The organism is Pseudaminobacter sp. Soil_N_29, from assembly GCF_057656055.1.
The window spans coordinates 91,207-148,877 of sequence record NZ_JBDGLC010000004.1; the positions used below are offsets into that span (position 1 = coordinate 91,207).

Here is a 57,671-nt window from a genome sequence, read left to right on the forward strand (position 1 = left end):
CGATCGGGAGGAGGATGAACGCTGACCTTATTCGTCGGAACCCGGGAGGAGGTAGGCGCCGACGAAATTCCTTTCGCCATTTTAAGGGTGCGAAGGCCCTGGAAAGAACAGCACCCGCCGAGGGAGGAGGTTCGGCGGGTGCCGTTAGAGGCGGTCAGCGATCGGGAGGAGGATGAACGCTGACCTTATTCGTCGGAACCCGGGAGGAGGTAGGCGCCGACGAAATTCCTTTCGCCGTTTTAAGGGGGCGAAACCCTGGAGACAGCACCCGCCGAGGGAGGAGGTTCGGCGGGTGCCGTTAGGGTGGTCAGCGATCGGGAGGAGGATGAACGCTGACCTTATTCGTCGGAACCCGGGAGGAGGTAGGTGCCGACGAAATTCCGTTAGACCGAGCGGCGCGCCACCGAGTGGATTTCGCTGCGGCTGATGCCGAGATCGTTGAGTTCGCGGTTCGAAAGGCGGCTCAGCTCGGAAACGGTTTCACGGTAGCGGCGCCAGTTGCGGAAATTGCGTAGAATATTCATTTTTTCTTGCTTTCTTTTTCGTACGGACGTGGCCTGACGGCCTGGAAATTAGATCGACTTGCGCGCCACCTGAGGAATGTCGCCACGGCTGATGCCGAGGTCGTTGAGCTCGCGGTTCGAAAGGCGGCTCAGCTCGGAAACGGTGTCACGGTAGCGGCGCCAGTTGCGGTAATTGCGGATCAGGTTCATCTTCGTGCTCGTCTTCGGTTCGTTTTCTTCAATCGCTGTTTACGAGGCGTAGATAGGCTGGGCCGTATCTATTTGGAAGGGCTGTTGGTGCATGGCAGCAATGCGTTTTGTGCATTGCAACATTAATCGGTTTTAGTGCCTGCGGCGCAAATGTGACCGAATGTTAAAAATCCTGTGACAACAAGGGCTTGAATGGCGGTCGTTTTGCCGCAGAGAGGCTTGGGTGAGTGAATTGGCAGGTTATTCGTCGCGCGTGAAACGGGACATTGCGCGCTGGGCTGAGAAGGGGCTGATAGACGCCTCCACGGCCGAGGCAATCAGGCGCGATGTCGAGGCGAACGAAAGCCGCCTGTTCAGCTTCGGTTTTATCCTGGCGGTCATGGCGGCCCTGCTTCTGGGCGCCGCCATACTTCTTCTCGTCGCGGCGAATTGGGAAGAGATCCCCAGGCTCGTTCGGGTGGCCGGGCTGTTTGCGATCATCCTTGCCGGCTATATCGGCGGGGCGGTGGTGAAATCTCGCGGACAGGAAGCCATTGGCGAAGCGTTGTGGCTGGTGGCGGCCGCTGCCTTCGGGGGCTCGATCGCGTTGATCGGGCAGATGTATCACCTGCCGGGCGATGAAAGTTCGGCCATGCTGACCTGGTGTTTCGGCACCGTGCTGGCGGCGGTGGTGCTGAGGTCTGAACCACTTACCATAGCCTCAGCCGCGATCGGCGCCGCCTGGCTCGCGATCGTCGGATTTGACGATGGCAACCTCCTTCGTCTCAACTTCTACCCGGTGATAGCGCTTGTGGTGTGGCTTGCGTCTTATTGGACGCGGAGCCGGGTGGCGCGTCACGTGATCCTGCTGTCGCTGATATTGTATGCGTGCTTGTTGGCGTTGCACCACGACGTGACGGGAACGGGCATCGGCCTTGCACTGGTTGCGGCGGCGCTGTTCGCACTGGCTTGCCTTTGGCCGGCGCCAGTGGAAGCTGTGGCACGCCTTGGAGGCCGGCTGCAGGTTCATTGCCTGATCGGCTTTCTCGCCGGACTCGCACTGGTCCAGTTAAATCAGATCGATCATGCCGGGCGGCTGGCCATGTCGGCCGTCGTGGTCTTCGCCGGCATCGCGGCCGCGCTTTATTCTGCCGGTCGTGAAAGCCGCGCGCTTCGCACGGTCGCCTATACGGGCTTCGGCCTCGAACTCTGCTTCATCTATGCCGTGACGATCAGCACCATGCTCGGTACGGCAGGTTTCTTCCTGGCCTCGGGTGCTGTGCTGGGCATCATCGCCATCGTCATCATCCGGGTGGAAAGACGCATCCGGGCCAGCGCGGGAGCAGCGTGATGTCCAGAAACAGGCTTGTAGTCACCGCAATCGTGCTTGCGCTCCTTCAGATCGGGTTCTTGTCCTGGATCATCGCTTCGCGCGCCGCAATCCTGCGCAATGGACAAGAAGTCCTGCTCAGGGTCGAGCCGGTCGACCCGCGCGACCTCCTGCGCGGGGACTATGTCAGCCTCGGCTACGACATCTCGACCGTGCCGGTGAAGATGATCGAAAACCTGCCTGAGGGCTCACGGCTGGCGGATGGCGGGCCTGTGCGCGTGCGCCTCGAAAAGGGCGAGAACGGCTTCTGGCATCCCATTGCGGCCGTGCTGGGCGAGGCATTCGCGGCCCCGCCCGCGGCAGGGCAGGTGGAGGTGCGGGGCACCGTCCTTTCCCGCTGGTCGCTCGACAGGGATGCTGCCGTCCATGTCGACTATGGCATCGGTCGCTTTTATCTGCCGGAAGGCGAGGGGCGGGCGATAGAGCAAGACATGCGCGTACGCAGTTTCGGCATCCTCGCCGCCGTCGCCAAGGATGGCACGCTGCAGATCAAGGGACTGATGGACGGGGACAAGCTGCTGTTTTCCGAGCCGCTTTACTAGCCCAAGGCGCGGCCTTCTGCGGCGGGTTCACCCCGCCCAGTTTGCGGTGCGTTGATCTCAACTATCTGACAGAGTACGCTAAATTTTATGGGAGGATTTATCCCCACGGGCAAGGGGCCGACGCTCATGGCCATGGCAAGGGATCGGCAGATCCGCGCCATGCTCGCGGTCTGTACCGCGATCCTTGGCACCACAGCGCTCTATTTCGCCGGCTCTATCTTCGCGCCAATCACTTTCGCCATCTTCATCCTGGCCATCGTCTGGCCCCTGCAAGATGCGCTGCAGAGATGGCTCCCCAAGGGCGTCGCGCTCTTTATCACGCTCGCACTCACGGCCATCGTCGTGCTGGTCTTCGCTTCCATCGTGGCCTGGGCGTTGAGCTCGATCGCGGTCTGGCTGCAAAACAATGTGCAGCGGTTTCAGACGCTCTATGCTCAGCTGACGGACTGGCTCGAAGAGCACGGCATATTCGTGGCCGGCGTTATCGCCGAGCGTTTCGATGCCGTGTGGCTGCTGCGCATGTTCCAGCAGGTTGCCTTGCGCCTCAACCAGCTCGCAGGATTCGGCGTTCTGGTCTTCATCTTCCTGATGCTGCAACTGATGGAGGTCGACCAGATCCGCCGGAAGATCGCGTTGCTCGAAAAGGACAATGGCCCTGCGCTTCTCGAAGCCGCGGCCGAAATCGGAGCCAAATTTCGGCGCTACATGCTGGTGCGAACCCAGCTCAGCGTACTCACCGGCTTTCTGGTCTGGGGTTTTGCATGGCTTACCGGGGTCGAGCCGGCGGCAGGTTGGGGGCTTCTCGCCTTCGCGCTGAACTATATTCCCTTCATCGGGCCATTTGTGGCGACGCTGCTTCCGGCGCTGTTTGCCATGGCCCAGTTGGACACGTGGCAGGCAGTGGTGTTCGTGGTTATCGGCCTGACCCTGATCCAGTTCCTGATAGGCAACTATCTAGAGCCGCTGGTGGCAGGTGCGGCGCTGGCCATTTCGCCGCTGGCGGTGGTCTTCGCCGTCTTCTTCTGGGGCTTTCTGTGGGGGATCACCGGGGCGTTCATCGGCGTCCCTATCATGATCAGCGTCATTTCGCTTTGCGCCCGTTATCCGTCTACCCGTTGGCTGGCCATCCTCTTGTCGGGCAAGGCGCCCTAGGTACTGGGCAATAACGATCTGACTGCGGTAGCGTGCAACCTTCGACAGGGGCCGGTTCTGCCATGACAGATGAGCCAGCGACAGCCGGACAAGCCGCGGGACCGGTCATCGATCCCCGCTTCGGCGATATCGAAGACGACGCCTCCAGCCCCAAGCGCCGCTCGCTGCTTTCGCTCGCGGGAAGCCTGCTGCTGGAAATCAGCCTGCCGAAGCTCATTCTGGCCTGGATATTGCTGCTCGTCGTGCCCGGCCTTCTGCTTGGCCTCGCGCCCATTATCGTCTCATCCTGGGTCGTGACCTTCTCCGTGAAGATCGCGTCGCTCGTCATCGGCTTCTGGTCGCTGCTTGTTCTGGCCGCCATCATCGCGGCTGGCTGGTTCGGCTGGCGGGCGCTGTTACGCATGACCGAGAGGAATTTTTGGTCCTTGAACGCCGTCGTCGTGCAACCGGCTTATGCAGCCTTCCGCGAAGCTCTGAACCAACTTACCGAAAGGCTTTTCGCGCGGAATTCCACCGCCGCTACCCGGTCCAGATTGCGCGCGGTGATGTCTGCGGTGGCCGGCGTGCTGGTCTGCGCCCTGGCGCTGCTGGCATGTTGGCTCGCCTGGCCGAGCGCACACCTCTTTGCGGATATCTCCGAGATAAGCTCCTGGAGCAGGGTGGCGATCGTTGCCCTGGCAAACAGTATAGTGCTGGTCTCGGCATATCTGGCGGTGGCCGCTCTGTTCTGGGGCTTCGCCGACGCCACCATGGCCCAGCCTCGCAACCTTGAGCGCTTCGACACTGCGCCTCCTGGCGCGCGCAGGTGGCGCGTTGCGCATCTTTCGGACGTGCATGTCGTGGGCGAACGCTATGGCTTCCGCATCGAGAGCGGCAGAGCGGGCGCGCGCGGAAACGATCGGCTGAAAAGAATCCTGAACCGGCTAGACGAAATCGACGCGGCCGAGCGGCTCGACGCGATCCTAGTCACCGGCGACATGACCGATGCCGGCGTATCGACGGAGTGGGCCGAGTTCCTCGATGCAGTTGCCGCGCATCCTCGTCTGGTCGACCGGGTTCTGATGCTGCCGGGAAATCACGATCTCAACATCGTCGATCGCGCCAATCCGGCGCGCATGGACCTGCCCACGAGCCCGAACCGACGGTTGCGCCAGATCCGCGCCTTGTCTGCAATGATTTCCCTTCAGGGGAAACGAGCCCATGTAGTGGATCTGGAGGAAGGACGCCTCGGCCTCACCCTTGAGGGCGCCCTGCAGCCGCATATGGCCGAAATGAGCATATTTGCCGATGAGGCCAGGCCGCGTCTCTCCAACACGATACCGGAAGTCTGGGCCAGGGCGTTTCCGATGGTCGTGCCGCCGCGTCCGGGCGAGGCGCTGGGGATAATCCTGCTGAACTCGAATGCCGATACGCATTTTTCCTTCACCAATGCACTCGGCATGATCTCGGCTGGACAGATGCGCGGCATAGAGATCGCCTGCGCCGAATATCCGGACGCTTGCTGGATCGTGGCACTGCACCACCATGTGGTCGAGTATCCCTGGGCGGCCAAGAAACTCTCCGAACGCATCGGCACCGCGCTCATCAACGGCAAGTGGTTCGTGCGCCGCATGCAGTCCCTTTCGGGCAAAGCCATCCTCATGCACGGGCATCGTCATATCGATTGGATCGGCGAATGCGGCGGGCTGCCAATCGTCTCGGCCCCGTCTCCGGTCATGCATTCCGACGCAGTCGACACCGCCTTCTACATTCACCACCTCGCGGTTGGCGAAGACGGCCTGTTGCGGCTGCTTACGCCCGAACGCGTCGTCATCCGTGGAGAGCGTAGCACCGCCGATCTGGCCGCCGGGTAGGGAAGGCGATTAGCCGCTTGTCCGGCGGGCTACACATTTTCGTGCAGCGAACGCTCTTTGACCCGACTCAAAAGTGCTTCCGACCCGCCATGATAGTTTCTGCGCGAACCCGAACAGGGAGCGTTGCCATGAAGAGCATTGTTCTTTCCGGGCTGGTCTTGGCCGGCTCGCTCGCTTTGCTGGCTGTGCCCGCCAGCGCGCAAGACAGCGTCACCGAAGAGGAGGCCCACGCCATAGCGGTCGATGCCTACCTCTACTTCTATCCCCTGATCACGATGGACGTGACACGGCAGCAGTCCGTCAACGTCGAACACCCGACGGAACTCGGCAAGGCGCCGATGAACACGTTCGCCAACGTGCCCACATACCCGCCCGCCGATATGAGGACCGTGGTGCGCCCCAATTTCGATACGCTCTACTCAGTTGCCTGGCTGGATCTGGCTAAGGAGCCGATGGTCGTTTCCGTGCCTGACACCGGGGGGAGGTACTATCTCCTGCCGATGCTGGACATGTGGACCGACGTGTTTGCCTCGCCCGGTTGGCGGACGACAGGCACCAAGGAAGGAAACTTCCTGGTCACGCCGCCGGGGTGGCGTCCGAACCTGAGAGAAGTGATCGCAGAGTTCAAACTGCCGAAGGACATCCAGCATATCGCGGCGCCGACGCCGGTGGTCTGGATCATCGGCCGGACAAAGACAGACGGGCCGCAGGACTACGATGCTGTCCACAAGATCCAGGCGGGCTTCAAGATCACCCCGCTGTCGGGATGGAACAAGACCGACAAGCCGGTCGAGGGAAAGATCGATCCCAATGTCGACATGAACACGCCGCCGAAGGTCCAGGTCGACACGATGTCGGTCGAAAAGTACTTCACTCGTGCGGCCGAGCTTCTCAAGGAGGTTCCGCCTCACATCACCGACCAGCCGATTGTCGCGCAGATAAGGAAGATCGGTATCGAACCCGGCAAGAGCTTTGACTTCGGGAAGCTCGATCCGGCGGTTCGTAGCGCCCTTGAGAGCGCGCCCAAGGATGCGCAGCAATTGATGGCTTGGAAAGTGCCGACGCTGGCGCGCGTCGTGAATGGCTGGTCCATGAACACCGACACGATGGGCGTCTACGGCAACTACTATCTCAAGCGTGCCATCGTCGCCCAGTTCGGCCTCGGCGCGAACCTGCCCGAGGATGCTATCTACCCGCTGAACCTGGCCGACAACACCGGCAAGCCACTGGATGGCGCGAACAATTATACTATTCACTTCGACAAGGGCGCCGCGCCACCGGTTGATGCCTTCTGGTCGATCACGCTCTACGACAGCGATGGCTATCAGGTGGCAAATCCGCTCAATCGCTTTGCCGTCAGCAGCTGGATGCCATTCAAGCACAATGAGGATGGCTCGCTGGACCTCTATTTCCAGAACGAAAGCCCCGGTCAGGACAAGGAAGCCAACTGGCTGCCCGCACCGAAGGGCCCGTTCAACCTGACAATGCGGCTATACGCTCCTCGGTCTGATGCGCTCACCGGCAGGTGGTCGCCGCCGTCGGTCACGCAGGTAGGTGCCTCGGGATCCAACAGCGAGTAGGTCAAGCGGTGTCAGAGAATTTGGCGGCGGCGTCACCCACGATGCCGTCGCTCTTTATGGCGTTGCCACAAGCGGATCATTCCCTCCGGCCGTCTGTTGTTCTAGTTTTCCAGCAGGATCGTCGTCAGCGAGTGAGTCTATGGAACGCACAGTCTATGTGAACGGGAGCTATGTGGCCGAAACCGAGGCCAAAGTTTCCGTATTCGATCGAGGTTTCCTCTTCGCTGACGGTGTCTACGAGGTGACCTCGGTGCTGAACGGAAAGCTGATCGATTTTGCCGGGCATCTGCGCCGCTTGCGACGCTCGCTCAACGAGCTGGCGCTGGAAATGCCCTGTTCCGACGAAGAGCTTTTGGCAATTCATCGGGCGCTGGTGGAGAAGAACTCGCTGGTGGAGGGCCTCGTCTATCTGCAGATAACGCGCGGGGCTGCCGACCGGCAGTTCCTCTTCCCCAAGTCCACGCCGCAGACACTTGTCCTGTTCACGCAGGCGCGGTCTCTGCTGGAGAACGCGGAGGCCAGGCGCGGCGCGCGCGTGGTCACGGTCGACGACCTTCGCTGGGGCCGGCGCGACATCAAGACGGTTCAGTTGCTCTATGCGTCGATGGCAAAGATGGAAGCCCATGCACGCGGCGTAGACGACGCCTGGTTCGTGCAGGACGGCATGGTCACCGAAGGCACCTCCAACAACGCCTATATCGTGACGCGGGAAGGCACGATCGTCACGCGCGACCTGTCCAGCGACATATTGGCCGGCATCACCCGTGCTGCCGTTCTTGAATGTGCGCGTGAGCTGCAAATGAAGGTGGAGGAGCGCCCGTTTACGGTCGAGGAAGCGCTGAAGGCCGCCGAGGCGTTCACCACTTCGGCCACCGGCTTCGTGTGTCCGGTGGTGGAGATCGACGGGACCGTGCTGGGCAGCGGAGAGCCGGGCGCAGTCGCGACACGCCTTCGCCAGGCCTATATCGAGGCAAGCCTCAACTCGGCGATCTGAACACGACGCTGGTTGCTTTCACTGGGCCGTGAGCCGTGGGTGGGGCTAACTCAAAGATAGCGCCCGACCTCTTTACCGAGCTTCAGGAAGCGCAGCGGGTTGACCGCTTCGCCGTTGCGCCGCACCTCATAATGGAGATGCGGCCCCGTCGAGCGGCCGCTGCTGCCGACTGCTCCAACCACGTCGCCAATGGCCACTGTCTGGCCTGTCCTGACTTTGATGCGGCTGAGATGCGCATAGCGCGTGGAAAGGCCGTCGCCGTGGTCGATCTCTACCATGCGTCCGTAGCCGCTGTTCCAGCCGGCCTTGACCACGACGCCGGCAGCCGTGGCGCGCGCATCCGAGCCTTCCGGGGCGCGAAAATCCATGCCGGAGTGCAGGGCAGGGGTGCCAAGCAGCGGGTCGTTTCGCACGCCGAACGTGCTGGAAATGGAGCGCCCCGGGGCAGGGTTGGCAATCGGCAGCTTGCGCGCTCTTTCCTTTACGCCGTCGAGCCTCTCCAGGGTCTGGTCCAGTTCCTTGACCTTGGTTTCAAACAGTGCGGGGCTTTCCAGCGCAATCAACGGGCCGCCGACGCCGCTTTGCCCGAACTCGCCGTCGACCGGAAGCCCCGCGGCCTCCAGAGCCTCACTGATCGCGTCTGCCGTCTGGTATGCGCTTTCCGTCAACGAATTGATGCGCTCCAGCTGCTCGCTTTCGATCGTGCGCAGCGACTTGTTGATGGTTGCGAAAAGGCGATCCGCCCGGTCGGCACTTGTTTCCTGCTCAAGCGCAGCGATGCTCGGCGGCGTCGCTCCCGCTCCGCCGAAGGCCAGGGCCAGCACGGGTGCTCCGTTTCCGCTGCTCAGGCCTGCACGGATTTCCGGCTTGATGTTGGGCAAGGGAACTGCCGCTGGCTGCTCATTGCCCGTGGCACCGGCCTTCTCGAGAAGCGGGGCGATGCGACCGTGCCGCTTGCTGAGCTGCGCCTGCCGCTCCAGCAGTTCGGTGACCTTGCTTTCGACCAGTTGCTGATCAAGCAGTTGCCGGCTGGTGATGCGGTCCACCTGGGCCCGCAAAGCCGAAATGCGGTCTTCATAGGCTTGCTGCATGCGCGCCTGGCGCGCTGTAGCGGCGCCGATGAGATCGTCGCGCAGAACCAGATAGGACGTTGCGAGCAGGTAGCCGATGGCTACGGCAGCCACGGCCGAGCCGATGAAGGACGCGGCCCAAGGCGTTATGGTGAAGTGCCTGATCTCGTCGCCGCGAGCGATGATGATAGTGTGCGGCTGTTTGCGTCTGCCGAAAACCGTCGCTTCTTGCTTCACTGAACCGATCCACGCCACTTACGACTGGATCGATTACACAATGTTAGGGTTAACAAAGCTTTTCGGCAGAGCGGCTACCGGACTCAGAGGGCGCGCGCGGCTTCCAGCACTTCATTGGCGTGGCCCGGCACCTTCACCTTGCGCCAGATCCTGGCGATCTTGCCGTCCGGCCCGATGAGGAAGGTGGAGCGCTCGACGCCCATATATTTGCGGCCGTACATGCTCTTCTCGACCCAGACGCCATAGGCTTCCAGCGTCTTCCGCTCTTCGTCAGAGGCCAGTTCGACCGACAGATCGTGCTTTGACTTGAACTTGTCATGGCTCTTGACGCTGTCGGGCGACATGCCGACCACCACAGCGCCGACGCTCTCAAATTCGGCCTTCAGCCTTGAAAAATCGATCGCCTCGGTCGTGCAGCCGCTGGTATCGTCCTTGGGGTAGAAATAGAGCACCACCTTCTTGCCCCTCAGTTCCGAAAGCGACAAGTTGCCGCCACCGTCGCGTGGCAAGTCGAATTCCGGAGCATCCTGCCCCGTTGAAAGTTCGGCCATATCAATGCCCTTGTTTGAGGTTACGCGCGGAGCGCCAGACATATAATGTCGGACGCGGATTCGTCCACGATCGATATGCTGTAACAGGACATCGTTTGGAGCACGGCGTAAAAAAACACGAAAAAATTCGATTCCGACGTGATGAGATCGCGGATCTCGGTGCCTTCCCCTCGGCGCTGAGAGAAAAGACTTGTGGCAAAGGCGTTCGGTTCGGAAAACGTGCAGGAAAGATGCTGTTCGGCACGGCGGCCGCGTCGGCGCTGCTGATCTTTCTCGCCGTGGCGCTGCTTTACCTCGTCGGCCTGTCCGGGGTGGGCGTGGGACCACTGCGCGCCGAGGCGGAAAGAGCAATCGGCGCCTTTGCGGGCATCCCGATCGATGCCTCGCTGGGACCGGCAAGCATTTCCATCGACGGCTCAAGCCTTCTCGCACTCGAGGTTCGCGATGTCGGCCTCAAGACGGCCGACGGCGCGCCGGTCGTGGAAGCCGGCACGGTTCGCTTTGGCGTTCGTTTCCTGCCGCTCATAGGCGGCAATATCCGGCTCGGAAGCGTGTCGATCTCCGACGCCCGCTTTGCCGCCTCCACGCTGCCGATGAGCGATAAAGGCGACTGGACCAGCATTCTGAAGAACGAGCAGGGGCTGATCGATCCCGACAAGCTGGCACGCGCGATCTTCGACGAGGTTCATCGCGGCTTCGATGCCCTCGAAGTCGGCTCCACGAGCCAGATCGAACTGAAGAATGTGGAATTCGTTCTTCCCGAAGGGCAGCAGCTACGCGTGCTGAGGATCGACCGTGCAAAATTGCGGGCGGCCGGTCCGGGCGAATTGGTCTTCTCCGCAGATATCGATCTGGATGGCAGAAGGCTCCAGCTGTCCGCATCTTCGTCGCGGGATGCGGAGACAGGGCGCATTGCTGCGCTTGATATTTCGGGAAAATCCGTGGCCGCGGCGCCCTGGCAGCGTCGCCTTGCGACGGCAGCGGCCGCGGAAAGCACCAGCGCGCTTGACAATCTGGACCTCGTCTTGTCGGGCCAGGAAGGCACCGGCGCAGAGCCCGACAGGCTGACTGCTTCCCTGAAGCTGGACGATCTGGAACTCGATCTCGGCAATTCTGACCGCTTCAAGGGCAAGGTCGACCTGGACGCCACGCTGCTCGGCGGATCCGGCAAGCTTGAGATCGATCGATTGCGGGTGGCCGCAGGCCGCTCGGATCTCGAATTCAACGGCGCGTTCGGCCCGCGCCCGCCCAGTGGGGCGCCCGGCGAAAAGCCGGTCTATCGCTTCGAGCTTGTCAGCACGGCCGCAAGACTTGCTCCGAAGGATTCGCCCGAACCCGCGCTCAATTTCCTGGCCCGTATTGGCGGCACATTCGATGCCGATACCTCGGTTTTGACTGCTGACCAGATTGCGATCAGGAGCGGCTCCGGAGAGGCCGTGGGCACAGCATCCCTCGAACTGCCCGGCAAGGGCGCCCCGGGCATTTCGCTGGATCTCCATGTTCAGGATATGCAGGTTTCGCATGTGAAGCAGTTGTGGCCCTGGTTCGCGGCAAAGGGCGCGCGCAATTGGGTAATGGACCGCCTGTTCGGCGGGCGCGTTGCGGATGCCACCCTCAAATTCAATGTTCCTCCAAACCGGCTGGGCAACGGCGTTCCCCTGACGGCCGACGAGGTTTCGGGACGGTTCAAGGTGGAAGGCACGCGCTTCGATACGACCGGCGTGATCCCGCCCGTGCGTGATGCGATCGGGGTCGTCGAGTTCAATGGCAATGATGTCGATATCGCGCTGACGTCTGGAACCGTCTACCTTGCCAGCGGCCGCAGCGTCGATGCCAGCAATGGAAAGCTTCGGATCGAGAAAGCCAACCGGCCGCCCTTGATCGGCGAACTTGATCTCGATGTGGCAGGTGATGCCGACGCCGTAGCCGAGCTTGCGACCTATGATCCGATCAATGCGATGCGCTTCGTTGGCATGTCGCCCGACGAGTTCAGCGGCAGGGTTGCAGGCAATGTGAAGGCCGACATTCCCCTGCAGAAAGGTATCGCGTCCGAGCGGCTCGATTGGCGCGTAGTGCTCGATTATGTCGGTCTGTCGCTTGCCAAGCCCTTTCAGGGCCACAAGGTCAGCGATGCCGACGGCACTATCACAATCGAGCCAAACAAGGCGGTGATCAGCGCGAGGGCCAAGCTCAACGGCGTGCCGGCGGAGATTGCGCTGGTGGAGCCGCTCGGCAAGGACGGTCCGGCGCGAAAGCGAAATGTGCAGCTGGTGCTCGACGACAAGGCACGCGACACCATCGCCCCGGGACTGTCGAACCTCATGTCGGGCACGGTGAAGGTCAATCTCGAGGCCGGCGCTGACGGGAGCCAGAACGTCTCCGCCGACCTCACCAATGCGAGGTTGGAGATTCCCTGGATCGGCTGGTCCAAGGGGCCGGGCATCGCGGCCAATGCGAGCTTCAAGATGGATAAGTCCAACAGCGTTTCGACGCTTTCGGACTTCAAGCTCGAGGGCAAGTCCTTCGCCTTCGGCGGCACGGTGACACTGGCCGACGGCAATTTTTCGTCGGCTCGCTTCGGTACTGTTCAGCTCAACCGTGGCGACTCGGTCGCGGTCTCGGTAAAGCGCGCGGGCAAAGGCTATGCGATCGATATTGTTGGCGATGCGCTGGATGCCCGACCGGTGATCAAACAGTTCACCTCCGATGCCGGCTCCGGCAGCGGCCCGACCGGCGGGAATACACCCGTCTCGGTCAATCTTGACGTCAACTCCGTCACCGGCTTTGGCGGGGAGCGGCTTTCCGGTGTGTCGCTGAGCTATAGCGGCGCGGCCTCGAAGGTAGACGCATTGCGTGTCCAGGCCGCCACGGGCTCAGGCGGGGCGGTCTCGATGCAGAATTCGTCGGATGGCGCTCGGCGCACCTTGCAGATGCAGTCGGCCGACGCGGGGGCGTTGCTGCGCTTTCTCAACATCTACGACCATATGCAGGGCGGCGTGATAAAGCTTGCGCTGGCGGACGACGGAAGCGGCCCATTGCGAGGACGGGTCGACGCCAGCAACTTCTGGGTCGTGAACGAACCCAAGCTCGCTTCGATCGTGTCGACTACGCCGCCGGGTGACAGCCGCAGCCTCAACCAGGCGGTCAAGAGCGACATCGACACGTCGCGCGTGCAGTTCGAGCGCGGCTCGGTGCAAATCGAGAAGGGCCAGGGCTATCTCAAGATCGGCAATGGCGTGCTGCGCGGTCCGCTCATTGGCACCACCTTCCAGGGCACTCTCTACGACGAGAACGGCAACATGGCGATGACCGGCACCTTCATGCCCGCCTATGGCCTGAACCGCATTTTCGGCGAAATCCCGATCGTCGGCGCGATTCTCGGCAACGGTCGCGATCGTGGCCTGATCGGCGTCACCTACAAGCTGCAGGGCAATGCCAAGTCGCCGAACCTGCAGATCAACCCGCTGTCCGTCATCGCGCCGGGCATCTTCCGGTCTATCTTCGAGTTCAATTAAAAAAGGCCCGCTCGAAGCGGGCCCTTTTTTGACCGGCGGAAGCTGGCCTCACACCGGCCGCACGAGAATGTGCTTCTTCTTGCCGAGCGAGAGTTTCAGAACGCCGTCCGAAGTGAGGTCGGCGGTGGTAACCGCGCGACGCTCATCCGTCACCAGTTCGTCGTTCAGGCGTACCGCGTGGCCCTGGATATGGCGGCGGGCTTCCCCGTTGGAACTGGCGAGGCCGGCAGTCACGAAAAGCGACAGAATGCCGACGCCGGCCTGGAGCGTGTCCCCCGCGACCTCGATCGTGGGCAGCGTATCGGCAAAGGCACCTTCCTCGAACGTCTTGCGCGCGGTTTCGGCTGCCTGCTCGGCCGCCTCGCGGCCGTGCAGCATCGCCGTCACCTCGGTGGCCAGCACCTTCTTGGCATCGTTGATCTCGGCGCCGCCAAGCTTGGCCAGGCGGGAGATCTCTTCGAGCGGCAGGGTGGTGTAGAGCTTGAGGAAGCGCTCTACGTCGGCGTCCTCGGTGTTGCGCCAGTACTGCCAGAAGTCATAGGCGCTCAGCATGTCGGCGTTGAGCCAGACCGCGCCGTTGAGCGACTTGCCCATCTTCGCGCCGGACGCGGTGGTGAGCAGCGGCGAGGTCAGCGCATAAAGCTGCGGCGTGCCCATGCGGTGGCCAAGGTCGATGCCGTTGACGATGTTGCCCCACTGGTCCGATCCGCCCATCTGCAGCCGCACGCCATAGCGCTTGTTGAGCTCCACGAAGTCGTAGGCCTGCAGGATCATGTAGTTGAATTCTAGGAACGACAGCGAGTGCTCGCGGTCGAGCCTCAGCTTCACCGAATCGAAGCTCAGCATGCGGTTAACCGAGAAGTGCTGGCCGACATCGCGCAGGAACTCGAGGTAGTTCAGCGGCCGCAGCCACTCGGCATTGTTGACCATCAGCGCGTCGCGCGCGCCCTCGCCGAAGGTCAGGTAGTTCGAAAACACCTTCTTGATGCTGTCGATGTTCGACTGGATCGTCTCCACCGTCATCAGCTTGCGCGCCTCGTCCTTGAAGGACGGGTCGCCGACCATTCCGGTGCCGCCGCCCATAAGAGCAACGGGGCGGTGACCGGTCTGCTGCATCCAGTGGAGCATCATGATCTGGATCAGGCCGCCCGCATGCAGGCTCGGCGCCGTCGGGTCGAAGCCGATATATGCCGAGACCGTTTCCGTCGCGAACAGATTGTCGAGGCCGGCTTCATCGGAAATCTGATGGACGAAGCCGCGCTCGGAAAGGATGCGCAGGAAGTCGGACTTGAATGCGGACATTTCTTTCGTTTCCCGAGAGTGACTGGAGCGCTTGCATGTGATCGTGGCAAGTGCGCTTGCCGCCGTTTAGCATCCGACACCGGAGAATCACAAGGACGGCGGGAAAAATGGGGACAATCTGCGCGATCGGGCTGATGAGCGGCACGTCGATGGACGGGATAGATGTCGCCATGCTGCGCACCGATGGCGTTGCGTCCATCGAGTTTGGCCCTTCGATGTTCGTGGCCTATGAGGCGGAGTTCCGGCAACGCCTCGAGGCGTCTCTTGAAGCCGCGAAAGGCATCAAAAGGCGCGAGGACCGTCCGGGCGATCTCTCCCTGCTCGAACGCGAGATCACCCTTCGCCACGTGCAGGCGGTGGAAAGATTCCTCAAGACGGCCGTCGGCGACTGGGGCGTGCCAGAAGTGGTCGGCTTTCACGGCCAGACGGTGATGCACCGGCCCCACCTCGGAGTCACGGTGCAACTGGGTGATGGCGCGCTGCTGGCGCGAGAGCTGAACATCCCAGTCGTATACGACATGCGCGCCAACGACATGCAGCATGGCGGGCAGGGTGCGCCCTTGGTGCCGGCCTATCACGCCGCGCTTGCCGCCTCGCTACGCGGCGAATTGGCCGGGCGGCATCCGGTCGCTTTCGTGAATGTGGGCGGCATCTCGAACATCACCTATGTGCCCCGAAGCGGCGATCCCATCGCATTCGACACCGGCCCCGGCAATACGCTGATCGACCAATGGGTTCAGCGCGAGGGCGGCGTGCCTTACGACGCCGGCGGCACGATCGGCAGCGAGGGCGGTGTCGTCGAAGCCGTGGTTGCCCGATATATGGAGGCACCCTTCTTCCGGCGAAGCGGGCCCAAATCGCTCGACCGGAACGATTTTACGCTCGAGCCGATGGCTGGTCTGGAGTTGTCGGACGGCGCGCGCACGCTGGCGGCAGTTTCTGCCGAGGCGATCCTGAGATCCGTGGAACACATGCCCAAGCCGCCAAAGCTCTGGATAGTCTGCGGGGGAGGGCGCAAGAACCCACACATCGTGGGCGATCTGGTTAGCGGCGCCAGAAACACGGGCGCCGAAGTGATCGTGGCCGAAGACGCAGGCCTCGATGGCGATTCCACCGAGGCGGAAGCCTGGGCTTTTCTGGCCGTCCGTTCCATGAAGGGCCTGCCGCTGACCTTTCCGACCACGACAGGATGTCGGGAGGCGGTCAGCGGCGGGATTTTGGCAAAGCCTTAGGACGAACTATTCGTCCAAGCCGCCGAAGTGGCACAGAAGTCGGGCCATTTCAGAAGCCGAGGAATCGATCTCGGCTGCAAAACTTACCGGAGGCGCTTTGGGCGCGGGTCGGCCAGTTCGCCGGCGAGGCGACGGTCCAGATAGTCCGCGCACTCGTCGATCAACTGCTCGCTATGATTGGCGAAGAAGTGGTTGGCGCCGGAAATGGTCTTCTGCGTGATGGTGATGCCCTTCTGCGTGTGCAGCTTGTCGACCAGGCCTTGCACATCCTTGGGCGGAGCCACCTTGTCGGCGTCGCCATGGATGATCAGGCCGGAAGACGGGCAGGGCGCCAGGAACGAGAAGTCATAGGTGTTGGGCTGCGGCGCGACCGAGATGAAGCCTTCGATCTCGGGACGGCGCATCAACAGCTGCATGCCGATCCAAGCGCCGAAGGAATAGCCCGCCACCCAGCAGGATTTCGAATCGGGATGCAGGCTCTGGATCCAGTCGAGCGCGGCAGCGGCATCCGACAGCTCACCCGTGCCATGGTCGAACTCGCCCTGGCTGCGGCCGATGCCGCGAAAATTGAAGCGCAGCGTGGTAAAATCCCGCTTCTGGAACATATAGAAGAGGTCGTAGACGATCTTGTTGTTCATCGTGCCGCCGAACTGCGGATGCGGATGCAGGATGATGGCTATCGGCGCATTCTTTTCTTTCGACGGCTGGTAGCGGCCTTCCAGACGACCCGCCGGACCGGCGAAAATGACCTCAGGCATGAATGACTCCACTTGACTCGCGCAAAACTTGACTGCCACCCGAAACAATTCCGCAACCGGCCTTGACGGGCGCAGGGCACGTTCTTACAAGCTAGTTTAGAACTGTTCAAAACTGGTGGCTGGGCCACCTTGTTCGGCAAACCGGGTAGATAGGACGTCTGACCTTGTAATTTCAAGGAAATAACGTTCGCACCGCCCGAATGTTGGCTTAGAGGACCGATCGAGCGCAAATGGCCGCTTCACGCGCCTATATGGATTACAACGCAAGTGCTCCGCTGCTGCCTTCGGCGCGCGCGGCAATGCTTGCTGCGCTCGAGGCATCGGCCAACCCTTCCTCCGTGCATGGCGAGGGCAGGGCGGCTCGGCGGCTGGTCGAAGCGGCTCGCCGCGACGTCGCCATGCTGGTCGGCGCCAAGCCGGAGCACGTCGTCTTTACCTCCGGCGCGACGGAGGCTGCCAGCACGCTGCTGACACCGCACTGGCAGATGGGTCGGGCGCCGCTGCGCATGGCGAAGCTCTATGTCAGCGCGGCTGACCATCCGTGCCTGTTGAGCGGTGGACGGTTCGACGCCGAGAGCATTGTGAGGTTTGGGGTTGACGCTAACGGCGTGGCCGATCTTGAGGCTCTTGCCCGCGCGCTCGACGCGCATGACAAGGCCGAGGGGCTGCCGCTGGTGGCGATCCATGCCGCCAACAACGAAACCGGCGTGATCCAGCCGCTGCGCGAGATCAGCAAGCTCGTGAAGGCGGCGGGCGGGGTGTTCGTGGTTGACGCGGTTCAGGCCGCCGGACGAATTCCGCTCGATATTGCAGAGGGTTACGCGGACTTCCTGATTCTGTCTTCGCACAAGATCGGCGGCCCGCAAGGTGCCGGTGCTTTCGTTGCAGGGTCGGACCTGATGATGCCGCGACCGCTGATCGTAGGCGGCGGGCAGGAAAAAGGCTTCCGGGCAGGCACGGAGAACCTTGCGGCGATCGCCGGCTTCGGTGCTGCTGCACGAGAGGCAGCCGACACCCTTGTTCGCATGGATGAGATCCGGTCGCTGCGAGACAAACTGGAAGCCGCCATCCTTTCGCTCGCGCCGGATGCCGAAATTTTCGGGCGAAACGCGGAGCGTCTTGCCAATACGAGCTTCTTTTCGGTTCCTGGCATCAAGGCGGAAACTGCGCAGATCGCATTCGATCTTGCGGCGGTCGCCCTGTCGGCCGGCTCCGCCTGCTCGTCGGGAAAGGTCGGCCCGAGCCATGTTCTGAAGGCCATGGGGCACGAGAGCACCGAAGGCGCGCTGCGCGTTTCGATCGGACATGCCACGACGCATGACGACGTGTCGAAATTCGTGGCGGCGTTGACGCAATTGCTTGCGCGACGGGGTGGTAGGCCCCAAGCCGCGTAGGCGGAAAAAATCCGGCCTTTGGCCGGGAAGTCGGTGTGTCCAGGAAGCGTCGATGGCGCTTCTCCGGGTGAATTTCCGGGCAGGACGCACTATATGGAACTTACGCCGCGCACGCGGTGCCATAGTTTGAAAACTGCCGGGCCTTGACCCCGGCGAGGATGGAGAACGCTGATGCCTGCTGTGCAGGAGACGATCGAACAGGTCCGCATGATCGATGTGGACCAGTACAAGTACGGATTTGAGTCCGATATCGAGGTGGACAAGGCCCCCAAGGGTCTGAACGAAGACATCATCCGTTTCATTTCGGCGAAGAAGAACGAACCTGAGTGGATGCTCGAATGGCGCCTGGGAGCGTTCCGCCGCTGGCTGACGCTCGAGGAGCCCACCTGGGCGCGCGTCGACTACCCCAAGATCGACTTCCAGGACATCCACTACTACGCCGCGCCGAAGAGCCAGTCGGGCCCGCGCTCGCTCGACGAGGTCGATCCCGAGCTGCTGAGGGTCTACGAGAAGCTGGGCATTCCGCTGCGTGAGCAGGAGATTCTTGCTGGCGTCCAGAAGGGCGAGCCGAGCGAGTTCGAGGAAGCCGGCGACAACGTCTACAAGTCCGGCCGTGTCGCGGTTGATGCCGTGTTCGACTCGATTTCGGTCGTCACCACGTTCAAGGAGGAACTGGCCAAGGCCGGCGTGATCTTCTGCTCGATCTCCGAGGCGATCCGCGAGCATCCGGAGCTGGTGCAGAAATACCTCGGCACGGTGGTGCCCACGACCGACAATTACTACGCGACGTTGAATTCGGCGGTTTTCACCGACGGGTCCTTCGTGTTCGTGCCAAAGGGCGTTCGCTGCCCGATGGAGCTGTCGACCTATTTCCGCATCAACGAAAAGAATACCGGCCAGTTCGAGCGCACGCTGATCATCGCCGAGGAGGGATCTTACGTCTCCTATCTCGAAGGTTGCACCGCGCCGCAGCGCGACGAGAACCAGCTTCACGCCGCGGTTGTCGAGCTGATCGCGCTGGATGATGCCGAGATCAAGTACTCCACCGTGCAGAATTGGTACCCGGGCGACGCCCAGGGCAAGGGCGGCATCTACAATTTCGTCACCAAGCGTGGCGATTGCCGCGGCCACCGCTCCAAGATCTCGTGGACGCAGGTCGAGACCGGATCGGCCATCACCTGGAAGTATCCGAGCTGCATCCTGCGCGGCGACGAGAGCCAGGGCGAGTTCTATTCGATCGCGGTGTCGAACGGCTACCAGCAGGTCGACAGCGGGACCAAGATGATCCACCTCGGCAAGAACACGCGGAGCCGCATCATCTCCAAGGGCATTGCCGCCGGCTTTTCGCAGAACACCTATCGCGGCCAGGTCTCTGCGCACCGCAAGGCCACCAATGCGCGCAACTTCACCAACTGCGACTCGCTGCTGATCGGCGACCGCTGCGGTGCGCACACGGTGCCCTACATCGAGGCGAAGAATTCGTCCGCGCAGTTCGAGCACGAGGCCACGACCTCCAAGATTTCCGAGGATCAGCTGTTCTACGTGATGCAGCGCGGCATCCCCGAGGAAGAGGCGATCGCGCTGATCGTCAACGGGTTCGTCAAGGACGTGATCCAGGAGCTGCCGATGGAGTTCGCCGTCGAGGCGCAGAAGCTGATCGGCATCAGCCTCGAAGGAAGCGTGGGGTGATCCGCGGCAATATCAGCCGCAACCCCTTCGAAGAAAACAATTTGGCGCTGCAGTGCGCGCCGCTCTGAACTGGAAAAAGAACTAATGCTTGAGATCAGAAATCTTCACGCCCGGGTTGCCGAAAGCGGCGTGGAAATCATCCGCGGGCTCAACCTGACGGTCAAGGCAGGCGAAGTCGCCGCCATCATGGGCCCGAACGGTTCGGGCAAGTCGACGCTTTCCTATGTGCTTGCCGGGCGCGACGATTATGAAGTGACCGAGGGCGAGATCCTCTATAACGGCCAGTCGATCCTGGAAATGGACCCGGCCGAGCGCGCGGCTGCGGGCGTTTTCCTCGCCTTCCAGTATCCGATGGAGATACCGGGCGTGGCGACCATGGAGTTCCTCAAGGTGGCCATGAACGCGCAGCGCAAGGCGCGCGGCGAGGAGCCCCTGACCATCCCCGAGCTGTTGAAGCGCGTCAAGCGTGAGGCCGGCGATCTGAGCATGGACATGGGCATGCTGAAGCGCCCGCTGAATGTCGGCTTTTCCGGCGGCGAGAAGAAGCGCGCGGAAATCCTGCAGATGAAGCTCCTGGAGCCGAAGCTGTGCGTTCTGGACGAGACCGACTCCGGCCTCGACATCGACGCGCTCAAGATCGTGGCCGATGGGGTCAACGCGCTGCGTTCGCCAGATCGCGCCATCGTCGTCATCACCCACTACCAGCGCCTGCTCGACTACATCGTTCCGGACTCGGTCCATGTCCTCTACAAGGGCCAGGTCATCAAGTCGGGCGACAAGTCGCTCGCGTCCGAGCTGGAAGAAAACGGCTATGCCGGGATCATCGAAGAGGCCGCATAGGTGACAGTAATGAACATTCACGCAACTCCCCAGCGGACGACCGCCGAGGCGGCGCTGATCGAGGCGTTCGGCGAGCGGCTTTCGCTGCTGCCGGGCGATGGCGAGGTGATGGTCAGGCGCGATGCGGCTGTCGAGGCGCTGAAGGCCGGCCTGCCCACCAGGCGCGTCGAGGCATGGCACTATACAGACCTGCGCCGCCTGCTGACGACGGTTCCCACGCATGACGAGACGGCGAACGCCAAGCCGATAGCTGCATTGCTTGAGGGCTCGGTGGTGCTTCCGGCGCTGAACGGCGCTTCGGCAAGCAAGCTCCCTTCCATCGAGGGCGTGGCCATCCAGCGGCTTTCCGAGAAGCTGGCCGACGGCAGTTTTGCCGCGGCACTGGGCCTCGGCGGCGCCGATGATGCCATTGGCGCGCTCAACACGGCCTTCGTGACCGACGGCTACTTCGTCGACATTGCCGCCGGCACGCAACTGCTGACACCGCTGGAACTGCAGAATGTACAGGCCGGCGGACAGGTGCATGCGCGTTTCCCGGTGCGGGTCGGCGCCGGCGCAAAGGCGACCATCGTTGAACGCCAGACCGGCAATGGCGCGGCGCTGGTCAGCTCCGTCAGCCAGCTTCTGCTTGGCGAAGGCGCGGAAGTGTTGTGGCTGATCGTGCAGGACCATCCCGAGAGCGCCACGCATCTGGCTCAGTTCAAGGCAGAACTCGGCAAGAATGCGAAGCTCACGCTGTTCATCATGAATGCCGGGGGCAAGCTGGTGCGCCAGGAAGTGATCGTCAACGCGGCGGGAGAGGGCTCTGTCTTCACCCTGCGCGGCGTCAACCTTCTGGCCGGCGACAACCACACCGACGTGACCATGGTTCTCGACCATAGCGTGCCGCACACGGATTCGACCGAGGTGATCCGCAACGTCATCACGGACCGGGCGCACGGCGTGTTCCAGGGCCGCATCAACGTCGCGCAACCTGCGCAGAAGACCAACGCCAAGATGGCGTGCAACACGCTGCTTTTGTCGGACGAGGCTGAATTCTCCACCAAGCCGGAGCTGGAAATTTTCGCTGACGATGTGCAGTGCGGGCACGGCGCCACCGTGACGGATATCCATCGCGACCACCTGTTCTACCTGATGGCGCGCGGCATCGACGAAAAGACGGCTCGGGGCTTGCTGGTCAAGGCGTTCCTGGCCGAGGTGATCGAGGAACTGGAAGATGAACCCGCGGTCGAGGCGCTCGAGGCGCTGCTCGGCGACTGGTTCCAGGCGCATGGGTGAGCCATGAATGCACCGGCGAAAATCGTTGACGGCTACGACGTCGAGGCAATCCGCCGCGACTTTCCCATCCTTTCGCGGGAAGTCTATGGCAAGCCGCTGGTTTATCTGGACAACGGCGCTTCGGCGCAGAAACCGCAGGCCATGCTGGACGCTGTCCAGCATGCCTATGCCAACGAGTACGCCAATGTGCATCGTGGCCTGCACTTCCTGTCGAACGCCGCGACCGAGGCCTATGAAAAGGCGCGCGAGACGGTCCGGCGCTTCCTGAACGCCGGCAGCGCGGAAGAGATCGTCTTCACCAAGTCGGCCACGGAAGCCATCAACACCGTGGCCTACGGCTTCGGCATGCCCAATATCGGGGAGGGCGACGAGATCGTCCTCTCCATCATGGAGCATCACTCCAACATCGTGCCGTGGCATTTCATCCGGGAACGCCAGGGCGCGAAGCTGGTGTGGGTGCCGGTGGACGAGCAGGGTGCGTTCCACCTCGACGAGTTCGAGAAGCGCCTCACCGACCGCACCAAACTCGTCGCCATCACGCATATGTCGAACGTGCTGGGTACGGTCACGCCGATCAAGGAGATTGTGCGGATCGCGCATGCACGCGGCATCCCGGTGCTGGTCGACGGCAGCCAGGCGGCGGTGCACACGCCCGTCGACGTTCGCGACCTCGATTGCGATTTCTATGTCTTCACCGGCCACAAGGTCTATGGCCCGACCGGCATCGGCGCTCTCTATGGCAAGCGCGAAATGCTGGAACGCATGCGCCCGTTCCAGGGCGGCGGCGAGATGATCCTCGAGGTCACGGAAGACAACATCACCTACAACGAGCCGCCCCATCGCTTCGAGGCCGGCACCCCGCCCATCGTGCAGGCGATCGGGCTCGGCGCGTCGCTCGAATATATGGAGAAGGTGGGGCGCGAGGCGATCGCCGCGCATGAGGCCGACCTGAAGAAATATGCGCATGAACGCCTGCGTGCCATCAACTCGTTGCGTATCTTCGGCGATGCCCCGGACAAGGGCGCGATCATCTCCTTTGAGTTGCAGGGCATCCACGCGCATGACGTTTCGATGGTCATCGACCGGTCGGGAGTGGCGGTGCGCGCTGGCACTCATTGCGCACAGCCACTGTTGAAACGCTTCGGCGTGACCTCCACATGCAGGGCGTCCTTCGCCATGTACAACACCAGGGCGGAAGTGGACCTTCTTGCTGAAGCCCTTGAAAAGGCGCGGAAATTCTTCGGATGACGACGATGGAAGACGCAAACGCTGCAATCGACACGACGCCCGCCGACGGCGAGGCCAACGAAGCTGCCTCAACCTCCGCGATCCCTGCGGAGGAACTCGCACGCCTGACGGACGACATCATCTCGGCGCTGAAGACGGTCTACGACCCGGAAATTCCGGCGGACATCTACGAACTCGGCCTCATCTACAAGATCGACATCGAGGACGACCGCTCGGTCAAGATCGACATGACGCTGACCGCGCCCGGCTGTCCGGTGGCAGGCGAAATGCCCGGTTGGGTTCAGAACGCCGTGGGCGCCGTGGAAGGCGTCTCCGATGTCGAGGTCAACATGACATTCGACCCGCCATGGACGCCCGACCGCATGTCGGAAGAGGCGCAGGTGGCAGTGGGGTGGTATTGATCGCGGCTTGCATGAAGCCCACATCTCTACCATCCTGGACCCCATCAATATCCGGCAGGCCTTTATCCTGCTCGGTATGGAGACAGAAGCATGGGACGCTTTGCCGTCATCACGATGACCGAAAAGGCCGCAGCTCGCGTCAACGAGATCATGGCCAGCCGCGAGAACGCCAAGGGCATCCGCCTGGGCATCAAGAAGGGCGGCTGCGCCGGCATGGAATACACGGTCGACCTGGTCACCGAGCCCAATCCCGCCGACGACCACATCGAGCGCGACGGCGCGCATGTCTACGTCGCGCCGGAGGCAGCCCTATTCTTGCTCGGCACCGAGATGGATTTCGAGATGACGACGCTGCGCACCGGCTTTACCTTCCGCAATCCGAACCAGAGCTCGGCCTGCGGCTGCGGCGAGTCGGTCGAGCTGAAGCCGGCGGACCTGAAGCAGCTTGCCGAGGCGCGCACCGGCGGCGTCTGACCGTCGCTCATTCCACCCATAGGCCGTTGCGCTTGTGCCACCCGGCGATGGATTCGTGCGGGTAGAGGTCGAATGTCTTGTCGCCCGGCCGGATATCGGGCTCCACCCACGAAGCCTTGTATTTCAGCATCAGGTGCACGCGGTGCGGCGCCGTGGGCAGTTCGCTGTCGATCGCTGAGGCGAAGGGATGCACCAACTCCGGCCATGTCGGGTCGTAGAGCCAGAGCGCCGAACCGCATTCGCAGCAGAAGCGTCTCTCTCCTGTTGAGACCTCCGGTGTCGGTCGTTCCTCGTCGCAGACGGTCGCGCGATAGAGGCCAAGATGTCTTTCGCCCACAATTTTCAGCGTGTCTGAAATGGCCGCGAGGTTGATCGTGTAGCCCCCGCCGCCTTGCTGCTTTCGGCATATCGAACAGTAGCATAGCTGGTATGGCACGGGCGTATGGCTCTGCACTTCGAAGCTGATAGCCCCGCAACTGCATGATCCCTTGAGCAGCATCGGCATCGGTGCTTTCCTTTCCTTCGTGGCTCTCGATGCCACATCATTTAGAGGAGCAGCGCAATGACGGAAGCCGACATTGCCGATCTCTTTGCCGGCCTTGGCCCTGTCAGCGTGCGCAGGATGTTTGGCGGCAAGGGCATCTATTTCGACGGCGTCATCATTGCCATTGAGCTTCGCGGCGAGCTGATGCTCAAGGCCGATGCCGAAAGCGCGCCGGATTTCGAGGCAGCCGGCTGCATTCAGTGGACCTATAGCGGCGCCCGGCACGGCAAGATGGTGGCGATGCCCTATTGGTCGGTCCCCGACAGCGCCTTCGACGACCCGGATGAAATGACGCTCTGGGCACGCAAGGCCTATGAAGCGGGGCTGCGCGCCGGCCGGCAGGAACTGCGCTGAAACAAGCTTCTGTCGCGGGGCCCTTGAACCCCGCATGCATTCCTCTGGCGCGGGTCCGAACGCGGGTGTATTCTTTTGCTCTTGATCGGCCTGCCCGCCGGCAGGCCAACCAACCGGCCAGCGGTGTGGCGAAGAGCCGGTTACGCGAGTGAACCTTGTGCGCTCGCCATCGTCTGGAAACAGTCTTCGCCATGCGTCTCGCGCGGTTGTCGTAAACGCGAAAGGAGACGGACATGGGCATTGCGCTGACGATGCAGGAATTTCTGGAAGATAGCCGTGTCGCCTATGACATCGCGCGGCATGGCAAGACCGGCTCGTCGGCGATGACCGCCCAGGCGAGCCATGTACCAGGCAATGCGCTGGCCAAGGGCGTGGTGCTGAGATGGAACGGCAGCTATCTGCTGGCGGTCGTCCCGGCATCGTCCCACGTGGACCTTGACAGCGTCGGCAAGCTGGTGGGCGAAAAGGTGGAGCTTGCCACGGAAATGGAAGCCAGCACGCTGTTTCCCGATTGCGAGATCGGTGCCGTACCGATCTTCGGTGCGCCGTATCGGATACCCTCCGTCATAGACGACAGCCTGGAACGGCATGGCGACGTCTATTTCGAGGGCGGTGACCACCGCACGCTGGTACACGTGTCGAGCGACGGTTTCGAACGCCTCATGTACGGCATGCCGCATGGACGTATCAGCCTGTAGAAACCGACAAGCTTTCCGGGTTTGCGAAGGGGCCCCTGTGGCCCCTTTGCATATCTGCACTGTTCGTTGGCGTCGAAACATCCGCCGGCCATCCCGGGCGGCTTGACGCGGGCCGGATTGGGCCATATCCGCTGAAACGTTATCTGCGCTGGGGGCATGCACGCACTTGCGGACGAATTCGCACTCTGATCCCTTGGACGCACGTATCGATGGCCTGATTCTCCCGGGCGCCGCTTGCTTCCAGCCCATCTTCCGGAAGCGGGTTGGCTGTCCTGCGGCACCCGGCCATAGCCAAGGACAAGACGCAGCAATGAACACACCCAAGAAAGCCGAAATCGCCGAAATGAGGCCACGCCTGACCGTGATCGGTGTTGGCGGCGGGGGCGGCAACGCGGTGAACAACATGATCACCGAGGGGCTGCAGGGCACGGAGTTCATTGTTGCCAATACCGACGCCCAGGCGCTGACCATGTCGAAGGCACCGCGGTTGATCCAGCTTGGAACCCATGTGACCGAGGGGCTCGGCGCCGGGTCGCTGCCGGAGATCGGCTGCGCTGCGGCCGAAGAGTCGATCGACGAGATCATGGATCATCTTTCCGGCACGCACATGTGCTTCGTCACTGCCGGTATGGGCGGCGGCACCGGCACGGGCGCTGCGCCGGTCGTGGCCCGCGCGGCGCGCGAAGCCGGCATGCTCACCGTGGCTGTGGTGACGAAGCCGTTCGACTTCGAGGGCCGCCGCCGCATGCAGATGGCCGAACGCGGCATAGAGCTTCTGCGCGAATGCGCCGACACGGTCATCGTCATCCCCAACCAGAACCTGTTCAGGGTCGCCAGCGCCAAGACGACCCTGGCCGATGCCTTCGTCACCGCCGACCGGGTTCTCTATTCCGGCGTCTCCTGCATCACGGACCTCATCGTGAAGGAAGGCCTGATCAATCTCGATTTCGCCGACGTCAAGGCGATCATGAAGGACATGGGCCGGGCGATGATGGGAACCGGCGAGGCTTCGGGCGAGGGGCGCGCCAAGGCGGCGGCCGAAGGCGCCATCGCCAACCCGCTGCTGGACGAAGAGTCGATGAGGGGCGCCAAGGGCGTTCTGGTCTCGATTTCCGGCGGCAGGGACATGACCCTGTTCGAGGTCGACGAGGCGGCAACGCGCATCCGCGAGGAGGTCGACGACGACGCCAACATCATCGTCGGCTCGATTTTCGACCAGAGTCTGGAAGGCAAGTTCCGGGTGTCCGTCGTGGCCACCGGCCTTCAGAGCCCTCGGGCCGACAGGTTCATCTAAACCCGTCGGCAGCGCAAGCCGGCCCCTTTAGCCCGCTATCGTGAAGCGGACCGGAACCTGAACGGCTTCGACGTCGTCGAATTCGACGTCGGAGACGACCGCTCCTGCAGGCCCGACCCACAGTCGGTCGAGCATTGCGGCGACCGCCGCCTCGGGTCCGGCCAGCAATGCGCTTACGGACCCGTCCGGGTTGTTGCGCACCCATCCGGTCAAGGCGTGTCTTTCGGCCTCGCGCAGGGTCCAGGCGCGAAAGCTCACGCCCTGAACGCGCCCGCGTATCTGCGCCAGTACGGTTCTGCCGGCCTTCTCCAAGCCCTTCCTCCCCGCGGTATTCGATTTCAGATGTGGGGCGCAGATGGCCGATGGCAACCGGCCCGTATTCGCCCGCGTCCTTGCAGTAGAGGAGGGCGGAATTGGTGGGCTGGCGGCTTCCTGTCCCTCGAAATGCTTCCCCATCGGCAATCCGCGTTTGCCATTCATGTCTTCATCGACTAGACAGACCCGGTTAGGCGTCGCCCTGTTGCTGGACGCGCGATTGGTTATCCCTCCCGAAGATTACGGACTATCCCCTCATGGACATGAAGACTGAACCGAGCACGCCGGAAGCGGCAACACGCGTCGAAAGCGACCTGCTCGGCGAGATGCATGTTCCTCAGCAGCACCTGTACGGTGTGCAGACTGCGCGCGCGGTGGAGAACTTCCCGATCACCGGCGTTCTTCTCAATCAGTTTCCTGAATTCGTGCGCGCGCTTGCCATGGTCAAGAAGGCGGCAGCACTTGCCAATCGCGAGCTTGAGGCGATCACTCCGCAGATTTCGGACGCCATCGTTGCCGCGTGCGACGACATCATCGCGGGTAAGCACCACGAGCATTTCGTGGTGGACATGATCCAGGGTGGTGCGGGAACCTCCACCAACATGAACGCCAACGAGGTGGTCGCCAATGTCGGCCTCGAGAAGCTCGGCCGTGCCCGTGGCGACTACGTGCACCTCCATCCGAACGACCATGTGAACCGTTCGCAGTCGACCAACGACGTCTACCCGACTGCGATCCGGTTGGCCGTGCTGATGCAGTACGAGGCGCTGGTAACTGCGCTGCTCGCTCTCGGAGAAGCCTTCTCCGCCAAGGCCGAGGCGTTTTCCGGCATCGTCAAGGTCGGCCGCACCCAGCTTCAGGATGCCGTGCCGATGACGCTCGGGATGGAGTTTGCCTCCTTCGCGGCGGCGGTGGAGGAGGACGCGAAGCACCTTCGCCACGCCGCCGAATGGCTCAAGACGGTCAATCTGGGGGGAACCGCCATCGGCACCGGCATCGCGGCCCCGGCGGGCTATTGCGAGCGCGCCATCGCGCATCTGTCGGCGGTATCCGGTTTCGAGCTGCAGCGCGCCCGCGACCTGATCGAGGCGTCGTCCGACCTCGGCGCCCTTGTCAGCTTCTCCAGCGCGCTGAAGCGCGTGTCGGTCAAGCTCTCCAAGATCTCCAACGACCTGCGCCTGCTGAGCAGCGGCCCGCGCACCGGCATAGGCGAGATTTCGCTTCCCGCCGCGCAGCCCGGCTCGTCCATCATGCCGGGCAAGGTCAACCCGGTGATCCCCGAGATGGTGAGCCAGGTTGCCTATCAGATCATCGGCCACGACGTGACGGTGACCATGGCGGCGGAGGCAGCCCAGCTTCAGCTCAATGCCATGGAGCCGGTGGTGGCCTTCAACGTGCTGAACTCGATCAGGCTGCTGACCAACGCCGTCACTGTGCTGCGCGAACGCTGCGTGGTGGGAATTGAGGCCAATGCCCGCCATTGCGAGGAGCAGCTGCGCGGCAGCCTGGTGCTGGTGACCGCGCTTGTCCCCTATATCGGCTATGACAAGGCGGTGCAGGTGGCCACCACGGCCCAGAACGGCGCCCTGACGGTGCTTGAGGCCTCCCAGCGCCTCGGCTTCCTGTCGGACAAGGAATTCCAGGACATTCTGGTGGCGGAAGGCTTGGCCTGAGGCGTTTCGTGCGTCGGCAGTTGATATCGGCCGACCTCGCCCGTGTTTCAATCGTCAGTCCGCCATTTTACACGAGCGGGTGCCGAGTTTCGTGGTGCTTGCGGCCGCGCTGAAGACGGCTCGTTATATGGCTGTGGTGGCAGTTGGCCGGGGGAGGGGAGCGACAACAGCTGATATGCAGCTAGCATTCAGCTTGAACGAAAGCTGCTCCTATCTAGCAGAAGAGATAGGAGCAGCAAGTTAGTTTACCGAATGTCATAGTCCGGAAGAGACCCTAGCTTCGGACCGCATCTCAGGGGAACCAGACCACCTTGTGAATGAGACCCTGTGCGGAAGAATTTTTAGAACCGCCTATCGGGGAGCCCTGATCAGCCCTTCGGACGATTTATTGCTTGATAGACGCTCATTTCCGCTTTCCTGTTCTGTTAGGCGCTTGAGTGAGTGCCGACGCCGCAACGGATTTGACGGCCTTGGGAGTGCGTGGATCACGCAACAGCTTGGAGGCCTTTGAGGCGACCGACTTTGAGGTAGTTTCATTTTTTGCCATGTGATCTCCGATCAATTTGGCAGTAGATGCCCTAGCTACCTCGACTCCGAGAACCGATTCCCTGTATGTAGTCCTTGTCACAGGTGGGACATTAGTCCTCATCGCCCCGCGTGGGCTGAAGGCTTATTCGCGGTTCCAAAGCCGATCCGAGAGGGTCGGCTTTGGTGTTTCTAGAGTGATGTCACATGAGGACATCATCTGCTTGCGGTTCTTGCTTTGTCCCCTTTGCTATTCGGCCCGATCTCGCGACCGGGCCGAACTTATTAGTAGGTCGAATACTCAGCTGCAGCCGCTCGTCGCGCCGCAGGTGTCGCACTTCTCGCAGGTGCCATTGCGGACCATGGTGAAGTTCTGGCACTCCGTGCACATATTGCCGGTGTAGCCCTGCATGATCGCGCGGTTGCGGCGTTCCGCGGCCTTGGCCTTGGCCTCGGCTGCCTCCTGCGCGGCGGCGTCGGTGAAGAGTTCCGCGGCGGCTTCCTCGTGCTTTGCTTCTTCCGCCGCTTCCTTCGCGTGCTGCTCGAAGTCGCGCTTGAAGGCAGTTGCGCCGTCGCTATAGGCCGGCGCGCTGGACTGGACGGCTGCGGCCGACGAGATCGAGCGCACGTTGGAGCCCGAGAAGGCAACCGGAGCCGTGACCTTGGCAGGCGTGCCGGCCGGCTGCGTGCCGGCGAAGCCCTTCGGCTCCCCGCCGGGCAGGCCGGACACCACTTTCAGCGGAGCACCGCGGGTCAGGCCCTTGGAGACGGCCTGCGCGCGGCCTTCGTTGATGCCGCGGCCGAGCGCGGTGTTGGAAAAGTCCGACGTGTCGACATGGGCAAGATCGTTGCGGCCGAGATAGGAGACGGCGAGCTCGCGGAACACATAGTCGAGAATCGACGTGGCGTTCTTGATCGCGTCGTTGCCGATGACAATGCCGGCCGGCTCGAACTTGGTGAAGGTGAAGGCCTCGACATATTCCTCGAGCGGCACGCCATATTGCAGGCCGAGCGAGATGGCGATGGCGAAATTGTTCATCATGGCGCGGAAGGCAGCACCTTCCTTGTGCATGTCGATGAAGATTTCGCCCAGCCGCCCGTCGTCGAACTCGCCGGTGCGCAGGTAGACCTTGTGGCCGCCGATGACCGCCTTCTGCGTGTAGCCCTTGCGGCGGTTCGGCAGCTTCTCGCGATCGTGCACCACCTTTTCGATGATCCGCTCGACGATCTTTTCGGTGACGGCGACCGCCTGGGCTGCGGCCGGGGCGGCAGCCAGCGCCTCCACGGCCTCTTCTGCCTCCTCCGCGTCATCCTCGATCAGCGAGGCGTTGAGCGGCTGCGAAAGCTTCGAGCCGTCGCGGTAGAGCGCGTTGGCCTTCAGCGCCAGCTTCCACGACAGCATGTAGGCTTCCTTGCAGTCCTCGACCGTCGCATCGTTGGGCATGTTGATGGTCTTGGAGATGGCGCCCGAGATGAAGGGCTGGGCGGCGGCCATCATGCGGATGTGGCTTTCCACCGAAAGGTAGCGCTTGCCGATCTTGCCGCACGGGTTGGCGCAGTCGAACACCGCCAGGTGCTCGTCCTTCAGGAAAGGCGCACCTTCGAGCGTCATGGCGCCGCAGACATGGATATTGGCGGCTTCGATCTCGCGCTTGGTGAAGCCAAGCGCCGGCAGCATCTCGAAGGAGAAGTCGTTGAGCTGCTCGTCGGTGAGGCCGAGCGCTTCCTTGCAGAAATCCTCGCCCAGCGTCCACTTGTTGAACACGAACTTGATGTCGAAGGCGCTCTTGAGCGCGGCGTTCAGCGCCTCGATCTTCTCGTCGGTGAAGCCCCGGGCCTTCAGCGTCGAGGGATTGATGCCCGGCGCCTGGTTCAAATTGCCGTGGCCGACCGCATAGGCCTCGATCTCGGCGATCTGGCTTTCGGTGTAGCCCAGCGTGCGCAGGGCTTCCGGCACGGCGCGGTTGATGATCTTGAAGTAGCCGCCGCCGGCCAGCTTCTTGAACTTCACCAGCGCGAAGTCGGGCTCGATTCCGGTGGTGTCGCAGTCCATCACTAGGCCAATCGTGCCGGTGGGCGCGATCACGGTTGCCTGCGCGTTGCGGTAGCCGTGCTTTTCACCGAGCTCGATGGCCCGATCCCAGGCGGCGCGGGCGTGCCCGATCAGTTCGTCCTGCGGGCAGTCTTCGGCCACCAGCGGCACCGGGTTGACCGACAGTTTCTCATAGCCGGCCTTGTCGCCATAGGCGGCGCGGCGGTGGTTGCGCATAACGCGCAGCATGTTGTCGGCATTGCGCTCGTAGTCGGCGAAGGCGCCGAGCTCGGAGGCCATCTCGGCCGAGGTGGCGTAGGCCACGCCGGTCATGATCGCGGTCAGCGCGCCGCAGATGGCGCGGCCTTCCTTGGAATCGTAGGGAATGCCGGAGGTCATCAGCAGGCCGCCGATATTGGCGTAGCCGAGGCCGAGCGTGCGGTATTCATAGGAAAGCTTGGCGATTTCCTTCGACGGGAACTGCGCCATCATCACCGAGATTTCGAGCACGACGGTCCACAGGCGCACGGTGTGCTCGTAGGCTGCGATGTCGATGTCGCCATTGGCCTGCCGGTAGGGCAGGAGGTTGATGGAGGCGAGATTGCAGGCCGTGTCGTCGAGGAACATGTATTCCGAGCACGGGTTCGAGGCGCGGATCGGGCCGGCTGCCGGCGAGGTGTGCCAGTCGTTCATCGTGGTGTTGAAGTGCAGGCCCGGATCGGCCGAGGCCCAGGCGGCATAGCCGATCTTTTCCCACAGGTCGCGGGCCTTCAGCGTCTTCAGCACCTTGCCGTCCTTGCGGGCGGTCAGGTGCCAGTCGCCGTCGGTCTCCACCGCGCGCAGGAAGTCGTCCTTCAGCGACACCGAGTTGTTCGAGTTCTGGCCGGAGACGGTCAGGTAGGCTTCCGAATCCCAGTCGGTGTCGTAGGTGCTGAACTCGATGGAGTCGTAGCCCTGCTTGGCGAATTGTATGACGCGCTTGATGTAGTTCTCCGGCACCGAGTTCTTCTTGGCGGCGCGGATCTCGCGCTTCAGCGCGGTGTTGATTGCGGGGTCGAAGCAGTCGTCATCGTGGCCCTCGCAGTTCACGCAGGCCGCCATGATCCGGGTCAGGTGCTGCTTGACGATCTTTGAGCCGGTGACGAGCGAGGCAACCTTCTGCTCTTCCTTCACCTTCCAGTCGATATAGGCCTCGATGTCGGGATGGTCGATGTCGACCACCACCATCTTGGCGGCGCGGCGCGTGGTGCCACCCGACTTGATGGCGCCGGCGGCGCGGTCGCCGATCTTGAGGAAGCTCATCAGGCCGGACGACTTGCCGCCGCCCGAAAGCTTTTCGCCTTCGCCGCGCAGCATGGAGAAGTTGGAGCCGGTGCCCGAGCCGTATTTGAACAGGCGCGCCTCGCGCACCCACAGATCCATGATGCCGCCCTCGTTGACGAGGTCGTCCTGCACGCTCTGGATAAAGCAGGCATGCGGCTGCGGGTGCTCATAAGCCGACTTGGACCTGGTCAGCTTGCCGGTGAAGGGATCGACGTAGAAATGGCCCTGGCCAGGGCCGTCGATGCCGTAGGCCCAGTGCAGGCCGGTGTTGAACCACTGCGGCGAATTCGGCGCCACGCGCTGGGTGGCGAGCATGTAGGAGAGCTCGTCCTTGAAGGCGAGGGCGTCGGCTTCGGAGTTAAAGTAGCCGCCCTTCCAGCCCCAATAGGTCCAGGTGCCGGCGAGCCGGTCGAAAACCTGGCGGGCGTCGCGCTCGGAACCGTAGCGCTCGTTCTCCGGCAGTTCGGCAAGTGCGTCCTCGTCGGCAACGGAACGCCACAGGAAAGATGGAACGTCGTTCTCTTCGACCTTTTTCAGGCGGGCGGGCACACCAGCCTTGCGGAAATATTTCTGGGCCAGGATGTCGGCCGCGACCTGGGAGAACTGGGCGGGCACATCGATGTCGTCGAGACGGAAGACGATCGAACCGTCCGGGTTCTTGATCTCGCTCACCGCTTTGCGGAATTCGATTTCCGCGTAAGGCGATTGTCCATCCTTGGTGAAACGACGCTCGATGCGCATTGGTTCGTCCTCAGTCCTATATATAGCACCTCTCCGCAGCAATTTCCGCGGATAGGCGCGTGCCCTATCGATCCGGCCTTGCCAAAGGCCGGCGCCCCTATGCTCCGATCCGTCGCTAACGCCGCTGGCTGCCGTTGGTTGCGGCCGACAACTCGCATATGACGCGGGCCGGAAAGCCCTACTCTAAGTTTTAGACAATGAGTCTCTCGATGGAGAGATAAATCACATTACCTTGTGCTAGCCTTGCGGCGCAAATACTAAATGTAGTGCTCCAACCAAATTTATTCCAGTGTTACTCACAGGACGCCACGGAACAAAACGGAAAAAAGCCGTGCGTCTGCCCGCCGTTAAAAAACGGGGAAAACGCCCGGAACGCGTGGGAAAACCTGCTGAGACCGACCTAAACGTCTTGCCGGCCGCACTCTGAACAAGAGCACATGCCGCATATGAGACGACTCGGTTTTCGTCGTCAAGCACTCGTTACGGGGTTCCTGCGACACCCAATATGTTGTGTGGCACTTGTGTGGATAGCGGGGACAGGCAGGGCCCTAAGCAAAGCGGGGAGGTTGCTCTTTCCAGAGCCTTGCCGCGTGCGCTTCAACCAGGTTGTGGATTTCGTGCGACAGCCCGCAAGCTGGGTGGGGGCCGCAAATCAGGAAGAAAAAATGCCGAGAGCAGTGAAAAGCAGCGCCGCCAGCGCCGCCGAGGCGGGCACTGTGGTGGCCCAGGCGGTCACGATATTCGTCAGGTGAGTGCGACGCACCAGCCGGCGGCGGTTGAGCTCTTCGCGGGAGAGCTGCCTGCGGGGGGCCTCTTCGTCTTCTGGGTCGCGCCGCATGTTCGGCTGCCCTGGCTTTAGCAGCCTCTGCCGCAGGAGAAAGGCGCGCCGGTGCGACGAATGCGCGATGTACCATTCACGGAAGAAGCCGACGCCGAAGACTGCGCCGACCGCGATGTGAGTCGAACTGACCGGCATGCCTAACCAGGAGGCGGCGATCACGATGATTGCCACGGCAAGCGCCACCGAAAAGGCCCGCATCGGGTTCAACTTCGTGATTTCGCCGCCCACGATGCGGATGAGCTTGGGCCCGTAGAGCAGCAGGCCGCAGGAAATGCCGAGCGCGCCGATCATCATCACCCAGCGCGGAATATCGACCACATCCGCGACGTTGCCCTGACGCGCGGCGTGGACGATCGCGGCAAGCGGCCCGATTGCATTTGCAACGTCATTGGCGCCGTGGGCGAAGGAGAGCAGGGCGGCTGCGCCCACCAGCGGCAGCCTGAAGAGGCGCCGCAGCGACCGATTGCGGTTTTCCATCCCTTGCGACTGCCTGGCGATGGATCTGTGCGAGACCGCCCAGGTTGCGGCGAAGAAGCCCAGGCCAATCCACATGCTGGTCTGCCAGGTAGATGCAGAGTGAAGCATCGGCACCAGATACGCCGCAAAGGCACCCGCCATCACCGCCACCAACACCGGAATCCAGCGCCGTGCAGCGGCTATCTTGTCGTCCTGATAGATGATGGCGGTCTTGATCAGGTATTGAAACATGATCGCCACCGCGGCGCCCAGGACTGGGGTAGCGATCCAGCTTGTCGCGATAGCCGCCATCGTCAGCCAGTTCACCGCCTCGATGCCAGCGGCCACAGCGCCGGCGCCCATCACGCCGCCGACGATGGCGTGGGTGGTCGAAACGGGCGCGCCGATCCAGGTCGAGAAATTGATCCAGAGAGCCGATGAGATCAGCGCCGCGAGCATGATGTGGATCAGGATTGTCGGATCGGAAACGGCTTCAGGCACCACGATTGCGGTCGAGATCGTGGCTACCACCGCCTTGCCTGCCAGAAGGGCGCCCAGGCTTTCGCAAACGGCTGCCATGGCCAGCGCGCCAGCCATTGTTATTGCCTTGGCGCCTACGGCGGGGCCGACATTGTTGGCAACGTCGTTCGCGCCGATGTTGAGCGCCAGGTAGGCGCCGACCGCCGCCGCGACCACGACGACAAGGGCGCGCGGTTCGCCGAAGACGTAGATCGAGGCGAGCATGCCGGCCAGCACCAGGAACACCAGCGCCAGTCCGGGGGCGACCAGGCCGCGAGCGACGAAGCCCGTTGCCTCCTCAATGTCGGTGATTCGGCCCAGATCCTTGTCGACTGTGTGCTTGCCGCGCGAACTGATGCTCATTGGTGCATTCGTGGCAGCCGACTGCGGCCAAAAACCGGATTGGAGCGGGTGAAGTCTGTGTCGGCCGGCATTGCGAATGCGCGAACACGCTCAAGCCGCGGCTTGGTAGCGACCATTGCCAAACCGCGCGATGAGTTCACCGAGATCGGGTTCGCGCACTAGGCTTGCGGCCTCGGCGGCGGGGAACCATTTGCGCTGGCGCTGCCCCTTTTCGGGCCATTCGGCAGCGACTTCGGCAACTTGCAGCGGGAAGACGAGAACCTCGCAGCGCCTCTCTGCGCCGGACGCCCTCACCTTGCCGTAGAAGTAACGACCGATTTCGAGCTGCGCGACTGCGCCGGCAATGCCCGCTTCTTCAACCGCTTCGCGCGCGGCCGATTCCCAAAGCTGCTCGCCCGCCTCCGGCCAGCCCTTAGGCAGAACCCACCGGCCGGTGTCCCGGCTGGTGATCAGCATGACCTCGATATTTCCGTTTCTGCCGCGCCACGGCAAGGCGGCAACCTGCACACGCCGCGGCATTCCCCCGAAGAGGCGCCGGATCCGCTCTGCAAGGCGGTTTCGTGTGGCGTGGCTGAGGAGCATTTCCTGGTGCTTTCCTGATCTCCGATTCGTTTGCCGTCTCACGAATATTAGGGTTAATTATACGTAATAACAGTAAAACTTTTGCAAATCCTTGCAGTTCCCGATGCGCCCAAGGGCGCACCCGGTTCAAGGCTTATCGCATATAGCGATCTCTGGCCCGAATTGCAGGACCAGTGGGGGGCAACGTCCGAATCAGCCGGCGTGGTCGTCCGAAATCGGCTTCTGGTAGGTGAAGCCCAGGTCCCAGGGGAAGTAGATCCAGGTGTCCTGAGACACTTCGGTCACGAAGGTGTCCACCAGCGGTCGACCCTTGGGCTTGGCGTAGACGGTAGCGAAATGGGCCTTTGGCATCATGGCGCGCACGATTGCAGCCGTCTTGCCCGTATCGGTCAGGTCGTCCACGATCAGCGTGCCTTCGCCGTCACCTTCCAGCAGCGCCGGATTTATCTCCTTCAGCACATGGAGTTGCCCCTGCGAAGTGTAGTCGTGATACGAGGCCACGCAGACCGTTTCGATCATGCGGATGCCGAGTTCGCGCGAGATGATGGCCGCCGGAACGAGGCCGCCGCGGGTGATGCAGACGATTGCCTTCCATTGTCCGTTGACGCCGGCAAGCCGCCAGGCAAGGGCGCGGGCATCGCGATGGAACTGGTCCCAGGATACGGGAAAGGCCTTTTCGGGAAGAGACATGAGGCTCGGCACTCCGGTGGCGCGCCGCGAGCGCGCGATGATGGGGAATGCGAGCGCAATTAGCCGGAAAGACCGCGGTTTGGCAAGCCTCTCCGGCGCTTGATCGTTCAGCGCGACATGAAGGTCGCCACCGGCATGGATTGAAGCACGGTGCGGGTCACGCCGCCGAACAGAAGCTGACGCAGCCAAGAATGGCTGTAGGCGCCAAGCACGAGAAGATCGGCATCGGTGTCGGCGATGCGCGCCTGGAGAATATGGTCGATTGAGCGGCCGCGAGAGGGCTCCGAGGCGACCGCCACGTTCACGCCGTGCCTGGCCAGTGCCTTGGCGATCTCGGCGCCCGAGGCCTCGGCGTCTTCTTCGGCATCCGCGGGCGGGTCGATCACGAAAATCTCGGTCCGGTGGGCTTCTTTCAGCAGGGGCAGGGCGTCGAAGGCGGCGCGCGCGGCCTCGCGGCTTCCGTTCCAGGCAATGACTATGCGCTTGTAGCTGCCGTCACCGGCTGGCCCGGCGTGGGGAACGACCAGCACCGGACGACCCGATTCATAGAGCAGCGCGTCCACGTCGGCCGTGGCGCTGGACTCCGCATGCGGATTGCGCTGGGCGGCAACCACCAGGTCGGCGCAGCGCGCGCTTGCGATGCCCGAATGCGCGCTGTCGCCCGAAAAGCTCTCCAGGCTGCGCCAGTCGAAGGTGAGTCCCGTACCTTGCATGCGGCGGCGGCAGGCCGAATGAAGCGCTTCGGCCCGTTCCTTGTTGGCTTCGGCGGTGGCTTGCAGGAATTCCGTGTCGGGAAAACCGACCGCCGACGTGTAGGCAACCGGCAGCGCCTCGGCATGCACGCCGATCAGATGGCTCTGAAAGCGAATGGCCAACGGAATGGCGCAGTCCAGCACGCGGTCTGCGTCATCCTTGCTCTGGATGATCGCAACGATGGTCTTGAACGGCATATCCGCCTCCTCGCGTGCAGAGCCAGCCCTCAACGGAACTCTAGCATGCGAGGGCCGATTGCGCACGAAAGTTGCGCGCCCGGTTTCAGTCCGGCTTGGCGTTGGCCTCGGAGATGCCTGCGACCATGGCCGCGACCTCGGCGCGAGCCGCTTCCAGCGCCTCGGGTGAGCGGGCGCGCACGACCAGTTCGGTCCAGAAGGAACCGTCCAGATATTTGGGATACGAACCGATGATCGTATCGGGGTGGCGCTTCTGGATCTCGGCAAGCGGACCGCCGATGATGCCTTCTCCGAAGGGGCACTCCACCGTGGCCGAAAGCAGCTTGGTACCGGTCTCCAGCGTGGGCACCACACCGTCGAGCATGGCCTGGAAGATGGCCGGAACGCCGGCCATGACATGGACATTGCCGATGCGGAAGCCGGGCGCCATGGAGACCGGGTTGTCGATATGCGTGGCCCCTCGCGGCATGCGTGCCATGCGCTTGCGCGCCTCGGTGAACTCCATGCCGCGGCTGGCGTAGTTCGCCTCCATCATCGCATAGGCCTTGGCGTCGTATTCGCACGGCACGCCGAAGGCCTTCGAGATCGAGTCGGCGGTGATGTCGTCATGCGTGGGGCCAATGCCGCCGGTGGTGAAGACGTAGGTATAGCGCGCCCTCAGCGCGTTGACCGCTGCAACGATCTCGTCTTCCTCGTCCGGCACGATGCGCACTTCCTTCAGGTCGATGCCGATCGCCGTCATGACGTCGGCGAGGTGGCCGATGTTGCGGTCTTTCGTGCGCCCCGACAGGATTTCGTCGCCGATGACGATCATTGCTGCGGTGACGATTTCAGCCATGGGGCGCTCCGGAAAAGAAGGTGGTTCCCGTGGAATAGACCTGCGCGTGGCAGCAATCAATGGTGCGCAAACGGTGAACGAACTGTCCCCAACTTCCACGTGTTCAATGAACGACCGAGCCATTACATCGGCAGGCAAGGCGGCGACCGATCCGCCCCCGATCTTTCCCGATGCAAGGAGTTTTATAATGGCGAAGGTTCTGGTGCTCTACTATTCGAGCTGGGGTCACATGGAGCAGATGGCGAAGGCCGCTGCCGAAGGCGCGCGCGAAGCCGGCGCCGATGTGACTATCAAGCGTGTTCCCGAACTGGTGCCCGACGCCGTCGCCAAGGCCGCCTACTACAAGCTCGAGCAGGAAGCGCCGATCGCCGACCCGCTGGAGCTGGAGAACTACGACGCGATCATCATCGGCACCGCGACCCGCTATGGCACCATGGCTGCGCAGATGAAGAACTTCCTCGACCAGACCGGCCCGCTCTGGGCCAGGGGTGCGCTGCTCAACAAGGTCGGCTCGGTCATGGTCTCGACCGCAACCCAGCATGGCGGCGCCGAGCTCGCGCTCATCAACGCGCAGATCCACCTGCAGCACCACGGCATGGTCATCGTGCCGCTGTCCTATGCCTATCAGGGCCAGATGGGCAACGACGTCGTGCGCGGCGGTGCGCCCTACGGCATGACCACCACCTCAGACGGCGACGGCTCGCGCCAGCCTTCCGCGCAGGAGCTGGAAGGCGCGCACTTCCAGGGCAAGCGCGTGGCCGAGATCGCGGCCAAGCTGCACGGCTGATTTCTCAAGCCTTTTCTGAAACGAAAGACGGGCGGTTCCTCGCGGAGCCGCCCGTTTTATTTGTTCAGTTGAACTGGCGAAAGCCAAGTACAATCAGGCCGTTATGACGGCTTCTGCGTCCAGTGGCGCATGAACGGCTCGCCGCGCTGGAGTTGCGGCGCAGGGTGAAACTCATGGCCGAGCGTGGCTGCGGCGCGCCACGGCCAGCGCGGGTCCGCAATCAGCGCGCGGGCAACCGCCACCATATCGGCCTTGTCCTCTCGAATGATGTCGTCGGCCTGCCGGGGCCTGTCGATCAGGCCTACGGCCCGCGTGGGTATGCCCGCGCCTTCGCGCACGGCCGTCGCCAGATGCACCTGATAGCCGGGGCCGGTCGGGATCTTCTGCAGCGGCGAGTTGCCGCCGCTGGAGCAGCAGATATAGGACGCACCCGCAGCCTTGTAGCCGCGCGCAACCTCGATTGCCTCCTCGACCGAAAAACCGCCGTCGACCCAATCGGTGATCGACATGCGCGCACCCATCATCAGGCTGGGGGCCGCCTCCCTCACTGCCCTGGCTATCGCCATTGGAAAGCGCATGCGGTTTTCGAGCGAGCCGCCCCATTTGTCGGTGCGCTTGTTGGAGAGGGGAGAGAGGAACTGGTGCAGCAAATAGCCATGCGCTGAATGCAGTTCGATGAAGTCGAAGCCCACGCGCGCCGCGCGCCGCGCCGCCTCGCCAAACAGCGAGATGATGCGCTCGATGCCGGCCTCGTCCAGTTCCTGCGGAACCTGCCAGCCGTCGGCGAATGCAATCGGTGAGGCCGAGACAATGGGCCAGGGGTCTTCATCGGGGCCGAGCGCTGCGCCACCCTCCCAGGGACGGCGGTTCGACGCCTTGCGCCCGGCATGGGCAAGCTGCACGCCGAACTTGGTGCCGGGGGCGGCCACGCGGCGCGCGGCGTCCAGCGTGCGCTTGGCGGCGGCCTCGTTGTGGTCTGAATAGAGGCCCATGCAGCCATGGGTAATGCGGCCACGCCGCTCCACATCCGTCATCTCCACGGTCACCATGCCCGCGCCCGACATCGCCAGGTTCATCCAATGTTGTAGGTGCCAGTCGGTCGCCGAGCCGTCATCCGCCGAATATTGGCACATTGGCGCCACTGCGATGCGGTTTGGAAATTCGAGCTTGCCGAGAGTGATGGGCGAAAACAGATGTGTGGACATGCAAACTCCTATTGGCGCGGCAGCGAGGAAATAAGCCCTACACTGCGCACGTGTGAAATGCCGGGCCTTTGGTGGAAAACAGTTCGAACCAGTCGAGCATTTGTTTGTTGAGTTAATGCGATAAACGCGGGCGCTCAAGGGCGCAGGGCTACTTCGCATCTTCCGGACAGAACCAATCGGCCAGGAAGACAGCTATACGACAGGTGCCCGAAAACCGCAGCCCACCATCGGAAGTGATCCAGCGGAAGATCCCCGCAAGTCGCCCCGAGACAGCAGGGCATCGCCTGCACCCCATGCAGACGAGAAAGGTTAGCTCAGGGCTTTCCCGTGTTCGCGCACAGCATGAGGGCCCATCATCACCGCGGGCTATGCTTCAGTCCTGCCGTATGAACTTGTTGAAGCGACTGACACCGCCGTCCTCGGTTCGCTCCTGGTAGAGAAACTGCAGATTGTTCTCGTCGAAAATCTTGAAGAACTGATCCCAGTCGATGCGCTCGAGCGTCTCTTCGGGTTTGCCAAAGTCAATGCGCAGGATCCCACCCTCGCGACCGGGTGTCTTCACGCGTGCAGGCATTCCCTGACGTGCCTCTGCCCAGCGTTTGATTTCATCGTGATGTGTCGTCGTTTTTGCTTCAGACATATCAGCGTTCCTCGTTCCCAATGCTTCGCCGCGTCTACCCGGCGCCAGGGCGCACAAAACATGGAATCGCGTGATTTGTTCCTTGGGCAGGAAAGGGAACATGAATTGTCAGACCGCGGATTTTCGGGCGATGGCCCACCAGCGAGTCACAGGGAACAAAATCGGTCAGCACCAGTTTGACGACTCGCCCTGAGGCGACGCCTGACGAGAGGCACTCGCGCGGCGCATTTCGGGGACCCAAGGCGACGCAGAGGCAACTCGGGGGCGGTTCAGCACATCGAAGAGCGGCGGCAAGACCTCAATGACCTCCTTCCCACGGATCGGCATTCTCACCTTTCACCGCTGCATAAACTACGGTTCCTACTGGCAGGCGCGGTGCCTTGTCGAAGGTCTGAGAAGCCGGGGTTTCGATGTCGCGATCCTCGATCACTTTTCCTCGCGGACCGAGCGCGCAGAGTTGGTGCATGCCCTTGGCCCCATCTCTCCGGTCAGAGCGGCCGAAACGCCGCTCTACGCCCGCAAGATTGAAAAGTTCAACGAGGCGGTCGAGTCGCTGCCTCTGTCTCCGGCCTTCCCGCTGGAAGAACCGGCGCGGCTGCCGGCCGGTTTCGACACGGTCTTGGTGGGCAGCGACGAGGTGTGGAACCAGCGCCACCCGTGGTACGGAGCTTGCAAGATATTCTTCGGGTGGGGGCTGCCGACAGGCAGGCTCGTTTCCTACGGCGCCAGCTTCGGCAACCAGCCCCGTTCCGACGAACTCTGCCTCGAAGCTTCGGCCTTGAGGAGCTTTTCGGCGCTGTCGGTAAGGGACATGAACTCCCGCACCATCGCCGAGCGGATCGTGGGTGCGCCGATCGAAGTGGTCCTGGACCCGTGTCTCCAATTCCCCGAGCCGATAGCGCAAGCGAAAGTGACGCAAGCGCCTTACCTGCTCCTCTACGGGCATGACTTGCCAGATTGGTTCTGCAGCCGCGCGGTGAAGTGGGCGCATGAGCGGTCGCTCGGTGTGGTGAGCGTCGGCTACCGCAACGATTGGGCAGACGCGCAATGGATCGCCGCCGGGCCGGCAGAATTCGCGCAGGCCATGGCGGCGGCGACAGCCGTCGCAACCACTTTTTTCCACGGACTGGTGTTTGCACTCGTCAATGGCAAGCCCTTTATCTGCGCGTCATCGCCCTATCGCCACAACAAGCTGTCGGACCTGATGACATTGCTTGGAACGCAGGAGCGGCTGGTTGGGGAAGACATTGCCGAAAGCGATTTCGGCTCGGCGCTCCAATTGCCGCCGGGCGAAGAAGTCATGCAGCGCATAGAGGCCCTGCGTCGCCGATCCAACGCATATCTACAGGAAGCGCTGATCCACGAGGCGGTGACCCATGCATGACGGCATGCCGCTCAGCCCGAGGGCCGTTGTGGATGCCGGCTTGTGCATTGGCTGCGGGGCCTGCGCGGCCTATCCGGGATCGGGCGAGGTCGACATGGAACTCGACCGTTATGGCCTATACAAGCCCGCGGGTTCCGCAGCATGGTTGTCAACGCCCAGTGCCGAGTTTTCGCGCCTGTGTCCATTCTCCCCGGCCGCCTCAAGCGAGGAAGAGTTGGCAAGCTCGCGCTTTCCCCAAGCGCTTCACCATGACCCTCTGCTTGGCCGCTACGAAGCGCTCTATGTCGGTCACGTGGAAGAGGGCCGTTATCGACAGGACGGCAGCTCGGGCGGCCTGGCAACGTGGCTCGCAACCGAACTGCTGAGGGTCCGCGAAGTGGACCGGGTCGTGCATGTGGTCGAGACGCGGGAGCCCGAAGGGACGCTCTTCCGATACACGATCTCGGATGACGAGAGCGACGTTCGGTCGGGCGCCAAGTCCCGATACTACCCCGTCGAGCTTTCCGGGGTGCTGAGGAGGATTCGTGCCGAACCCGGCCGCTATGCGGTCGTAGGCATACCTTGCATGGTCAAGACGGTCCAACTGGTGTGCCAGCGAGACGAGATCGTCCGCGAGCGCGTAAGATACTGCATCGGCCTCGTATGCGGTCATATGAAAAGCACCAGGTTCACCGAGAGCTTCGCGCGGCAATCGGATGTGAAACGCGATGCAATCTGTGGCGTCGACTACCGGGTCAAGAGACCGGAGCGTCCCGCCTCGTGGTATCGGGTGGGATTCCGGTTGCGCGGAGGAGGGGAGCGCCAGCGCGACTGGTGGCATATGCTGGAGGGCGACTGGGGCGCGGGCTTCTTCCAAAGTCCGGCCTGCGACTTCTGCGATGACGTCATGGCCGAACTGGCGGATGCCTGCGTCGGAGATGCATGGCAGGAGCCGTACTCCTCGGACGGCCGCGGCACGAATATAGCGGTTGTGCGCTCGCGGAGGATGATGGAACTGCTGGAAGAAGCGGCGGAGGCCGGCCGAATTTCGCTCACCGGCGTGGACAGTGAATTCGCGGTTGCGACCCAGGCGGCCGCCTTCCGACATCGGCGGGAGGGTCTCGCCTACAGGCTCAAGAAGTTCCCCCCGCCGTTGGCGTTGCAAAAGCGTTTTGCGGACATTTCTTCCCTCTCGCCCCGCCGCAGGGCGATCTATCGTTTGCGCAGGCATATCTCCAGGTGGAGCCACCGCGTGTTCTACTTTTCACAGCTCGCCCATCTTGGCTTCGTTTACGTCATCTGGGCGCGCACGGCCGCGTCTCTCTACGCCGGAGTGACCTACTCTCGCGGCGCCACCGGCAAGATTGCCGACCGCATCTTTCGAGACACAGGCGCCTGAGCCTCCGGGCCGGAAGGCAGTGCTGAACTCACAGGAACCATGTCACCGCCAGGGCAATGAGGGCCAGGAAGGTCACAGTGGTGGTGGCCCAGCCAAGGAAATTGGTGAGCCATCCGTTCCTGCGCTCGCCCATGACGCGCCTGTCGCCGGTCATCAGCAACATCATCAACAGCAGTGGCGGCACGGAGAAGCCCTGTACGATACCCGACCAGACCAGCGCGCGCATCGGGCTGAAGCCGAGGAAATTGAGTATCACGGCGATCAGAGTCACCGCCGCGATGACGCCATAGAACAGCTTGGCGTCGGACGGCTTGGCGTGCAGGCTGCCCTTCTTGCCGAACGCCTGCAGGAGATCGTAGGCGGCGCCCGTCGTCATGACGGGAATGGCAAGGAAGCCCACCCCCACCACGCCCAGCGCAAACAGATATTTCGCACCTTCGCCTGCAAACGGCTCCAGTGCAGCGGCGGCCTGAGCCGCGGTCTCGATATGAGTTTCCCCCGCGGGGTGAAGCGTGACGCCGGTGGAAAGAATGATGGAGTAGAGGATGATATTGGCGAAAACCATTCCGGTCAGGACATCCCGGCGCTTGTCGGACAGTTCCTCGTCCGTGGCGCCTTTTCGCTGAAACAGCTCCTTCCGACCAAGGGCAATTTCGTCCTCTACCTCCTGGTTCGATTGCCAGGTGTAGACGTAGGCCGAAAGCGAGGTCCCGATGCACGCAACCACGATCGACATGAACTCCGTCGTGAACTCCACGCGTGGAAAGATGGTGGCGTGCAGGACCTCCATCAGGTCCGGCTTTGCCATGGTCGCGGCCGCGACATAGGCAAAAAGCGCCAGCGTGAGCCATTTGAAGATCCGGCGCAGAAGAAAGTAGGAGCCGAAAACCTGGACTGAGACGATGATGGCTCCAACGCAGACCACGAATACCGTTATCGGCAGCGGGACAAGCAGATTGAGCGCCGCGCCGACGCCTCCGAGATTTGCCGCTGCTTCGATGATATTGCCGGCGAATGCGCCGACCACAAGCGGGTAAAGCACCATGCGCGGGTATCGGTCACGAATGACGCCAAACAGGCCCTTTCCGCTCACCTGTCCAAGCTTTGCCGATATGTACACGACCACATACATCATCGGCAGGAGGAGCGGGGCGATCCACAGGATACCCAATCCGAACTGCGCGCCCGCACTCGCATAGGTTCCGATGGCGGAGGGATCGTCATCCGCGGCGCCGGTGATGATGGCGTTGCCGAGGATCCGGGCAGCACGACCCGAACGACGACCCGCTCTGTTTGGGCTGGATGTCTCTTGCCTTTGCTTGGACATTTGGCACCGGAGGAAGGACAGGCCTTGTTCCCAACTCGCAAGGAGTGTGGAAGTTCACTGGCTCCGCCACTCGGGTTCAATTGCCGTGCGCGCGATCCTGGAGCCTAGCTCTGCTGGCGACCGTATTCCGAAAGCCATATGCGCACGACGTGCTCTTCCTGGCTGAGATGGGATGGCGCCTCATCCGCCCCGCGAGCGATGCGCTCCATTTCTTCCGTCAGGCTGCCCGCCTGCCAGTGCTCGATAACCGCGGGATGGATGTAGCTTTGTCGGCACACCGCTCGCGTATTGCGCAGTTCGGCAGCCACTCGGTCGATTGTCGAGTTGAGAACTCTCTTCGCCGGAGTCGCGGCGGAGGGAAGAGGGGTGCTGGACAATAGCTGCGCTGCTCGCGTGGTGCCGCCCCAGGTCCTGAAGAATTTGGAGCTGAAATCAGCCCCGATTGCTTCGGCGATATAGCCGTTCACGTCGGTCGACGTAATAGGATGCGGTTGGCCGTCGCTGTCCAGATACTGGAACAAACGTTGGCCCGGCAGGTCCAGAATCTGGCGGACCGTGTTTGCTATGCGTCGGTCAGAAACCTTGACGGTCCACTGCTTCCCGGCCTTGCCTCTGAACCGCAATTTCAGTTCTGCGGTACCTACCACCACATGCCGGGACCGAAGCGTCGTAAGGCCGTAGCTTCCGTTTGCAGTGTAGGCTTCGTTGCCGATGCGGATGAAGGTCTGGTCGAGGAGCCAGACAGCCGTTGCTATTGCCTTTTCGCGAGGGGTTCCTCTTTGCCTCAGGTCGTCATCGACTCTTTGCCGCAAGGAAGGAAGGACGTTCGCGAAACCCGTCAGCTTGTCGAATTTCGCGAGATCCCGCTCTTCCATCCACATGGGATGATAGATGTATTGCTTGCGGCCCTTCTGGTCCCTTCCGGTCGCCTGGATATGCCCTCTCGCCGATGGGCATATCCACACATCCACCCAAGCGGGTGGGATCGCCAGCTTCTTGATGCGCTCGAGCGTCTCTGGAGACGTGACTGGTTGATCGTCCGCGCGCAGGTAGCGAAAGCCACGGCCGACCCGGCGCCGCCGGATGCCAGGCTGCTCGTCCGTCACATGAAAGAGGGTGTCAGGTTTGCCGGTATGCATCGCTCATCCGCAAAGCAATGAGATGAGATGACCAAAGTTCCGCTCGCGCGGTCAGTTTGAAGCACTTCGCAAACAGGTGGGAACATTTGATGCCCGATCACAGTTTCTGACGGAGAGCCCGCTGGGCGGAAAAATTGGTCGGGTGCCACATGCCGGTAGAGCAACAACATGACATTTTCAGATTGGTTTCGGAGCGCTACGCGCGAGAAGCCGAGGAGGAGATGAGCCTGCAGCAGTTTCTGCTCGCTTGTCGCGACAATCCCCAGATGTACGCCAGCGCGCCGGAACGGATGGTGCAGGCTATCGGCAAGCCCGAATTGATCGACACCAGCAAGGACGAGCGGCTGGGCCGCATCTTCATGAACAGAACCATACGTCGGTATGGCGTCTTCTCCGATTTTTACGGAATGGAGGACACGATCGAGCGGATCGTCAGCTATTTCCAATATGCGGCCCAGGGCCTGGAGGAGCGAAAGCAGATCCTCTACTTGCTCGGCCCAGTCGGCGGCGGCAAGTCGTCGCTGGCCGAGCGGCTGAAGAAGCTGATGGAAAAGGAGCCGATCTATACGCTCAAGGTGAAGGGACAAATCAGCCCGGTATTCGAGTCTCCCCTGGGCCTGTTCGACCCCGATACTCTGGGCGACCTGCTCGAGGACAAGTACGGCGTCGCGCGCAGGCGGCTGACCGGCCTCATTTCTCCGTGGGCGGTGAAGCGGCTGGCCGAGGCGGATGGGGACATCTCGACCTTCAGCGTGGTCAAGCTCATGCCGTCCCGGCTGAAGCAGATCGCCATCGCAAAGACCGAACCGGGCGATGAAAACAACCAGGATGTTTCTTCGCTGGTCGGCAAGGTGGATATCCGGCAGCTGGAACATTTCAGCCAGTCGGATCCGGATGCCTACTCCTATAGCGGTGGATTGAACCGGACCACCCAGGGGCTGCTGGAATTCGTCGAGATGTTCAAGGCGCCGATCAAGGTGCTGCATCCCCTCCTGACGGCGACGCAGGAGGGCAGCTACAACGGCACCGAGAATTTCGGAGCTTTTCCGTACCAGGGGATCGTTCTTGCGCACTCGAATGAGTCCGAGTGGCTCCAGTTCAAGCACAACAAGAACAACGAAGCCTTCCTCGACCGCATCCTGGTCATCAAGGTTCCGTATTGCCTGCGCTTCTCGGAAGAGAAGCTGATCTACGAAAAGCTTCTGCGCGAAAGCGAATTGGCGGATAACCCGTGCGCACCGGAAGTGCTGGACATTTTGAGCAAGTTCACGGTTTCTACCCGGCTGGGAGAGCATGAAAACTCCCCGCGCTACACGAAAATGCGTGTCTACAACGGGGAAAACCTGAAGGATGTGGATCCAAAGGCCAAGTCGATCCAGGAGTATCGCGACGTGGCCGGGGTGGACGAAGGGATGACCGGCGTCAGCACCCGCTTTGCATTCAAGGTGCTGTCAGAAACCTTCAACTTCGACACCCAGGAGATTGCTGCGGATCCCGTCCATCTCATGTACGTGCTCGAGCAGGCGATCCGCCGCGAGCAGTTCCCTGCCGAGGTCGAAAGCGCATACCTGAACTTCATCAAATCCGACCTTGCCGCGCGTTATGCCGACTTCATCGGCCATGAGATTCAAAAGGCCTATCTCGAATCCTACAGCGAATACGGCCAGAACCTCTTCGACCGCTACATTGCATATGCCGACGCCTGGATCGAAGATCAGGATTACAAGGATCCGGACACGGGTCAGCTTCTGAACCGTGAAATCCTGGATAGCGAGCTATCCCAGATCGAAAAGCCTGCGGGTATTTCGAACCCCAAGGATTTCCGCAACGAGGTGGTCAAGTTCGCGCTGCGGGCGCGTGCGAAGAACGCCGGTAAGAACCCGGCATGGACCAGCTACGAAAAGCTGCGGGAAGTCATCGAAAAGAAGATGTTCGGCCAGGTCGAGGACCTTCTGCCTGTTATCAGCTTCGGGTCCAAGCAGGACAGCGCTACGCAGAAGCAGCACCGGGAATTCGTGGAGCGGATGAAGGAGCGCGGCTACACGGAACGTCAGGTTCGTCGTCTCGTCGATTGGTACATGCGCGTAAACAAGGCCGGCTAGATGTCTCACTTTATTGACCGGCGCCTCAACCCGAAGGACAGAAGTCTGGGAAATCGCCAGCGCTTCCTGCGCCGGGCGAGAGACGAACTGCGGCATGCCTTCGACAGAAAACTGAAGACGACCCGGATAGCGGACGTGGATTCCGATCAGCCCATGTCGGTCTCGAGCAGCACCACCAGCGAGCCGAGCTTTCGCCAGTCCATCGCATCCGGGCGAAGAGCGGTCGTCCTGCCGGGAAACACCAGATACTCGGCCGGCGACCGCATCCCCAAGCATGGGCAGCTTGGCGGCCAGCTTGGCCATCAGGCTGGCGGCGGCGCCTCGGATGACGACTTCCAGTTTGTGTTGAACAGGGATGAGGTTCTCGACCTCTTCTTCGAAGACCTTGAATTGCCGGACATGGTCAAGCTGCACCTCAAGGAGACGCCGACATTCAAGTTCCGCCGATCCGGTTACACCACCACAGGCACGCCGGCGAACATCAATGTGGGCCGGACGATGCGCAACAGCCTGGGTCGGCGGATAGCGCTCAAGCGGCCTTCAAGGGACGAGCTTGAGGAAGTCGCGGGACAGATATCGGAACTGGAAGGCCGCGAACAGACCCCGACGGTTCGCCTCAAGCTCCTGAAGCTCCAGGAGACATTGCGAAGGTTGACCCAACGCCGGAAGCTGGTGGCCTACGTTGATCCGCTCGATATCCGGTACAATCGTTTCGAGGCCCAGCCGCTGCCCAATACGGCGGCGGTCATGTTCTGCCTGATGGACGTGTCGGGCTCGATGGGCGAGCGCGAAAAGGACCTTGCCAAGCGCTTCTTCGTACTCCTGCACCTGTTCTTGAAGCGTCGATATGAACGCACTGAAATCGTGTTCATTCGACACACCCATGAAGCCAAGGTGGTCGATGAGGAGACGTTCTTCTACAGCACTCAAAGCGGCGGCACGATCGTCTCCTCGGCGCTCGACGAGATGCGGCGTGTGATCGCGGAGAAATATCCGGTCAACGAGTGGAACATCTACGCGGCGCAGGCGTCGGACGGGGACAACTCCCCCTACGATTCCAACCGCTGCCAGGAAATCCTGGAAGGCGGCCTGCTCGCGAAATGCCAGTACTTCGCCTATGTTGAGATCATTGACGCCCGCGAGCGCGACATTTTCCGTTCGGCAACAAACGGCACGCCGCTATGGAAGTCCTACCGGGCAATCAGTGAAAAGCACCCGCGGCTGCAAATGGTACGCCTGGCGGCGCCGGAAGACATCTATCCGGTGTTTCGGCATCTGTTCTCGAAGCACGGCCCCGTGCGAGCCGGATAGGAGGACGAGATGCACGCTGACTTGCAGCATCCGCTGTTCCACGGGTCGGACTGGAATTTCGACAGTCTCCAGAGGGTCTACGACGCGATCGAGGAGATCGCGCACAAGGATCTGCACCTGGATACATACACCAACCAGCTGGAAATCATTTCCGCCGAGCAAATGCTGGATGCCTATTCGTCGATCGGAATGCCGCTGATGTATGGGCACTGGTCCTTCGGAAAACGCTTCCTGCGCGAAGAGCAGCTTTATCGAAAGGGTCACACCGGCCTCGCCTACGAGATGGTGATCAACTCCAATCCGTGCATCTGCTATCTGATGGAAGGCAACACGGCGGCGCTTCAGACGCTGGTCATCGCGCACGCTGCTTTCGGCCATAACCATTTCTTCAAGAACAACCAGTCGTTCCGTCAGTGGACCGACGCCGGCGGCATCCTGACCTATCTCGATTTCGCGAAGAACTTCGTGAGGCAATGCGAGGAACGGCACGGCGTGGCGGCCGTTGAGCGCATACTCGATGCCGCCCACGCGTTGATGGATCAGGGCATCTTTCGCTACCGCAGGCCGGGGCGCCTCTCGGCCGAGCAGCAGAAAGCCCGCGAGCGCGAGAGAGTTGCACACGCGGAGCGCATTTTCAGCGACCTATGGCGCACGCTGCCGTCTGCCTTCAAGAGCGCCGGGGGTGAGGGGGGCGCTGGCGACCAGCCCACCGAAGAAGAGAACGTCCTGTACTTTGTCGAAAAGAACAGCCCCATTCTGGAGCCATGGCAAAAGGAAATCGTGCGCATCGTCCGGTTCCTCGCGCAGTACTTCTATCCGCAGCGGCAGACGAAGATGATGAACGAGGGCTGCGCGACCTTCGTTCATTACACGATCACCAACCTCATGTTCGAACGGGGGCTGATCGAAGAAGGCCACATGCTGGAGATCCTCCAGAACCACTCGGAAGTGATTTTCCAGCCGGGCTTCGATGATCTCCGCTATGGCGGTTTGAACCCCTATGCGCTCGGCTTCGAGATGATGCGGGATATCCAACGAATATGCATGCATCCGACGCCCGAAGACCGGGAGTGGTTCCCGGAGATCGCGGGCACGGGGGCGTGGCTGGAGGTATTGCTGGAGGCATGGGCGAGCCACCGCGACGAATCCTTCGTCCGGCAATTTCTCAGTCCGAGTCTGATCCGCAAGTTGCGTCTGTTCGCCATCTCGGACGACGCAAGCAACAGCTATGTGGAGGTCGCGGCCATACATGACGATCGCGGCTATGAAACGGTCCGTTCCACTCTGGCCCACAGCTACGACATCGCCAGCCGCCAGCCCGATATCCAGGTGATTGGGGCTAACCTGGCGGGCGATCGCTGCTTGCTGGTGCAGCACAGGATTCACGACGGCGTCTTGCTGCAGGAGGAGAGCCGGGATGCAACGCTGCGCCATCTCGCGGCCCTGTGGGGTTACGAGGTCCGCCTCATCGGCATAGATGAGCGAAGCGGCCGGACCATATACGAGCGATCCATGAAGGCAGTGCCCGAGCGAGGCTAGCCGAGGACCGTCAGCGCCTGCGGCAGCAGGTTGGCGGACGAAGACGCACCTGCATAGCGCCGTATCATCGCCGCGCAGAACTCCGCATACTCCTCCGGGACAAGCGGCGGACTGGTGTGGTGGGGTGCCAGACCCCTGTGCTCAGGAGTGAAGCAGAAGGTCAGTGTCACGTCCAGCTCGCGCAGGGCCTCCATCTGCCGGTCGAACCAGCGCAGGGCATCCGGCCGAAAACTGTCTGCCCAGGAAAGCCCGGTGCGCAGTGACCTGACGCCAAGTCGCCTGAGCCAGGCCACCGCGTCATCCAGGCGATGGTCTTCGAAATGGAACCACTGGACGATGCCAAGATCGGGTGCGTGCTCGGCAAACTCTTCGAGGGCCGGCTTTGGCGAACCGTCTTCCCGAATGAGGCCCATGTAGAAGTGGCGGTAATAGGATGAGCCCTCGGCTTCGCGGTGGCGGGTCGTTGCCTCCCAGGCGCGCGGCAGATCAAAGAGGCTGTACCATTGGACCCTGGGTGCGCGGCCTCTGAGCAGCTCCGCCGTTCTCCGCAAACCCCACAGTTGCACCTCTTCCGCCCCAAAGGATGACACCCCGACCTCGCTGACCCATATGGGCAGGTCGGTCACTGCGCGAATTTCCTCCACCTTGTCGGGCCACTCGTGGATCTGCCACAGGTTCCAGTCGAGCGGAAAGCCGTGCACGGCCACTGCGTCGACATGCTCAAGCACGCCATGAGCCGACATGCGCCTGATGAAGGCGGAGTCTATCGGCGAAATCCCGCCCAGCACCTTGCAGATGGACCCGTTCTCCGCCGCAATCGCATCCGCCGCCATTGTCGCCATCTGTGAAAACAGCGTCCACTCAGGATCGAGCTCCGGATCCCAGTGCGACTTGTTGTTGGGCTCGTTCCAGATCATCGCCGCTTCAATCATGTCACCCTCGCATTTCGGGATAGACGGCGCCGGCGCCGAACGGGATTTCGGCAGGTTCGCAGAGATAGACCTCCGGTTCCGGCCGGCCGAGCACGCGGAAACCCGAACTGCGCAACAAGGCTTCCACGCACGCACGGTTCGGCACCCACCAGTTGGTCGGATCTTCCGCGTAGCGGTGTTCTATGAAGTGGAGCTTCGGGAACTCCGGGGCATCGAAGACCTCCTGTTCGGAAAACGGATAATCCTCTGCGGCCTCGAAGCTCGCCTCGGAGCCTCTTTGCATCGATTGGAAAACCAGGAGACCGGAGACTGCGTGCTCGCGAATGAGATCGAGCGCGAGCAGCGGGTGTCTCAAATGATAGAACACGCCCATGAACAGGACTATGTCGAACTTCCGCGCGAGGACACCCACGTCGTAGACGGAGAGCTGACGGAAGAGAATGTCCACCTCCAGCATGCTTGCGGCGAATCTGGCCTGCGCCAGATATGCCTCGTCATGGTCGATTGCGACGACGAGGTCCGCTCCCCGGCGTTTCATTTCGATGGCGTAGAAGCCTGCATTGCACCCGATGTCCAGAACCGTGCAGCCGCGCAGGTCATCGGGAATTGCCGTGCAAAAGCGTCGCCACTTCACGTTGGGATAGTCGCCCAGATAGTGGTCCGGTGCGGTCTGGACGCCGGCGATGTTCATGTTGTGGAACCAGGGCCCAAGCTCTGCAATGCGTCGTCGGACCTCTTCCCGACTGAGCTGCATCAAAACCCACTCCTTTGCTAACCCGGAAACTCCTCTGCGGGCTCCTTCAGGCTCACCAATCCAAATTCCCCGTCCCTTGCCTCGAGCTCACACAAGCAAGCATATCCAACCTCGAACCGGGACCAATTGGCGGCGGACAATCCAAGGCAATGGAATATCGCGGCCCTCACGATTTCCGCGTGGGTCACCAAAACCAATGCGCGCCCCTGGTGCAGCGCGGATAGCCTTAACAGGCAGGTGCGCAGCCGGTCCTCGACATCATCCATTGTCTCGCCTGCCGGCGTCGCGGCCTGATCGCGAAGACTGTTCCAGCGGCGCCAGCGCGGGTCGTCCTGCAACTCGGTAAAGCTCTTGCCGGACCATTCACCGAAGTCGACTTCATCCAGCGCCGGTTCAATTGCCGGCTGCCCGGCTCGGCAGCCTGCCGCGATGATTGAAGCGGTTTGAAAGGCGCGCGTTCGTGGACTGGACACTACGCAGGCAACGTCTCTGTGCTGCAGCCGTTCTGCCAGACGTGTCGCCTGGGCGATCCCCTCGCGGCTGAGGGCAGCGTCGACCATGCGGCCGAGGAGCACGCCTTCACCAGCTTCGTGCGCGGCATGACGAACGAGGTAGACGGTGCAGCTCACGAAAGGGAATCCCGATGCAGCGCGCGATCGCCTGCAATGAAGGCGAGGGTGCGCTCACGCGCTTCCGCATCTGTGAACTGCTGCGGGGGAGATTTCATGAAATAGCTGGAGGGTCCGACAAGGGGGCCGCCTATACCGCGGTCCAGCGCAAGCTTGGCACAGCGGACAGCATCGACCACGACCCCAGCCGAGTTTGGGGAGTCCCAGACCTCGAGCTTCAGTTCCGCGCTGAGCGGCACCCCACCGAAGGTCGTACCCTCAAGCCGGATATATGCGCATTTGCGGTCTGCAAGCCAGGGCACGTAATCGCTCGGACCGACATGTATGGCTTCGCGCACCAGCGGCATGCCCAACTGGCTCGTCACGGAATTCGTCTTCGAAATCTTCTTCGACTCCAGCCGCTCGCGCTCGAGCATGTTCATGAAGTCGGTATTGCCGCCGAAGTTGAGCTGATAAGTGCGGTCGAGCCGAACGCCGCGCTCGCGAAAAAGATTGACCAGCTGCCTATGGACAATGGTCGCGCCGACCTGGCTTTTGATGTCGTCTCCCACCAGCGGCAGGCCGCGGCTCTCGAAGCGCTCGGCCCATTCGCGCCTCGAGGCGATGAACACCGGGATGCAATTGACGAAAGCGCAGCCGGCTTCGAGCGCGCGCTCCGCATACCATTCGGTGGCTTTCTGGGAGCCCACCGGAAGATAGCAGACCAGCACATCGGTCTCGGCCGCAATCAACGTCTCGGTGACATCAGCCTCCGGCTGTTCCGATTCATCGATCGTCTGGCGCAGATATTTTCCGATGCCATCCAGTGTTCTGCCCCGCTTGACCACGACGCCCAATGTCGGAACATCGGCAAAGCGGCACGTGTTGTTGGGAGGCAGGTAGATGGCTTGCGATACGTCCGTGCCGACCTTGTTGGCTGCGACGTCAAATGCGCAGGCAACCTCGACATCGGAAACATGATACCCTCCGAGGTCGACATTCATGAGACCGGGCACGGGTTCGTTGCCGGGGGCTTCGCGATAGTAGGTCAGGCCCTGCACCAGCGACGAAGCACAATTCCCCACCCCCACGATACCAATCCGAACCTTGCCGCGCGCCATGGGGCTCTCACTCCGGTTTCGCCTTGCTCTAACTTGTTCGCAGGAACTTTGTTCCTCGCCGGTCGGATCGCGGGCATGGATCAATTGGAGCGCAGGGAAGTTCGGTGCGACTTCAATCCAGGCAGCTCGCAAATGCTGATTTACGGCGACAGGTCTTGGGAGTCGGATGTGGAGACGTTGCGATCCTCGATCCGCAGAGCCCTGCGGATCGTCCAGGATCTGCCGCCCGGCCTGGGCCGCCACGCAGCGCTGGTGAATGCGCTCATAAAGGCCGGTGAACTGGCGCAGGCAGTAGCGGACGCCGAATTCAACGAGAGGGGATTTGATCATCCGTCCCGTAGCAGGGCGTTGACCATTCGACTGGTTCGCCTGCTTGCAGCGGATGTTGCGCTTTCGTGGGAAAGCAAACTCGCAGGAGAGCTGAAAAATTCGCATCTGGAATTTCGGATCCTGAACCTTGTGCCGGAATGCAAACAAGTTCTGCTGCCTCGCAAGGCCGAAGGCTTTTCCTATTACGCTGTCTATCCGGAGGCCTATTACGAAGCTGCCCGGCGATCGAACCTGTGCCGAGACAGCTCGGTGATAGGCATTCGCAGCATTGGCGCCAGCCTGGCGTGTATGGTCGCCGCGGCACTTGGAACGCGCAGGATTGAAACGGTTCGCCCCTGCGGAACGCCCTTTCAGCGAAGAATTGCCGCCAGCGAGTCATTCGCCAGACGCATCGGTGTGACGGATGGCAAGCGCATGTTTGCAGTTGTCGACGAGGGACCGGGACTGTCCGGAAGCTCCTTCGCGTCAGTCGGAGAATGGCTGGAACGGTTCGGTGTTTCGAACAGGCAAGTTCATTTCTTTCCCAGCCATTCGAACGATCCCGGAAAACACGTCGCTCCGGCACAACTGCAGCGGTGGAGAACCAGCCAGAGGCACGTGTGCCGGTTTGGGGGCACCATTCTGGCGCCGCGCGATCCCGCGCACTGTCTGGCCTCTTGGGTTGAAGATGTCATCGGGCCGCTCGAGGGCCCCCTGATAGACATCTCCGCCGGCGGCTGGAGGGAATTTGCGGCGGGAAATGGCACACTCCCATGCGACGCGAGCCTGGAGCGCCGAAAATATCTGGCACTCGCATCCGGGGAGAGATGGTTGCTGAAGTTTGCCGGATTGGGTGACGACGGAGAACGGAAGCTGCACACAGGTCGGTTGCTGGCTCGCAACGGTTTCATTCCGGAGGTGGTCGCGCTGTGCCACGGCTTTCTGGTGCAGCGATGGGCAGAGGCCGAGACGCTTCACACTGCGCGCGTGCCGATTGAACGGCTGCTGCCGCGCCTGGCGCAATATCTCAGCTTCCGCGCGCGCCTGCCGGCACCGGGGGGAGGCGCCAGCCTTAAACAGCTCGTCGAAATGGCACGGCTCAACGTCAGCGAAGCCATGGGCAATCGGCAGGCAGACCGACTTGAGATTTTCTTCCGGCGTTTCGGCTCTGTCGAAAGGATAAAGCTGCGCCGCGTCGATACGGATGGCCGCCTGCATCCAGGCGAATGGTTGCGTCTTGCGGACGGCACCCTTCTCAAGACAGATGCCCTCGATCACAGCAGCGGGCACGACATCGTAGGGTGTCAGGGCATCGCCTGGGATATTGCAGGGGCTGCGGTCGAGCATGAACTGGCCGCCGCACAGCTGAAACGGCTTTGCCGGCAGATGGAGGGCATCGAGGTCGAAAGGGAACTTATTCAGCTCATGATGCCCTGCTACATAGCCCACCAGCTAGGCAGTTGGACCTTCGCAAGGGAGCGAGCGAGCGCTTCCGACAAAGCAGCTATCGATACTCTATTGCGCAAATACCGGGCTGCACTGCTCGCTTTCCTGGATGAATGACCACGCGAGCGCGCGTCAGCCGCGCCTGTCTACTTGCGAAAAACCTCGCGTAGCCGGCTCTATGACGGCCTCCGTAGAGTGTTCCCCCAGGTCATGAAGAAGGCCGGTCCGCGCACGGTTCAATCGGCTTTTGACGGTGCCGATGGCACAGCCGCAAATATCGGCGGTTTCCTCATAGCTGACGCCGAGCACACCTATGAGGATGATAACCTGGCGGTGGGACATCGGCAGCCGGTCGATGGCCGCGAGCACTTCCTTGCCGCGAATTGTCCATTCCTGTGTGGCCTCACCGGTCGGGCGGGTCGACGCGCAGCAAAGGGCGCCGGGCGCCTCGCGAACATAGGTCTTCATGCGCGTGTAGAATGCGTTGCGCATGATGGTGAACAGCCAGGATTTCAGCCTCGTGCCGGCCTCGAACTTGTCCAGATTGGCAAGGCCCTTGGTGAGGGTTTCCTGAACCAGGTCGTCCGCGTCCGTGGGGTCGCTGTGAAAGGTCCGCGCGAACGCTCGCAACGCTGGTATCAAATTCACGAAATCAGATGGGGTGCCATTTGCAGTTGATCTCAAGGGGTCCAAGGCCGTGCTCCCTGACCGTCAATCTGAATCGGCGATGGGGGATTAATGTCGGTCCGGAATCGAGGT

Annotated in this window: 49 protein-coding genes; 26 read left to right on the plus strand and 23 right to left on the minus strand. The window is 62.0% G+C overall.

The annotated features are described in order from the left end of the window. Positions 1–383 precede the first annotated feature (383 nt). A complete protein-coding gene (locus tag AC3A4H_RS11180) occupies positions 384–524 on the minus strand; it encodes a DUF1127 domain-containing protein (protein ID WP_348779280.1) in 141 nt (46 codons plus the stop codon). Between the two features lie 48 nt (positions 525–572). After that, on the minus strand, positions 573–713 hold the full coding sequence (locus tag AC3A4H_RS11185; protein ID WP_348779281.1) for a DUF1127 domain-containing protein: 141 nt from the start codon (positions 711–713) through the stop codon (positions 573–575). Between the two features lie 232 nt (positions 714–945). Here AC3A4H_RS11185 and AC3A4H_RS11190 point away from each other — a divergent pair, with 232 nt between their 5' ends. The 6 genes from AC3A4H_RS11190 to AC3A4H_RS11215 all read left to right on the plus strand — a co-directional run bounded on the left by AC3A4H_RS11190 (position 946) and on the right by AC3A4H_RS11215 (position 8,203). Then, positions 946–2,043, plus strand: coding sequence for a DUF2157 domain-containing protein (locus tag AC3A4H_RS11190; protein WP_487766977.1), 1,098 nt, complete (start codon positions 946–948; stop codon positions 2,041–2,043). Continuing rightward, entirely contained in the window at positions 2,040–2,624 is a 585-nt protein-coding gene (locus tag AC3A4H_RS11195) for a GDYXXLXY domain-containing protein (RefSeq protein ID WP_487766763.1), read from the plus strand. The genes AC3A4H_RS11190 and AC3A4H_RS11195 overlap by 4 nt, the downstream gene beginning before the upstream one ends. 126 nt (positions 2,625–2,750) lie before the next feature. Next, a complete protein-coding gene (locus AC3A4H_RS11200) occupies positions 2,751–3,776 on the plus strand; it encodes an AI-2E family transporter (protein ID WP_487766764.1) in 1,026 nt (341 codons plus the stop codon). Between the two features lie 62 nt (positions 3,777–3,838). After that, complete coding sequence (locus AC3A4H_RS11205; protein ID WP_487766765.1) at positions 3,839–5,629, plus strand: metallophosphoesterase family protein; 1,791 nt, start codon at positions 3,839–3,841, stop codon at positions 5,627–5,629. A gap of 128 nt (positions 5,630–5,757) precedes the next feature. Then, positions 5,758–7,209, plus strand: coding sequence for a DUF1254 domain-containing protein (locus tag AC3A4H_RS11210; RefSeq protein ID WP_487766766.1), 1,452 nt, complete (start codon positions 5,758–5,760; stop codon positions 7,207–7,209). Between the two features lie 139 nt (positions 7,210–7,348). Beyond that, positions 7,349–8,203 carry a D-amino-acid transaminase gene (locus AC3A4H_RS11215; RefSeq protein ID WP_487766767.1) on the plus strand — a complete coding sequence of 285 codons (855 nt, stop codon included), beginning with the start codon at positions 7,349–7,351 and terminating at the stop codon, positions 8,201–8,203. A gap of 50 nt (positions 8,204–8,253) precedes the next feature. Here AC3A4H_RS11215 and AC3A4H_RS11220 read toward each other — a convergent pair whose 3' ends face one another. Then, entirely contained in the window at positions 8,254–9,510 is a 1,257-nt protein-coding gene (locus tag AC3A4H_RS11220) for a M23 family metallopeptidase (RefSeq protein WP_487766768.1), read from the minus strand. A gap of 83 nt (positions 9,511–9,593) precedes the next feature. Beyond that, positions 9,594–10,061 (minus strand): peroxiredoxin, encoded by a 468-nt coding sequence (locus AC3A4H_RS11225; RefSeq protein WP_348779287.1) that lies wholly within the window; start codon positions 10,059–10,061, stop codon positions 9,594–9,596. Positions 10,062–10,156: 95 nt separating this feature from the next. On the opposite strand from AC3A4H_RS11225, the gene AC3A4H_RS11230 reads away from it, so the two are divergent. Beyond that, positions 10,157–13,576 carry a YhdP family protein gene (locus AC3A4H_RS11230; RefSeq protein WP_487766769.1) on the plus strand — a complete coding sequence of 1,140 codons (3,420 nt, stop codon included), beginning with the start codon at positions 10,157–10,159 and terminating at the stop codon, positions 13,574–13,576. A gap of 48 nt (positions 13,577–13,624) precedes the next feature. Here AC3A4H_RS11230 and tyrS read toward each other — a convergent pair whose 3' ends face one another. Continuing rightward, positions 13,625–14,878, minus strand: coding sequence for a tyrosine--tRNA ligase (gene tyrS, locus AC3A4H_RS11235; RefSeq protein ID WP_487766770.1), 1,254 nt, complete (start codon positions 14,876–14,878; stop codon positions 13,625–13,627). 107 nt (positions 14,879–14,985) lie between these two features. Between tyrS and AC3A4H_RS11240 the strand changes: the two genes are divergently transcribed. Further along, positions 14,986–16,110 carry an anhydro-N-acetylmuramic acid kinase gene (locus tag AC3A4H_RS11240; protein WP_487766771.1) on the plus strand — a complete coding sequence of 375 codons (1,125 nt, stop codon included), beginning with the start codon at positions 14,986–14,988 and terminating at the stop codon, positions 16,108–16,110. Positions 16,111–16,193: 83 nt separating this feature from the next. Here AC3A4H_RS11240 and AC3A4H_RS11245 read toward each other — a convergent pair whose 3' ends face one another. Beyond that, positions 16,194–16,868 carry an alpha/beta hydrolase gene (locus tag AC3A4H_RS11245; RefSeq protein ID WP_348779291.1) on the minus strand — a complete coding sequence of 225 codons (675 nt, stop codon included), beginning with the start codon at positions 16,866–16,868 and terminating at the stop codon, positions 16,194–16,196. 230 nt (positions 16,869–17,098) lie between these two features. On the opposite strand from AC3A4H_RS11245, the gene AC3A4H_RS11250 reads away from it, so the two are divergent. The 7 genes from AC3A4H_RS11250 to sufA all read left to right on the plus strand — a co-directional run bounded on the left by AC3A4H_RS11250 (position 17,099) and on the right by sufA (position 24,192). Then, on the plus strand, positions 17,099–18,262 hold the full coding sequence (locus AC3A4H_RS11250; protein WP_487766772.1) for a cysteine desulfurase family protein: 1,164 nt from the start codon (positions 17,099–17,101) through the stop codon (positions 18,260–18,262). A gap of 171 nt (positions 18,263–18,433) precedes the next feature. Then, complete coding sequence (sufB, locus tag AC3A4H_RS11255) at positions 18,434–19,951, plus strand: Fe-S cluster assembly protein SufB (RefSeq protein WP_487766773.1); 1,518 nt, start codon at positions 18,434–18,436, stop codon at positions 19,949–19,951. Positions 19,952–20,035: 84 nt separating this feature from the next. Continuing rightward, positions 20,036–20,791, plus strand: a complete 756-nt coding sequence (gene sufC / locus AC3A4H_RS11260; protein ID WP_487766774.1) for a Fe-S cluster assembly ATPase SufC — start codon at positions 20,036–20,038, stop codon at positions 20,789–20,791. 9 nt (positions 20,792–20,800) lie between these two features. After that, positions 20,801–22,069 (plus strand): Fe-S cluster assembly protein SufD, encoded by a 1,269-nt coding sequence (gene sufD / locus AC3A4H_RS11265; protein ID WP_487766775.1) that lies wholly within the window; start codon positions 20,801–20,803, stop codon positions 22,067–22,069. 3 nt (positions 22,070–22,072) lie between these two features. Further along, a complete protein-coding gene (locus AC3A4H_RS11270; RefSeq protein ID WP_487766776.1) occupies positions 22,073–23,317 on the plus strand; it encodes a cysteine desulfurase in 1,245 nt (414 codons plus the stop codon). Between the two features lie 5 nt (positions 23,318–23,322). Then, positions 23,323–23,718, plus strand: a complete 396-nt coding sequence (locus tag AC3A4H_RS11275) for an SUF system Fe-S cluster assembly protein (RefSeq protein ID WP_348779621.1) — start codon at positions 23,323–23,325, stop codon at positions 23,716–23,718. Positions 23,719–23,808: 90 nt separating this feature from the next. After that, positions 23,809–24,192, plus strand: coding sequence for a Fe-S cluster assembly scaffold SufA (gene sufA, locus AC3A4H_RS11280; RefSeq protein WP_487766777.1), 384 nt, complete (start codon positions 23,809–23,811; stop codon positions 24,190–24,192). 7 nt (positions 24,193–24,199) lie between these two features. Here sufA and AC3A4H_RS11285 read toward each other — a convergent pair whose 3' ends face one another. Further along, a complete protein-coding gene (locus AC3A4H_RS11285) occupies positions 24,200–24,697 on the minus strand; it encodes a GFA family protein (RefSeq protein WP_487766778.1) in 498 nt (165 codons plus the stop codon). Positions 24,698–24,754: 57 nt separating this feature from the next. Between AC3A4H_RS11285 and AC3A4H_RS11290 the strand changes: the two genes are divergently transcribed. From AC3A4H_RS11290 to ftsZ, 3 genes are all read left to right on the plus strand, one after another. After that, positions 24,755–25,090 (plus strand): TfoX/Sxy family protein, encoded by a 336-nt coding sequence (locus AC3A4H_RS11290; protein WP_487766779.1) that lies wholly within the window; start codon positions 24,755–24,757, stop codon positions 25,088–25,090. A gap of 233 nt (positions 25,091–25,323) precedes the next feature. Beyond that, positions 25,324–25,788 carry an aminoacyl-tRNA deacylase gene (locus tag AC3A4H_RS11295; RefSeq protein ID WP_348779300.1) on the plus strand — a complete coding sequence of 155 codons (465 nt, stop codon included), beginning with the start codon at positions 25,324–25,326 and terminating at the stop codon, positions 25,786–25,788. A 310-nt stretch (positions 25,789–26,098) separates the two neighbouring features. Then, positions 26,099–27,082, plus strand: a complete 984-nt coding sequence (ftsZ, locus tag AC3A4H_RS11300) for a cell division protein FtsZ (protein WP_348779301.1) — start codon at positions 26,099–26,101, stop codon at positions 27,080–27,082. Between the two features lie 27 nt (positions 27,083–27,109). Here ftsZ and AC3A4H_RS11305 read toward each other — a convergent pair whose 3' ends face one another. Continuing rightward, on the minus strand, positions 27,110–27,394 hold the full coding sequence (locus AC3A4H_RS11305; protein ID WP_487766780.1) for an acylphosphatase: 285 nt from the start codon (positions 27,392–27,394) through the stop codon (positions 27,110–27,112). Positions 27,395–27,660: 266 nt separating this feature from the next. Here AC3A4H_RS11305 and AC3A4H_RS11310 point away from each other — a divergent pair, with 266 nt between their 5' ends. Beyond that, positions 27,661–29,070 carry an aspartate ammonia-lyase gene (locus AC3A4H_RS11310; RefSeq protein WP_487766978.1) on the plus strand — a complete coding sequence of 470 codons (1,410 nt, stop codon included), beginning with the start codon at positions 27,661–27,663 and terminating at the stop codon, positions 29,068–29,070. 826 nt (positions 29,071–29,896) lie between these two features. Here AC3A4H_RS11310 and AC3A4H_RS11315 read toward each other — a convergent pair. The 6 genes from AC3A4H_RS11315 to AC3A4H_RS11340 all read right to left on the minus strand — a co-directional run bounded on the left by AC3A4H_RS11315 (position 29,897) and on the right by AC3A4H_RS11340 (position 38,930). Next, positions 29,897–33,691 (minus strand): vitamin B12-dependent ribonucleotide reductase, encoded by a 3,795-nt coding sequence (locus tag AC3A4H_RS11315; RefSeq protein ID WP_487766781.1) that lies wholly within the window; start codon positions 33,689–33,691, stop codon positions 29,897–29,899. A gap of 652 nt (positions 33,692–34,343) precedes the next feature. Then, a complete protein-coding gene (locus AC3A4H_RS11320) occupies positions 34,344–35,870 on the minus strand; it encodes an inorganic phosphate transporter (protein ID WP_487766782.1) in 1,527 nt (508 codons plus the stop codon). A gap of 90 nt (positions 35,871–35,960) precedes the next feature. Beyond that, positions 35,961–36,452 carry an NUDIX hydrolase gene (locus tag AC3A4H_RS11325; protein WP_487766783.1) on the minus strand — a complete coding sequence of 164 codons (492 nt, stop codon included), beginning with the start codon at positions 36,450–36,452 and terminating at the stop codon, positions 35,961–35,963. 192 nt (positions 36,453–36,644) lie between these two features. Continuing rightward, the gene (gpt, locus tag AC3A4H_RS11330; protein WP_348779353.1) at positions 36,645–37,142 is read right to left on the minus strand and encodes a xanthine phosphoribosyltransferase; all 498 of its coding nucleotides are present in this window, start codon (positions 37,140–37,142) and stop codon (positions 36,645–36,647) included. Between the two features lie 107 nt (positions 37,143–37,249). Further along, positions 37,250–38,092 (minus strand): universal stress protein, encoded by an 843-nt coding sequence (locus tag AC3A4H_RS11335; RefSeq protein WP_487766784.1) that lies wholly within the window; start codon positions 38,090–38,092, stop codon positions 37,250–37,252. An 85-nt stretch (positions 38,093–38,177) separates the two neighbouring features. Then, on the minus strand, positions 38,178–38,930 hold the full coding sequence (locus tag AC3A4H_RS11340) for a competence/damage-inducible protein A (RefSeq protein WP_487766785.1): 753 nt from the start codon (positions 38,928–38,930) through the stop codon (positions 38,178–38,180). A 187-nt stretch (positions 38,931–39,117) separates the two neighbouring features. Between AC3A4H_RS11340 and wrbA the strand changes: the two genes are divergently transcribed. Beyond that, positions 39,118–39,717: an NAD(P)H:quinone oxidoreductase type IV gene (gene wrbA / locus AC3A4H_RS11345; RefSeq protein WP_348779356.1), complete on the plus strand. Its 600-nt coding sequence runs from the start codon at positions 39,118–39,120 to the stop codon at positions 39,715–39,717. 101 nt (positions 39,718–39,818) lie between these two features. On the opposite strand, the gene AC3A4H_RS11350 is transcribed toward wrbA, so the two are convergent. Both AC3A4H_RS11350 and AC3A4H_RS11355 read right to left on the minus strand, forming a co-directional pair. Then, a complete protein-coding gene (locus AC3A4H_RS11350; protein ID WP_487766786.1) occupies positions 39,819–40,922 on the minus strand; it encodes an NADH:flavin oxidoreductase/NADH oxidase in 1,104 nt (367 codons plus the stop codon). A gap of 373 nt (positions 40,923–41,295) precedes the next feature. Then, positions 41,296–41,562, minus strand: a complete 267-nt coding sequence (locus AC3A4H_RS11355; RefSeq protein ID WP_348779358.1) for a hypothetical protein — start codon at positions 41,560–41,562, stop codon at positions 41,296–41,298. A 301-nt stretch (positions 41,563–41,863) separates the two neighbouring features. Here AC3A4H_RS11355 and AC3A4H_RS11360 point away from each other — a divergent pair, with 301 nt between their 5' ends. Then, positions 41,864–42,946: a polysaccharide pyruvyl transferase family protein gene (locus tag AC3A4H_RS11360; protein ID WP_487766787.1), complete on the plus strand. Its 1,083-nt coding sequence runs from the start codon at positions 41,864–41,866 to the stop codon at positions 42,944–42,946. Next, on the plus strand, positions 42,939–44,324 hold the full coding sequence (locus tag AC3A4H_RS11365; protein ID WP_487766788.1) for a Coenzyme F420 hydrogenase/dehydrogenase, beta subunit C-terminal domain: 1,386 nt from the start codon (positions 42,939–42,941) through the stop codon (positions 44,322–44,324). The genes AC3A4H_RS11360 and AC3A4H_RS11365 overlap by 8 nt, the downstream gene beginning before the upstream one ends. A 28-nt stretch (positions 44,325–44,352) precedes the next feature. On the opposite strand, the gene AC3A4H_RS11370 is transcribed toward AC3A4H_RS11365, so the two are convergent. Together AC3A4H_RS11370 and AC3A4H_RS11375 are read right to left on the minus strand one after the other, a co-directional pair. Continuing rightward, positions 44,353–45,651 (minus strand): NRAMP family divalent metal transporter, encoded by a 1,299-nt coding sequence (locus AC3A4H_RS11370; protein WP_487766789.1) that lies wholly within the window; start codon positions 45,649–45,651, stop codon positions 44,353–44,355. A gap of 104 nt (positions 45,652–45,755) precedes the next feature. Continuing rightward, positions 45,756–46,790, minus strand: coding sequence for a DNA topoisomerase IB (locus tag AC3A4H_RS11375; protein ID WP_348779362.1), 1,035 nt, complete (start codon positions 46,788–46,790; stop codon positions 45,756–45,758). Between the two features lie 149 nt (positions 46,791–46,939). Here AC3A4H_RS11375 and AC3A4H_RS11380 point away from each other — a divergent pair, with 149 nt between their 5' ends. The 3 genes from AC3A4H_RS11380 to AC3A4H_RS11390 are packed head-to-tail and all read left to right on the plus strand — an operon-like array spanning position 46,940 to position 51,742. Next, a complete protein-coding gene (locus tag AC3A4H_RS11380) occupies positions 46,940–48,892 on the plus strand; it encodes a PrkA family serine protein kinase (protein ID WP_487766790.1) in 1,953 nt (650 codons plus the stop codon). Continuing rightward, positions 48,893–50,203, plus strand: coding sequence for a YeaH/YhbH family protein (locus AC3A4H_RS11385; RefSeq protein ID WP_487766791.1), 1,311 nt, complete (start codon positions 48,893–48,895; stop codon positions 50,201–50,203). Positions 50,204–50,212: 9 nt separating this feature from the next. After that, complete coding sequence (locus tag AC3A4H_RS11390) at positions 50,213–51,742, plus strand: SpoVR family protein (RefSeq protein WP_487766792.1); 1,530 nt, start codon at positions 50,213–50,215, stop codon at positions 51,740–51,742. Here AC3A4H_RS11390 and AC3A4H_RS11395 read toward each other — a convergent pair. The 4 genes from AC3A4H_RS11395 to AC3A4H_RS11410 are packed head-to-tail and all read right to left on the minus strand — an operon-like array spanning position 51,739 to position 55,157. Further along, positions 51,739–52,674: a glycoside hydrolase 5 family protein gene (locus AC3A4H_RS11395; RefSeq protein WP_487766793.1), complete on the minus strand. Its 936-nt coding sequence runs from the start codon at positions 52,672–52,674 to the stop codon at positions 51,739–51,741. The genes AC3A4H_RS11390 and AC3A4H_RS11395 overlap by 4 nt on opposite strands. A 1-nt stretch (position 52,675) precedes the next feature. Further along, positions 52,676–53,428, minus strand: a complete 753-nt coding sequence (locus AC3A4H_RS11400) for a TIGR04290 family methyltransferase (RefSeq protein WP_348779367.1) — start codon at positions 53,426–53,428, stop codon at positions 52,676–52,678. A 17-nt stretch (positions 53,429–53,445) separates the two neighbouring features. Then, positions 53,446–54,057 carry a histidine phosphatase family protein gene (locus tag AC3A4H_RS11405; protein ID WP_487766794.1) on the minus strand — a complete coding sequence of 204 codons (612 nt, stop codon included), beginning with the start codon at positions 54,055–54,057 and terminating at the stop codon, positions 53,446–53,448. After that, the gene (locus tag AC3A4H_RS11410) at positions 54,054–55,157 is read right to left on the minus strand and encodes an inositol-3-phosphate synthase (RefSeq protein WP_487766795.1); all 1,104 of its coding nucleotides are present in this window, start codon (positions 55,155–55,157) and stop codon (positions 54,054–54,056) included. The genes AC3A4H_RS11405 and AC3A4H_RS11410 overlap by 4 nt, the downstream gene beginning before the upstream one ends. Positions 55,158–55,232: 75 nt before the next feature. Between AC3A4H_RS11410 and AC3A4H_RS11415 the strand changes: the two genes are divergently transcribed. After that, positions 55,233–57,029 (plus strand): hypothetical protein, encoded by a 1,797-nt coding sequence (locus AC3A4H_RS11415; RefSeq protein WP_487766796.1) that lies wholly within the window; start codon positions 55,233–55,235, stop codon positions 57,027–57,029. A gap of 15 nt (positions 57,030–57,044) precedes the next feature. Here the strand turns inward: AC3A4H_RS11415 and AC3A4H_RS11420 are convergent, their stop codons facing one another. Beyond that, positions 57,045–57,605, minus strand: coding sequence for a sigma-70 family RNA polymerase sigma factor (locus AC3A4H_RS11420; protein WP_348779371.1), 561 nt, complete (start codon positions 57,603–57,605; stop codon positions 57,045–57,047). Between the last annotated feature and the right edge of the window lie 66 nt (positions 57,606–57,671).

Coding starts and splice junctions, on each gene's coding strand:
- AC3A4H_RS11180 (WP_348779280.1), bottom strand. CDS start 524: ATGAATATTCTACGCAATTTCCGCAACTGGCGCCGCTACCGTGAAACC.
- AC3A4H_RS11185 (WP_348779281.1), bottom strand. CDS start 713: ATGAACCTGATCCGCAATTACCGCAACTGGCGCCGCTACCGTGACACC.
- AC3A4H_RS11200 (WP_487766764.1), top strand. CDS start 2,751: ATGGCCATGGCAAGGGATCGGCAGATCCGCGCCATGCTCGCGGTCTGT.
- AC3A4H_RS11205 (WP_487766765.1), top strand. CDS start 3,839: ATGACAGATGAGCCAGCGACAGCCGGACAAGCCGCGGGACCGGTCATC.
- AC3A4H_RS11210 (WP_487766766.1), top strand. CDS start 5,758: ATGAAGAGCATTGTTCTTTCCGGGCTGGTCTTGGCCGGCTCGCTCGCT.
- AC3A4H_RS11215 (WP_487766767.1), top strand. CDS start 7,349: ATGGAACGCACAGTCTATGTGAACGGGAGCTATGTGGCCGAAACCGAG.
- AC3A4H_RS11225 (WP_348779287.1), bottom strand. CDS start 10,061: ATGGCCGAACTTTCAACGGGGCAGGATGCTCCGGAATTCGACTTGCCA.
- tyrS (WP_487766770.1), bottom strand. CDS start 14,878: ATGTCCGCATTCAAGTCCGACTTCCTGCGCATCCTTTCCGAGCGCGGC.
- AC3A4H_RS11240 (WP_487766771.1), top strand. CDS start 14,986: ATGGGGACAATCTGCGCGATCGGGCTGATGAGCGGCACGTCGATGGAC.
- AC3A4H_RS11245 (WP_348779291.1), bottom strand. CDS start 16,868: ATGCCTGAGGTCATTTTCGCCGGTCCGGCGGGTCGTCTGGAAGGCCGC.
- AC3A4H_RS11250 (WP_487766772.1), top strand. CDS start 17,099: ATGGCCGCTTCACGCGCCTATATGGATTACAACGCAAGTGCTCCGCTG.
- sufB (WP_487766773.1), top strand. CDS start 18,434: ATGCCTGCTGTGCAGGAGACGATCGAACAGGTCCGCATGATCGATGTG.
- sufC (WP_487766774.1), top strand. CDS start 20,036: ATGCTTGAGATCAGAAATCTTCACGCCCGGGTTGCCGAAAGCGGCGTG.
- sufD (WP_487766775.1), top strand. CDS start 20,801: ATGAACATTCACGCAACTCCCCAGCGGACGACCGCCGAGGCGGCGCTG.
- AC3A4H_RS11270 (WP_487766776.1), top strand. CDS start 22,073: ATGAATGCACCGGCGAAAATCGTTGACGGCTACGACGTCGAGGCAATC.
- AC3A4H_RS11275 (WP_348779621.1), top strand. CDS start 23,323: ATGGAAGACGCAAACGCTGCAATCGACACGACGCCCGCCGACGGCGAG.
- sufA (WP_487766777.1), top strand. CDS start 23,809: ATGGGACGCTTTGCCGTCATCACGATGACCGAAAAGGCCGCAGCTCGC.
- AC3A4H_RS11285 (WP_487766778.1), bottom strand. CDS start 24,697: ATGCCGATGCTGCTCAAGGGATCATGCAGTTGCGGGGCTATCAGCTTC.
- AC3A4H_RS11290 (WP_487766779.1), top strand. CDS start 24,755: ATGACGGAAGCCGACATTGCCGATCTCTTTGCCGGCCTTGGCCCTGTC.
- AC3A4H_RS11295 (WP_348779300.1), top strand. CDS start 25,324: ATGGGCATTGCGCTGACGATGCAGGAATTTCTGGAAGATAGCCGTGTC.
- ftsZ (WP_348779301.1), top strand. CDS start 26,099: ATGAACACACCCAAGAAAGCCGAAATCGCCGAAATGAGGCCACGCCTG.
- AC3A4H_RS11310 (WP_487766978.1), top strand. CDS start 27,661: ATGAAGACTGAACCGAGCACGCCGGAAGCGGCAACACGCGTCGAAAGC.
- AC3A4H_RS11315 (WP_487766781.1), bottom strand. CDS start 33,691: ATGCGCATCGAGCGTCGTTTCACCAAGGATGGACAATCGCCTTACGCG.
- AC3A4H_RS11320 (WP_487766782.1), bottom strand. CDS start 35,870: ATGAGCATCAGTTCGCGCGGCAAGCACACAGTCGACAAGGATCTGGGC.
- AC3A4H_RS11325 (WP_487766783.1), bottom strand. CDS start 36,452: ATGCTCCTCAGCCACGCCACACGAAACCGCCTTGCAGAGCGGATCCGG.
- gpt (WP_348779353.1), bottom strand. CDS start 37,142: ATGTCTCTTCCCGAAAAGGCCTTTCCCGTATCCTGGGACCAGTTCCAT.
- AC3A4H_RS11335 (WP_487766784.1), bottom strand. CDS start 38,092: ATGCCGTTCAAGACCATCGTTGCGATCATCCAGAGCAAGGATGACGCA.
- AC3A4H_RS11340 (WP_487766785.1), bottom strand. CDS start 38,930: ATGGCTGAAATCGTCACCGCAGCAATGATCGTCATCGGCGACGAAATC.
- wrbA (WP_348779356.1), top strand. CDS start 39,118: ATGGCGAAGGTTCTGGTGCTCTACTATTCGAGCTGGGGTCACATGGAG.
- AC3A4H_RS11350 (WP_487766786.1), bottom strand. CDS start 40,922: ATGTCCACACATCTGTTTTCGCCCATCACTCTCGGCAAGCTCGAATTT.
- AC3A4H_RS11355 (WP_348779358.1), bottom strand. CDS start 41,562: ATGTCTGAAGCAAAAACGACGACACATCACGATGAAATCAAACGCTGG.
- AC3A4H_RS11360 (WP_487766787.1), top strand. CDS start 41,864: ATGACCTCCTTCCCACGGATCGGCATTCTCACCTTTCACCGCTGCATA.
- AC3A4H_RS11365 (WP_487766788.1), top strand. CDS start 42,939: ATGCATGACGGCATGCCGCTCAGCCCGAGGGCCGTTGTGGATGCCGGC.
- AC3A4H_RS11370 (WP_487766789.1), bottom strand. CDS start 45,651: ATGTCCAAGCAAAGGCAAGAGACATCCAGCCCAAACAGAGCGGGTCGT.
- AC3A4H_RS11375 (WP_348779362.1), bottom strand. CDS start 46,790: ATGCATACCGGCAAACCTGACACCCTCTTTCATGTGACGGACGAGCAG.
- AC3A4H_RS11380 (WP_487766790.1), top strand. CDS start 46,940: ATGCCGGTAGAGCAACAACATGACATTTTCAGATTGGTTTCGGAGCGC.
- AC3A4H_RS11385 (WP_487766791.1), top strand. CDS start 48,893: ATGTCTCACTTTATTGACCGGCGCCTCAACCCGAAGGACAGAAGTCTG.
- AC3A4H_RS11390 (WP_487766792.1), top strand. CDS start 50,213: ATGCACGCTGACTTGCAGCATCCGCTGTTCCACGGGTCGGACTGGAAT.
- AC3A4H_RS11395 (WP_487766793.1), bottom strand. CDS start 52,674: ATGATTGAAGCGGCGATGATCTGGAACGAGCCCAACAACAAGTCGCAC.
- AC3A4H_RS11400 (WP_348779367.1), bottom strand. CDS start 53,428: ATGCAGCTCAGTCGGGAAGAGGTCCGACGACGCATTGCAGAGCTTGGG.
- AC3A4H_RS11410 (WP_487766795.1), bottom strand. CDS start 55,157: ATGGCGCGCGGCAAGGTTCGGATTGGTATCGTGGGGGTGGGGAATTGT.
- AC3A4H_RS11415 (WP_487766796.1), top strand. CDS start 55,233: ATGGATCAATTGGAGCGCAGGGAAGTTCGGTGCGACTTCAATCCAGGC.